This is a genomic window from Syntrophales bacterium (assembly GCA_023229765.1).
Classification (GTDB): Bacteria; Desulfobacterota; Syntrophia; order Syntrophales; family UBA5619; genus DYTH01.
In genome coordinates, this window is record JALNYO010000001.1 from 1 (window position 1) to 57,671 (window position 57,671).

Annotated in this window: 47 protein-coding genes and 1 tRNA gene (1 of these 48 running past the window's edge); 27 read left to right on the forward strand and 21 right to left on the reverse strand. The window is 53.9% G+C overall.

What is annotated here, in order from left to right; all coding sequences use genetic code 11:
* On the forward strand, positions 1-370 hold a 370-nt coding region (locus M0P74_00005), incomplete at its 5' end, for a hypothetical protein (protein ID MCK9361976.1).
* Between the two features lie 231 nt (positions 371-601).
* Here M0P74_00005 and M0P74_00010 read toward each other — a convergent pair.
* Positions 602-2,014, reverse strand: a complete 1,413-nt coding sequence (locus M0P74_00010) for an MFS transporter (protein MCK9361977.1) — start codon at positions 2,012-2,014, stop codon at positions 602-604.
* Between the two features lie 161 nt (positions 2,015-2,175).
* Between M0P74_00010 and M0P74_00015 the strand changes: the two genes are divergently transcribed.
* The 10 genes from M0P74_00015 to M0P74_00060 all read left to right on the forward strand — a co-directional run bounded on the left by M0P74_00015 (position 2,176) and on the right by M0P74_00060 (position 17,646).
* Positions 2,176-3,591, forward strand: coding sequence for an HD domain-containing protein (locus tag M0P74_00015; protein ID MCK9361978.1), 1,416 nt, complete (start codon positions 2,176-2,178; stop codon positions 3,589-3,591).
* 2 nt (positions 3,592-3,593) lie between these two features.
* The gene (locus M0P74_00020; protein MCK9361979.1) at positions 3,594-5,681 is read left to right on the forward strand and encodes an anaerobic ribonucleoside-triphosphate reductase; all 2,088 of its coding nucleotides are present in this window, start codon (positions 3,594-3,596) and stop codon (positions 5,679-5,681) included.
* A gap of 242 nt (positions 5,682-5,923) precedes the next feature.
* Positions 5,924-6,511 (forward strand): D-sedoheptulose 7-phosphate isomerase, encoded by a 588-nt coding sequence (locus tag M0P74_00025; GenBank protein ID MCK9361980.1) that lies wholly within the window; start codon positions 5,924-5,926, stop codon positions 6,509-6,511.
* A gap of 17 nt (positions 6,512-6,528) precedes the next feature.
* Positions 6,529-7,146, forward strand: coding sequence for a nucleotide exchange factor GrpE (gene grpE / locus M0P74_00030; protein MCK9361981.1), 618 nt, complete (start codon positions 6,529-6,531; stop codon positions 7,144-7,146).
* 21 nt (positions 7,147-7,167) lie between these two features.
* A complete protein-coding gene (gene dnaK, locus M0P74_00035) occupies positions 7,168-9,096 on the forward strand; it encodes a molecular chaperone DnaK (protein ID MCK9361982.1) in 1,929 nt (642 codons plus the stop codon).
* Between the two features lie 287 nt (positions 9,097-9,383).
* Positions 9,384-9,974 carry a phospholipase D-like domain-containing protein gene (locus M0P74_00040; protein MCK9361983.1) on the forward strand — a complete coding sequence of 197 codons (591 nt, stop codon included), beginning with the start codon at positions 9,384-9,386 and terminating at the stop codon, positions 9,972-9,974.
* Positions 9,975-10,038: 64 nt separating this feature from the next.
* The gene (gene surE / locus M0P74_00045; GenBank protein MCK9361984.1) at positions 10,039-10,806 is read left to right on the forward strand and encodes a 5'/3'-nucleotidase SurE; all 768 of its coding nucleotides are present in this window, start codon (positions 10,039-10,041) and stop codon (positions 10,804-10,806) included.
* Positions 10,807-10,860: 54 nt separating this feature from the next.
* Complete coding sequence (locus M0P74_00050; GenBank protein ID MCK9361985.1) at positions 10,861-13,338, forward strand: PAS domain S-box protein; 2,478 nt, start codon at positions 10,861-10,863, stop codon at positions 13,336-13,338.
* 71 nt (positions 13,339-13,409) lie between these two features.
* Positions 13,410-16,238, forward strand: a complete 2,829-nt coding sequence (locus M0P74_00055) for a transporter substrate-binding domain-containing protein (GenBank protein MCK9361986.1) — start codon at positions 13,410-13,412, stop codon at positions 16,236-16,238.
* Between the two features lie 16 nt (positions 16,239-16,254).
* Positions 16,255-17,646, forward strand: coding sequence for a sigma-54 dependent transcriptional regulator (locus M0P74_00060; GenBank protein MCK9361987.1), 1,392 nt, complete (start codon positions 16,255-16,257; stop codon positions 17,644-17,646).
* Positions 17,647-17,848: 202 nt separating this feature from the next.
* On the opposite strand, the gene M0P74_00065 is transcribed toward M0P74_00060, so the two are convergent.
* Positions 17,849-20,554 carry a PAS domain S-box protein gene (locus tag M0P74_00065; protein ID MCK9361988.1) on the reverse strand — a complete coding sequence of 902 codons (2,706 nt, stop codon included), beginning with the start codon at positions 20,552-20,554 and terminating at the stop codon, positions 17,849-17,851.
* A gap of 169 nt (positions 20,555-20,723) precedes the next feature.
* On the opposite strand from M0P74_00065, the gene M0P74_00070 reads away from it, so the two are divergent.
* From M0P74_00070 to M0P74_00090, 5 genes are all read left to right on the forward strand, one after another.
* Positions 20,724-20,963 carry a hypothetical protein gene (locus M0P74_00070; protein ID MCK9361989.1) on the forward strand — a complete coding sequence of 80 codons (240 nt, stop codon included), beginning with the start codon at positions 20,724-20,726 and terminating at the stop codon, positions 20,961-20,963.
* Between the two features lie 914 nt (positions 20,964-21,877).
* The gene (locus tag M0P74_00075; protein ID MCK9361990.1) at positions 21,878-22,264 is read left to right on the forward strand and encodes a hypothetical protein; all 387 of its coding nucleotides are present in this window, start codon (positions 21,878-21,880) and stop codon (positions 22,262-22,264) included.
* A 67-nt stretch (positions 22,265-22,331) separates the two neighbouring features.
* Positions 22,332-22,841: a chemotaxis protein CheW gene (locus tag M0P74_00080; GenBank protein MCK9361991.1), complete on the forward strand. Its 510-nt coding sequence runs from the start codon at positions 22,332-22,334 to the stop codon at positions 22,839-22,841.
* Positions 22,842-22,879: 38 nt separating this feature from the next.
* The gene (locus tag M0P74_00085) at positions 22,880-23,647 is read left to right on the forward strand and encodes a transporter (protein MCK9361992.1); all 768 of its coding nucleotides are present in this window, start codon (positions 22,880-22,882) and stop codon (positions 23,645-23,647) included.
* Between the two features lie 55 nt (positions 23,648-23,702).
* Positions 23,703-25,334 (forward strand): methyl-accepting chemotaxis protein, encoded by a 1,632-nt coding sequence (locus M0P74_00090; protein MCK9361993.1) that lies wholly within the window; start codon positions 23,703-23,705, stop codon positions 25,332-25,334.
* 123 nt (positions 25,335-25,457) lie between these two features.
* Here M0P74_00090 and M0P74_00095 read toward each other — a convergent pair whose 3' ends face one another.
* From M0P74_00095 to M0P74_00105, 3 genes are read right to left on the reverse strand one after another with little or no spacing between them, the layout of a single operon-like run.
* Positions 25,458-26,108 (reverse strand): hypothetical protein, encoded by a 651-nt coding sequence (locus M0P74_00095; GenBank protein MCK9361994.1) that lies wholly within the window; start codon positions 26,106-26,108, stop codon positions 25,458-25,460.
* The gene (locus M0P74_00100) at positions 26,108-26,920 is read right to left on the reverse strand and encodes a 4Fe-4S binding protein (GenBank protein MCK9361995.1); all 813 of its coding nucleotides are present in this window, start codon (positions 26,918-26,920) and stop codon (positions 26,108-26,110) included. Before M0P74_00100 ends, M0P74_00095 begins: the two co-directional genes overlap by 1 nt.
* 2 nt (positions 26,921-26,922) lie before the next feature.
* Positions 26,923-27,270 (reverse strand): cupin domain-containing protein, encoded by a 348-nt coding sequence (locus tag M0P74_00105; GenBank protein ID MCK9361996.1) that lies wholly within the window; start codon positions 27,268-27,270, stop codon positions 26,923-26,925.
* 437 nt (positions 27,271-27,707) lie between these two features.
* Between M0P74_00105 and M0P74_00110 the strand changes: the two genes are divergently transcribed.
* Complete coding sequence (locus M0P74_00110) at positions 27,708-28,718, forward strand: alpha-hydroxy-acid oxidizing protein (GenBank protein MCK9361997.1); 1,011 nt, start codon at positions 27,708-27,710, stop codon at positions 28,716-28,718.
* 75 nt (positions 28,719-28,793) lie between these two features.
* On the opposite strand, the gene M0P74_00115 is transcribed toward M0P74_00110, so the two are convergent.
* From M0P74_00115 to M0P74_00125, 3 genes are all read right to left on the reverse strand, one after another.
* Positions 28,794-29,660: a thiamine pyrophosphate-dependent enzyme gene (locus M0P74_00115; GenBank protein MCK9361998.1), complete on the reverse strand. Its 867-nt coding sequence runs from the start codon at positions 29,658-29,660 to the stop codon at positions 28,794-28,796.
* Between the two features lie 181 nt (positions 29,661-29,841).
* Positions 29,842-31,542, reverse strand: coding sequence for a 2-oxoacid:acceptor oxidoreductase subunit alpha (locus M0P74_00120; protein ID MCK9361999.1), 1,701 nt, complete (start codon positions 31,540-31,542; stop codon positions 29,842-29,844).
* Positions 31,543-31,607: 65 nt separating this feature from the next.
* On the reverse strand, positions 31,608-32,969 hold the full coding sequence (locus M0P74_00125; protein ID MCK9362000.1) for an FAD-dependent oxidoreductase: 1,362 nt from the start codon (positions 32,967-32,969) through the stop codon (positions 31,608-31,610).
* Between the two features lie 407 nt (positions 32,970-33,376).
* Between M0P74_00125 and M0P74_00130 the strand changes: the two genes are divergently transcribed.
* Positions 33,377-34,852, forward strand: a complete 1,476-nt coding sequence (locus tag M0P74_00130) for a sigma-54 dependent transcriptional regulator (GenBank protein MCK9362001.1) — start codon at positions 33,377-33,379, stop codon at positions 34,850-34,852.
* A 33-nt stretch (positions 34,853-34,885) separates the two neighbouring features.
* Here the strand turns inward: M0P74_00130 and M0P74_00135 are convergent, their stop codons facing one another.
* The 3 genes from M0P74_00135 to M0P74_00145 form a co-directional block, all read right to left on the reverse strand.
* Positions 34,886-35,674 carry a 4Fe-4S dicluster domain-containing protein gene (locus tag M0P74_00135; protein ID MCK9362002.1) on the reverse strand — a complete coding sequence of 263 codons (789 nt, stop codon included), beginning with the start codon at positions 35,672-35,674 and terminating at the stop codon, positions 34,886-34,888.
* Position 35,675: 1 nt separating this feature from the next.
* The gene (fdnG, locus tag M0P74_00140) at positions 35,676-38,768 is read right to left on the reverse strand and encodes a formate dehydrogenase-N subunit alpha (GenBank protein ID MCK9362003.1); all 3,093 of its coding nucleotides are present in this window, start codon (positions 38,766-38,768) and stop codon (positions 35,676-35,678) included.
* Between the two features lie 400 nt (positions 38,769-39,168).
* On the reverse strand, positions 39,169-40,761 hold the full coding sequence (locus M0P74_00145; GenBank protein MCK9362004.1) for an ATP-binding protein: 1,593 nt from the start codon (positions 40,759-40,761) through the stop codon (positions 39,169-39,171).
* Positions 40,762-41,164: 403 nt separating this feature from the next.
* On the opposite strand from M0P74_00145, the gene M0P74_00150 reads away from it, so the two are divergent.
* Together M0P74_00150 and M0P74_00155 are read left to right on the forward strand one after the other, a co-directional pair.
* Positions 41,165-41,824: a hemolysin III family protein gene (locus M0P74_00150; GenBank protein ID MCK9362005.1), complete on the forward strand. Its 660-nt coding sequence runs from the start codon at positions 41,165-41,167 to the stop codon at positions 41,822-41,824.
* A gap of 113 nt (positions 41,825-41,937) precedes the next feature.
* Positions 41,938-42,891 (forward strand): 2-dehydropantoate 2-reductase, encoded by a 954-nt coding sequence (locus tag M0P74_00155; protein ID MCK9362006.1) that lies wholly within the window; start codon positions 41,938-41,940, stop codon positions 42,889-42,891.
* 208 nt (positions 42,892-43,099) lie between these two features.
* Here the strand turns inward: M0P74_00155 and M0P74_00160 are convergent, their stop codons facing one another.
* From M0P74_00160 to M0P74_00180, 5 genes are all read right to left on the reverse strand, one after another.
* Complete coding sequence (locus M0P74_00160; GenBank protein MCK9362007.1) at positions 43,100-43,468, reverse strand: type II toxin-antitoxin system PemK/MazF family toxin; 369 nt, start codon at positions 43,466-43,468, stop codon at positions 43,100-43,102.
* On the reverse strand, positions 43,410-43,640 hold the full coding sequence (locus M0P74_00165) for a hypothetical protein (protein MCK9362008.1): 231 nt from the start codon (positions 43,638-43,640) through the stop codon (positions 43,410-43,412). Before M0P74_00165 ends, M0P74_00160 begins: the two co-directional genes overlap by 59 nt.
* Before the next feature lie 276 nt (positions 43,641-43,916).
* Positions 43,917-44,453 (reverse strand): hemerythrin domain-containing protein, encoded by a 537-nt coding sequence (locus M0P74_00170; protein ID MCK9362009.1) that lies wholly within the window; start codon positions 44,451-44,453, stop codon positions 43,917-43,919.
* Between the two features lie 36 nt (positions 44,454-44,489).
* On the reverse strand, positions 44,490-44,780 hold the full coding sequence (locus M0P74_00175) for a putative addiction module antidote protein (protein ID MCK9362010.1): 291 nt from the start codon (positions 44,778-44,780) through the stop codon (positions 44,490-44,492).
* 71 nt (positions 44,781-44,851) lie between these two features.
* Positions 44,852-45,142, reverse strand: a complete 291-nt coding sequence (locus tag M0P74_00180; GenBank protein ID MCK9362011.1) for a type II toxin-antitoxin system RelE/ParE family toxin — start codon at positions 45,140-45,142, stop codon at positions 44,852-44,854.
* 466 nt (positions 45,143-45,608) lie between these two features.
* On the opposite strand from M0P74_00180, the gene M0P74_00185 reads away from it, so the two are divergent.
* Both M0P74_00185 and M0P74_00190 read left to right on the forward strand, forming a co-directional pair.
* Complete coding sequence (locus tag M0P74_00185) at positions 45,609-45,986, forward strand: CrcB family protein (GenBank protein ID MCK9362012.1); 378 nt, start codon at positions 45,609-45,611, stop codon at positions 45,984-45,986.
* A gap of 13 nt (positions 45,987-45,999) precedes the next feature.
* Positions 46,000-46,356 carry a DUF190 domain-containing protein gene (locus M0P74_00190; protein ID MCK9362013.1) on the forward strand — a complete coding sequence of 119 codons (357 nt, stop codon included), beginning with the start codon at positions 46,000-46,002 and terminating at the stop codon, positions 46,354-46,356.
* A gap of 14 nt (positions 46,357-46,370) precedes the next feature.
* Here the strand turns inward: M0P74_00190 and M0P74_00195 are convergent, their stop codons facing one another.
* Positions 46,371-47,084, reverse strand: a complete 714-nt coding sequence (locus M0P74_00195) for an inorganic pyrophosphatase (GenBank protein ID MCK9362014.1) — start codon at positions 47,082-47,084, stop codon at positions 46,371-46,373.
* A gap of 160 nt (positions 47,085-47,244) precedes the next feature.
* Positions 47,245-47,320 (reverse strand) — tRNA-Asn (locus tag M0P74_00200).
* Positions 47,321-47,557: 237 nt separating this feature from the next.
* Here M0P74_00200 and M0P74_00205 point away from each other — a divergent pair.
* The 4 genes from M0P74_00205 (at position 47,558) to mutS (ending at position 51,501) form a co-directional block, all read left to right on the forward strand.
* Positions 47,558-47,719: a rubredoxin gene (locus M0P74_00205; GenBank protein MCK9362015.1), complete on the forward strand. Its 162-nt coding sequence runs from the start codon at positions 47,558-47,560 to the stop codon at positions 47,717-47,719.
* Positions 47,720-47,789: 70 nt separating this feature from the next.
* Positions 47,790-48,278, forward strand: a complete 489-nt coding sequence (locus M0P74_00210; protein MCK9362016.1) for a rubrerythrin family protein — start codon at positions 47,790-47,792, stop codon at positions 48,276-48,278.
* 206 nt (positions 48,279-48,484) lie between these two features.
* Positions 48,485-48,886, forward strand: coding sequence for a phage holin family protein (locus M0P74_00215; protein ID MCK9362017.1), 402 nt, complete (start codon positions 48,485-48,487; stop codon positions 48,884-48,886).
* On the forward strand, positions 48,877-51,501 hold the full coding sequence (mutS, locus tag M0P74_00220; GenBank protein MCK9362018.1) for a DNA mismatch repair protein MutS: 2,625 nt from the start codon (positions 48,877-48,879) through the stop codon (positions 51,499-51,501). The genes M0P74_00215 and mutS overlap by 10 nt, the downstream gene beginning before the upstream one ends.
* Here mutS and M0P74_00225 read toward each other — a convergent pair.
* The 3 genes from M0P74_00225 to glyQ all read right to left on the reverse strand — a co-directional run bounded on the left by M0P74_00225 (position 51,494) and on the right by glyQ (position 57,053).
* Positions 51,494-53,788, reverse strand: coding sequence for a GspE/PulE family protein (locus tag M0P74_00225; GenBank protein ID MCK9362019.1), 2,295 nt, complete (start codon positions 53,786-53,788; stop codon positions 51,494-51,496). The genes mutS and M0P74_00225 overlap by 8 nt on opposite strands.
* 287 nt (positions 53,789-54,075) lie before the next feature.
* Positions 54,076-56,145, reverse strand: coding sequence for a glycine--tRNA ligase subunit beta (gene glyS / locus M0P74_00230; protein ID MCK9362020.1), 2,070 nt, complete (start codon positions 56,143-56,145; stop codon positions 54,076-54,078).
* A gap of 38 nt (positions 56,146-56,183) precedes the next feature.
* Complete coding sequence (gene glyQ, locus M0P74_00235; protein ID MCK9362021.1) at positions 56,184-57,053, reverse strand: glycine--tRNA ligase subunit alpha; 870 nt, start codon at positions 57,051-57,053, stop codon at positions 56,184-56,186.
* A gap of 407 nt (positions 57,054-57,460) precedes the next feature.
* On the opposite strand from glyQ, the gene M0P74_00240 reads away from it, so the two are divergent.
* On the forward strand, positions 57,461-57,671 hold the 5' end (the start) of the coding sequence (locus tag M0P74_00240; protein MCK9362022.1) for a chemotaxis protein CheW. 293 nt of this gene lie beyond the right edge of the window; 211 of the gene's 504 nt are visible here — the first part of the coding sequence; its start codon is at positions 57,461-57,463; its stop codon lies beyond the right edge, outside the window.

Sequence of the window (57,671 nt, forward strand, 5' to 3'; positions counted from 1 at the left end):
TGCAGGCATTATAAAAAATAAAAGAATCACCCTCTGGTTTACTTTTGCAAAGATTCATTCCTATGAGAAGGCGTCAAAGCTGCTTGATGATTTGGTGGCTGGATTAAGGACAGAGGGATATGAGATTGTCTTTTCGTCTATTGATGATCTTGTTGATACAACCTCCCTCGAATATCAAGGTACGCCTGAAGGCAGTTTCCCCAATTCTCAGAGAATACATGGTTATAACGCGGCAGGCGGTTTTTCCGCCACAGCCGAAAAAAAGGATGATAAATTGAGATTTTCATTTGGGGAAATTGAAACAATTCAGGAGTTTGCTAAAAAATTTGGGAAAATGGCCTATGGTCGGTCCTTAATGAAGTCAATATGAAGAATATGCCAGGCCCGGCAGGATGATGTTTTTTCAAGTGCACGCTGCTTCTGCCGATAGTTTTCATTTGTCTAAAGTTTTATCCCGAAGGAAAGGGCGGTACGGTCGATGGCAATGCCCATTGCCGGATGAATTAACTCCCTACCGTTGCTGATGAACGGATGGTATTTAAGTTGCAGCTCTGCCATTATTTCTGATTGTCGGGCAATTACGATTGTTCTCTTATATTTATTAATGATTTTCACCATTTGTCGCTTTATGCAGGTTTCCCCTGGCAAGAGAGGCAAAAATGCCGGCAAAACAAAGAGCGGCGAAAACAGTGAACCCTGTCCGGGCGCATTTCATGAAGATGTCGTGATATTCAGTGGTTATCTGCACCTTGCCGAGGTAGAGGGAAAAGAGCAGCATGATTATTCCCATACTGAACATCTGGCCGGTCAGCCGCATGGTGCCCAGCATCCCCGAGGCGGCGCCGTAAAACCTTTTTTCAACAGAGGACATCGCCGCGTTGGTGTTTGGCGACGAAAAGAAGCCGAAGCCGATTCCCATAACGGCCTGGCAGAAAACAACGTATCCGAGGCTGGTTTCTTTTCCGAGAAAGGAGAGCAGGACAAGCCCCAGCGTGGTCGCCCCCATTCCCGCCGATGCCAGCAGGCGCGGTTCCATTCTGTCGGAGAGGCTGCCGGCAAGCGGGGAGAAAATGACCTGCATGACCGGCTGGATAATCATGATCATCCCGGCATGCTCGGCACTCAGGCCGCGGATATGCTGAAGATAGAGGCTCAAAAGAAAGATGACCGCAAAGGTTGCCCCGTAGTGGATAAAGGCGGACAGGTTAGAGAATTTGAAGGTCCGGTTTTTGCTGAACAGGGTGATGTCCAAAAGTGGATTCGCGGCCCGTTTTTCCCAGACGACGAATCCATAAAGCCCGACCAATCCTCCAAAAATCAGCGCCCCCGCGGACAGCGTCGGCAGGATGGAAAATCCGTACATCAGGGCGACCAGCGACAGACTGTAGATCAGGGCCCCGGCGGGATCGAATCTTTCTCCCTTTGCCTCTCGCCACTCTCCGGTCATTTTCCAGAAAACGAGGATGATGATGAGCAAGCCCAGCAAGGCATTCAGAAAGAAAATGCTCCGCCAGCCCAGATGCTCGGTCAGCAGTCCGCCGATCAAGGGCCCCACCGACAGGCCGGCATATACGGCTGCCACATTGATGCCGAGCGCCCGGCCCCGTTCCTGCTGCGGATAAACGGAGGTCAAAATCGCGATCCCGGTTCCGAAGATCATCGCGCCGCCGAGCCCCTGCATCCCGCGAAAGAAGATCAGCCCGGCTTCCGAAGACAGCAGGGCGCACATGACGGAGGCCGCGGAATCGATGATGATGCCGGCGAGAAAAATCTTTTTTCTCCCGTAAATATCGGCGATCCGCCCGAAAGGGACTAAAAACATCGCTGCGGCAAGCAGATACGACGTGGCGATCCAGCCGAGCGACAGTGCGCTCAGCGAAAGCTCCCGGTCGATTGACGGCAGGGCGATATTGACCGAAGAAGACGTGAAGGGGGTCAAAAAGGAGCTCAGCGCGGCGATCAGGGCGATGACGGATTTATTGATCTCTTTTTTCGAACTAATCGCTGGTTTCAAAGCATTTTCCTGTCGCTGCGAATCTTTATTGCCCGTCTGTTTCTGTAAAAGCTGCGGGGGAGAAATAGCACACCTTTTTTGACGGGCGCAATAATTTTGTTTAACTATCTTAGCAAATCATCCTGGTTGCTATTTAGGCGCGAATATTGTAGGAGACCCCCATGAAAACACCTTTGTCGGGATACGCGGGCATCTATCAGGGAACGGCGCTGATCGCCGATCCAATTTACCGTTATGCATCCTTTACAGTGCCGTGCGGCAATGACAGCGAAAAGACTGAAAAAGACCTGATCGACTCGCCCTGGGTGCAGCGGCTCCGGAGGATCTATCAGCTCCAGAGCGCGCGCTGGGTATATCCCGCCGCGGAGCATACGCGCTTTCAGCACTCTTTGGGAACCATGCATATGGCGGGCGCGTTCGGGCGGCGCCTCTATCCCTCCCTGCAGGAGGTTTGTCCGGATGTCCCCTCGCAGAACTTTGTCGAGGAGCTGCTGCGGGTTGCCGGTCTTCTGCACGATGTCGGCCACGGTCCGTACGGCCATTTCTTTGACGACAATTTTCTTGACAGCTATAACGTGACTCACGAGGATCTCGGCCGGACGATCATCTGCAAGAAGCTGGGACGTATTATCTCCCGGATAGGCCGCAGCCCGTCCGGCGCTTTTGCCGCAGGCGAGCTGCTCGAACCGAAAATGGCGGCCTTTCTGATCCGCAAGCCCGAGGGGCAGGAGGAGAAGATTCCCCGCTGGCTGCAGATGCTCCGTCAGCTTTTTTCCGGCGTCTACACCGTCGATAACATGGACTATGTGCAGCGCGACGCCTTCATGACGGGATTTTCCCTCGATATTGTCGATATCGAGCGCCTCTGCTTTTACACCTTCTTTACAAAAGAAGGACTGACGCTGCATCAGGCCGGGGTTTCCGCGTTTAACCGCTTTCTTAACGCCCGGCTGAACCTCTATTCCAACGTCTATTTTCATCGCACGACCCGGGCGCTCGATCTGCATCTCCATGAGATCTTTCGTGATACAGTGGCGCTGATTATGCACGCCAGCCCAGCCCTCAATCTGGAGGCATATCTCGCTTTCGACGAGTGGCGGCTCTTTGGCGAGGTGCGTTCCTGGCTTGCAAGCCCTGATCCCCAGAAGCGGCGGCTGGCCCGGGAATGGGAAAAACTTCACAGCCGGGAAGTCAAATGGAAGATGTCTTTTGCCGCCGAATTGTCGGTTGACCAGCTCCAGAAGGGAACGGGCTTCGCCGGGGCCGCCGATTATGAAGCCAGAATCCGTTCATTTTTGCCTTCATCCCTGAGGAAAAAGGTCTTCCGTGTTGATTTGGCCACTCAGGATCCCCGCCCGCTCAATCCGATGGCGGATACGGAAAAAAAGGTCAATATTTTTGAGCCGGCGACGGGGGTGATCTCCATGGAACCTCTGCGGGACATATACCGCTTTATTCCGGCCCGGATTGTCCAGCTCCGGGTATTTTCCCTCGATCACGAGCATGACGATCTGCTGGCCCGCGCGGCGGAACGCGCCCTTGCCGCCCTGGACGGGATTTCCCGGACGAATATTTGACGATGAGCTCTGATTTGGAACAGGCCCGGCGGCGCAACGCGGAAACAACCGACATCACCCTTTTTGTTCGCACCTCCGGCGAGGAGAGCGCCCAGTGGAACCGTCGCATGATCGTCGAGGCGTTGATCCGCGAGGCGCAGCTCGACGAGACGACCGCCGATGAGATCAGCCGGGAGGTGGAGAAACAGATATTTGCATCCGGGATAGGCATGCTTACCACGGCGCTCATCCGGGAACTTGTTGACGCCCGACTGATCGAAAGAGGGATGGAGCAGGCGCGGCGTCTGCACGCCCGACTCGGCTTTCCCCTCTACGATGTCCGACAGCTCATCTTTCATCGCAACAAGGAAAACGCCAACGTTCCCCATGACCCGGAAGGGACAAATTTGGCCCTTGTCGAGGGGATAAAACGCGAATACGCCCTGCACGACGTATTTTCCCGGGAGATTGTCGATGCCCACGTATCGGGAGACATCCATCTGCACGGTTTGGGTTATGTTGACCGGCCCTATGGTTTTTTCCAGTCGCTCGAATATCTCAAGCTCTTTGGCTTGAAACTGCCCAATTTTGTGACGGTAGCCGCCCCTGCCCGCCATCCCGAGGTGCTGCTTGCCCACATGGTGCGCTTTGGCGCCTCCTTGCAGGGGCATATCTCCGGCATGATCGGCTGGGATGCGGTAAACGTCTCTTTTGCCCCCTACCTGGCGGGGATGGAAGACGGCCAGATCGAGCAGTTTGCGCAGATGCTTGTTTACGAATTTTCGCAGCTTACCTCCTCCCGGGGTGGACAGGCGATTTTTACGGATATCCATCTGTACTGGGAAGTTCCTGATTTTCTTGCTGAACTTCCGGCTATTGGTCCGGGAGGAACGCCAACCGGGCGCGCCTTCCGGGAACATGGCGAGGACGCGCGACGATTTGCCCGGGCGCTGATGCGGGTTTACCGGAAGGGTGACGCGGCGGGTAAGCCGTTCATCTTTCCCCGGCCGATTGTCCATATCACGAAGCAATTTTTTGCTACCCCGGGACACGAGGCGTTTCTTGAGGAGGCTTGCGGCGCTGCCGCGGCCAAAGGCAACCTCTGCTTTGCGCTGGAGCGGAGGGCGGCGGCCGGTCTTGCCCCGGGGGCGAACTTCGCTTTTCCCGCTGAAGAGGCAGGGTTGCCCTGGAAAAGGCGATACGCCTCGCTCCAGAATGTTACGATCAACCTTCCCCGGCTCGGATACCGCGCCCTGGATATGGATAAGGCCGGGCTGCTTTCCCTGCTTGACGAAACGATAGCGAAGGCCGTCAAAGCGCACCTGCAAAAGAGAGATTTTATTCAAAAACTTCTTGATCTGGGCGATACGGGACCGCTGACTATGCTCGCCATGCAAAACGATGGTTCTCCATATCTCCGCATGGCCGATGCGGTTTATCTGATCGGGATGGCGGGGCTCAATGAATTGGTGAAAATAAGGACAAAACGGGAACTGCACGACTCCGAGGAGGCGCTCACCCTGGGGATGGCGATCATCAGGCATATGGCGGAAGAGGTGGAGCGATTGTCCGCAAGCCACGGGATGAAATTCCTGCTGGAACAGACGCCCGCGGAGACAACCGCCTACCGCTTTGCCCGCCTTGACCTGAAGAGCTTCTCCCCGCTGGCTGGGCATTATGTGCTTGGCAATATTGCAAAAAATGAGATTTACTATACGAATTCCACCCACCTTCGTCCGTCGGCGCCGGTTGATCCCATGACGCGGATCTTCCGGGAGGGGCGCTTTCACCCTTTTGTGCAGGCCGGCTCGGTTACCAACATAGAATTGGGCGCGTCGGAGCCGCCGGCGTCGGAGCTTGCCGATCTTCTCACGCGTGCTTTTCGCGAGACTGAGAACAAACAGGTAGTCTTTTCCCCGGAATTTACCTCGTGCCTGAGCTGCGGGGCCGCCATGCGAGGGCTGCGTGAGGCATGCAGCTTCTGCGGCTCAAAAGAGGTTGAGGGGCTGGCGCGCATAACCCAGTATTACAGCTTTACTTCCGGATGGAATCGGGGCAAGCGCGCCGAACTCAACGATCGCAACCGCCCATCCTTTCCCGCAAAGAATTAAAATCAAGAGGCAATTGCAAAACCATTTGTCATTCCCGAATGTCTCTATCGGGAATATGGTTTTTCAAGCAGTTAGAACCAGATTCCCGCTCAGAATCGTTGCGGGAATGACAAGAATGGGGAGTTTTGCAATTACATCTCAAGAAAATTAATTTTCCGGTTCCCTTGACATGAACCAGGCGGGTTCTTATATTACCGGCGGTTTTGAGGACATTCCCTGAAAAGTGAAAGGTTAATAGAGGGATGGAAGATTACATAATCAAGATATTCAGGGAGTCGATTCAGGTAAAGGAGGCTTTTCTCAACGAAAACCTGAATCGTATAGTTGCTGTAGTTGAGGCGGTGACCGAGGCGCTGACTGCCGGCAGCAAAATACTCCTCTTCGGAAACGGCGGATCGGCTGCGGACGCCCAGCATCTGGCCGCCGAGTTTGTCAACCGGTTTCTCATCGAGCGGCCGCCGCTTCCGGCTATCTCTCTTGCCACGGATACGTCGGTGCTTACGAGCATCGGCAATGATTATGATTTTTCTGAGATATTCAGCAAGCAGATTAGGGCGATCGGTCAGAAGGGCGATATCGCCTGGGGGATAAGCACCAGCGGAGGATCGGTAAACGTTGTCAAGGGGCTGGCGGCTGCCCAAAAAATCGGCATGATTACGATCGGGCTCACAGGCCGAGACGGCGGCGAGATTGGCCGGATGGTTGATTTTCATTTGAACGTCTCGTCGCAGAGCACCCCCCGCATCCAGGAGGCGCACATAACCGTCGGGCATGTTATCTGTGAGATGGTGGATTTCAAGCTGTTTCAGAGGACGGAAAGCTTAGCTTAATATATATAGGGGAGTTCATGGGTTTGAAGACAGGCAAAAAAGATACAACCGGGATTAATAATGCCGTAAAAAATGAGGCTGATGGGCAACAGGGGCTGTCGGCTGAAGAGCTGATTGACGGTAAAAATACAGAGGAGCTGACTGTAAAACTCCAGGAGGCGGAGAAAAAGGCCGCGGAAAATTATGACAAGTACCTGCGTTCCGTTGCCGAATTCGATAATTATCGCAAACGCTCCCTCCGCGAGAAGGCGGATGCCATCAATTACGGCAATGAAAAGCTGCTGCAGGACATCCTGCCGCTTCTGGACGGCATAGACAGGGCGCTGGAACAGACCGGCAAGTCGGGTGATTTAGCGGCTTTCAAGACCGGGCTGCAGTTGCTGCGCGAACAGTTTGTCGGTTGTCTGAAAAAGCATGGAGTGGAATCGATCGACACTCTCCGACAGGATTTCGATCCCAACCTGCACGAGGCGCTGCTCCAGGTTGACAGCCCCGACCATGGGCATAATACGGTGGTAAACGAATTCGAAAAGGGCTTTCTGCTGAACGGGCGGTTGCTCAGGCCGGCGAAGGTGTCTGTTTGCAGACGCCCCGTAGCGGACGATGATAATAAAAATGAGTGCGAAAATGCATAAATTCAAGGAGGAATAGCTATTATGGCAAAGATTATTGGAATAGATTTGGGGACAACCAATTCGTGCGTCGCGGTGATGGAAGGCGGCGATCCGGCCGTTATCGCCAACCAGGAGGGGAACCGCACGACTCCGTCGATCGTGGCTTTTGCCGAAAACGGCGAGCGTCTGGTGGGGCAGGTGGCCAAGCGCCAGGCCGTGACCAATTCGGAGAACACCGTTTATGCGGTAAAGCGGCTGATCGGGAGGAAGTTTGGTTCGAAAGAGGTGCAGTACGACAAATCGGTAAGCCCCTTCAAAATAACCGAGGGGCCAAACGGCGACACCCAGGTAACGGTTCGGGGCAAGAATTACAGCCCGGCGGAGATATCGTCGATGATTCTGACCAAGATGAAGCAGACCGCCGACGATTACCTCGGGGAGAAAATAACCGACGCGGTCATCACAGTGCCTGCGTATTTCAACGACTCCCAGCGGCAGGCCACGAAGGACGCCGGCAGGATAGCGGGGCTCAATGTTTTGAGAATCATCAACGAGCCTACCGCGGCGGCCCTGGCCTACGGTCTTGACAAAAAGAAGGACGAGAAGGTCGCCGTCTTCGATCTGGGTGGCGGAACCTTCGATATTTCGATTCTGGAGCTGGGCGGCGGCGTTTTTGAAGTCAAGGCGACAAATGGCGATACCCATCTCGGCGGCGAGGATTTCGACCAGCGGCTGATTGAATATCTGGCTTCCGAGTTCAAGAAGGATCAGGGGATCGACATCAAAAACGACAAGATGGCCCTCCAGCGACTCAAGGAGGCCGCGGAAAAGGCGAAGATGGAGCTTTCGAGCTCGCTGGAGACGGATGTCAATCTGCCGTTCATAACAGCCGACGCCTCAGGCCCCAAGCACTTGAACATAAAGCTGACCAGGGCAAAAATGGAGGCGCTGGTCGAGGATTTGATCGAGAAGACCGTTGGCCCCTGCATGACGGCAATGAAGGACGCGAAGCTGTCAATGTCTGATATTAATGAGGTTATCCTTGTCGGCGGGATGACCCGCATGCCCCGGGTGCAGCAGAAGGTGAAGGAGATTTTCGGGAAGGAACCCCACAAAGGGGTTAACCCGGATGAGGTGGTGGCGATTGGCGCCGCGATCCAGGCCGGCGTCCTGACGGGCGACGTCAAGGATGTCCTCCTGCTCGATGTGACGCCTCTTTCCCTCGGCATTGAAACGCTCGGCGGCGTCTTGACCAAACTGATCGAGAAGAACACGACGATTCCGACCCGGAAAAGCCAGACCTTCTCCACAGCGGCGGATAATCAGCCGGCGGTCAGCATCCATGTTCTCCAGGGCGAGCGCTCCATGGCGGCCGACAATCGGACGCTGGGTCGTTTCGAACTGGTCGGGATTCCCCCGGCGCCGCGCGGCATGCCCCAGATCGAAGTAACCTTCGACATTGATGCCAACGGCATTGTCCATGTTTCCGCGAAGGACCTGGGCACCGGTAAGGAGCAGAGCATCAAGATCACCGCCTCCAGCGGCATGACCGAAGAGGAGATCAAGAAATTAGTGAAGGATGCCGAGGCGCACGCCGAGGAAGACAAGAAGAAGAAGGAGCTCATCGACGCGCGGAACCAGGCCGACACGCTCATGTACAGCGTCGAGAAGAACGTCAAGGAGTTCGGCGACAAGATTGACGCTGCCGAAAAAGGCAAGATCGAGGAAGCGATCGAGAGGGTGAAAAAGGCGATCGCCGGCGACGACCTGGCCGAGATCAACGCCGCTCAGGAGCAACTGAGCACGGCCTCTCACAAACTGGCAGAGGCGATGTACGCGAAGACCGCTCAGCCGGGAGCAGGCGCTGGCCCTCAGCCGGACGGCGCCGCCGGGCCAGAAGCGGGCGCGCAAGCGGCGGGAGGCAAGGATGACGATGTTGTCGATGCCGATTTTGAGGATGTAAAGAAGTAGCTTTTTGACGGAAACAATGAAAGTCCGGACATCTTTTCAATGATGTCCGGACTTTTTTATTGGATGGCGTAAGCTCATATAATTAAAATACTTAGCGTAAAATTGTCCTCTTAATTTTCCTCTCCCTTTGTGACCGTAACAGTAGCGGTAACAGTAACAGGGGTTTCATTAAAGGTCTTTGTTGTGATATAAAAGTCTCAATAGGTTATTTGACTGGATGGCGGGACACGAAGGGGTAAATTAACAAACAGTGAGGGTGTAGGGCGGCGAATGACCACTTTGGTGCAATGATCAGGCTTGTCTATCTTCTATTAACGGTTCTGCTTGTCCTGCCTGTTTATCCGGTTTTTCCGGCAGGCGGGAGGGGTTCCGCCGCCCATGACCGTCTGCCCGTGCAGGCCCGCCTGTTAATCGATCGGGAGTATTTCGACGTTTTGCAGGACGGGATAGAAGGGGCCCAGACAGAGATTGTTATTTGCGCCTATCTTTTCAAAACTCTGGAAAGAGCCAATGGTTACCCGGAAAAGATAGTGAAAAGCCTGGCCGCGGCGGTCAAAAGAGGAGTTCGGGTGTTGGCCGTCATGGAACTCAGCCAGAAAAGCGGCGACCTGCTCCAAACCAATGTGGAAACGGTAAGGAGGCTGGAGCGGGCAGGAATAAGGGTTTGCCCCGACCCCCAAAACACGGTAACCCATGCAAAACTTGTTGTTATCGACCGCCGGCAGCTTTTTATCGGCAGCCACAATTTGACGCAATCCGCCCTCAGGTACAACCATGAAGCCTCCGTCTGGATCGATTCTCCGGCGATGGCCAAAGAGGCGCTGGATTATCTGGATTATGTCTGCATGCAGGGAAAAGACAAACTGAAACATCCATGACGGCGAACTGCTATAAGGCAGGATAAAATATTTTGCAATTACCTAGAAAGAAAGGACTTTACAGTTGAAAAAACGCTTTTTACTGACAAATGATGACGGCATCTATGCGCGAGGGATTGACGCCCTGCGTCGAGAACTTGCCAAAGATGCCGAGTGCGTTGTTGTAGCGCCGGAGATCGAGCAGAGTGCCGTTGGCCATGCGATTACGGTTTTCCGGCCGCTGATGGTCAGAAAGGCCCGAAAAAACGGCAGCGTCTTCGGCTATGCCGTCGCCGGCACGCCGGCGGACTGCGTCAAGATCGGTCTTTGCGAACTGGCCGGCGGTCCGGTCGATCTGGTTGTTTCCGGGATCAACCATGGGCGGAACGTCGGCATTAACATCATCTACTCCGGGACCGTTTCCGCCGCGACGGAGGCGGTTATCCTCGGAGTTCCGGCGCTGGCGATTTCGGTTGATTCGCATCAGGAGGTAGATTATACTGCGGCGGCACGTTTTGCCCGGAAGATGGCGGCCTTTATCCTGAAAAATCCGATGCAGAATGTGGTTATCAACGTGAATGTTCCGGCCATTCCCGAGGATGAGATCAAGGGGGTGGTTGTAGTCAGACAGGGCCGGGCGCGGATGAGGGAGAGATTCGAAAAGCGGACGGATCCGCGGGACAATCTCTATTACTGGCTAGCCGGCGAGCCAGAGCTTCCCTTGCAAGAGCAGGACGATACCGACTTCAGCGCCCTGAAAAAGGGGATGATAACGATAACCCCGATCCATTGCGATCTCACCCGCTACGATCTGCTGGATGATTTAGCAAGGCTGGCCAAAGAGAGTTTCTAATATCTTGCGGCCGGAAATACTGCCTGTAACAAAACAGAAGAAAGAAGACGCTTGATGATGGATACAGCTTTTCTGGGACTGATTCAAAATGCCGCGCTGCTTTTGGCCGCGGCCTTTATCTTTGACGTGGCGACGACCCGGTGGCGCGCCGGGCAAACTGTGGCGCGGGATGTGGCTGTTGGACTTGCCACCGGCGTAATCGGCATCATCATCATGGTTACGCCCTGGACATTTATTCCGGGAATAGTGTTTGATACCCGCTCGGTATTGATCGGAATCTCCGGCCTTTTTCTGGGATGGCTCCCCGCCGCAATTCTGATGGCGATGACGGTGGCGTTTCGTTTATTTCTGGGAGGGGGCGGCGCTTGGACCGGCGTTGGCGTGATCATTCTATCGGGGGCGATCGGAATCGCCTGGCGCCATTTTCGTGGATGGCCTCTTGACGAAACCTCCTGGCGGGAGCTCTACCTTTTCGGAATCGTCGTCCATTTGGCAATGCTTGCCATGATGCTCACCCTGCCTTGGGAAACCGCCTTGCGAGTTCTTTCCAATATTATCGTGCCGGTCCTGGCGATCTATCCGGTGGGAACCGCCCTGTTGGGGACGCTGATGGTCAACCGTCTGCATCGGGAGAAGTCAGAAGAAGAGCTGCGAGCAGCGAACACATTTCTGGATTCGGTGATCGAGAATATCCCGGACATGATCTTCGTCAAGGATGCCCGGGACCTTTGCTTCGTCCGGTTTAACCGGGCGGGAGAAGATATTTGGGGTTATTCCCGAGAGGACATTCTGGGGAAGAATGTGGGCGATTTCGTTTCTCAAGAGCAAGCTGATCTTTTTACACAGCAGGATCAGGAGGCTTTGCAGAAAAAAAAGGTTTTGGATATCCCGGAGGACCCCCTGCTGACGCGCAACATGGGGATGCGCATCCGGCATACGAAGAAGGTGCCGATCTTGGACGCGAACGGAAATCCCGAATACCTGCTCGGCATTTCTGAAGACATCACGGAGCAAAAGCAGAAGGAGGCCGAACGGGAGCGGCTGCTGTCGGCCATCGAGCAGGCCGGCGAGATTTTCATCACAATGGATGCTGAAGGCGTCATTCAGTATGTCAACCCGGCGTTTACGAGCGTCACCGGTTATACTCGAGAAGAGGCGCTCGGGCAAAATGCCCGCATCCTCAAGAGCGTCGGGCACGAAAAGGGTTTCTACCGGGATATTTGGGCGACCATCTCCCGCGGCGACACCTTCGAGGGCCGCATTGTCAACAAGAGACAGGACGGAACCACCTATATCGTGGACTCGACGATCTCTCCGGTCTTTGGCGGCGACGGAAAAATTGTCAGCTACGTGATTGTCAGCCGGGACATTACAGAACATATTCGTCTGTCTGAACAACTGCAGCAGGCGCAGAAGATGGAGGCGGTGGGACGGCTGGCCGGGGGGGTGGCGCACGACTTCAACAACATGCTGGGGGTGATTATCGGCCATGCGGAAATGGCCCTGGAAAAGATTGGGCCGGGCCACCCGTTTTATGACGATTTTAATGATATACTCAAGGCCGCCGAGCGCTCCGCCGATCTCACCCGGCAATTGCTGGCCTTTGCCCGCAAGCAGACCGTCTCCCCTGTGGTGCTCGATCTCAACGTTACGGTTGAGGGAATGCTGAAAATGCTGCGGAGGCTGATCGGCGAGAATATTCACCTTGCCTGGCTTCCGGGGGCGGATCTGCCGCTGGTCTGGATGGACCCCGTCCAGATCGACCAGATGCTGGCGAATCTGTGTCTCAATGCCCGCGACGCCATTGCCGGGGTGGGCAGGCTCACTATAGAGACCGGAAAAACAACCTTTGATAACGAATATTGCGCCGAGCACGCGGGTTTTGTCCCCGGCGAGTTTGCCTTGCTTGCCGTATCCGACGACGGCTGCGGGATGGATAAGGGTACCCTCGAAAACATCTTCGAACCGTTTTTCACCACCAAGGGCCTGAGGCAGGGCACCGGCCTGGGGCTGGCCACGGTGTATGGCATCGTCAAGCAGAACGGCGGATTCGTCAACGTCTATAGCGAGCCGGGACAAGGGACGACCTTCAAAATATACCTTCCGAGGCACGCGGGGCAGTTTATTGAGCCCTTGGAAAAAATTTCAGGGGATATCCGGCAGGGAGGCGGCGAGACGGTGCTCCTGGTGGAAGATGAGTCGGTGAATCTGGAGCTGGGCAAAATAATGCTGGAGAGCTTCGGTTACAGCGTGCTCGCCGCCGGCTCTCCCGGCGAGGCTCTGCGGCTGGCAGAAGAACATGCCGGCGAGGTTGACCTGCTGATGACCGATGTGGTTATGCCCGAAATGAACGGGCGGGAGCTGGCCGGGCGGCTGCAAGCGCTTTACCCCGGACTTAAATGTCTCTTCATGTCCGGCTATACGGCCAACGTCATCGCCCATAACGGCGTGCTGGACGAGGGGGTTCACTTCCTTCAAAAGCCATTTTCGAGACAAGGCCTGGCCGAAAAAGTCCGAACGGCGCTGACGTAAAAATATTTCAGGCAAAACCGGCGTTAAGGGGGAGCCAAATCCCCGGTCGGGGGAGGAATTTTTTATAAATAATGATAACCGGTAAACCATTAAAGAATAAGAAGATTGCCATCCGCGGCGTTCTGGCGTTGTTGATAGCGCTGTCAGGCTTTCTCTGGCAAATATCCGACGCCTTTGCCGAAGAAAAACCGCAAATGATCACTGCCGGCGTTCTCAGAAACTTTCCTCCCTACCATTTTTTCGATCAGCAAACGGGGCAGCCGGCAGGCTTTGCCGTGGAAGTCCTGGACGAAGTCGCCAAAAATGCCGGGTTGGAGGTTCGCTATATCTTTTTCGACGAATGGCCTGCCGCGAACAAGGCGCTGCGGGAAGGTCGCATTGACGTCATTCCCGATATGGGGATGACCGAAGAAAGAAAAAGTTATGCTGACTTCACCCATCCCTATGAAACCTTTCATATAAATATCTTCATTCGCGAAACGGATACTGACATACGGGGGATCGACGATCTGCGGGGGCGGAATGTTGCCGTGGTGGCGCAAAATATGGGTTTAACCGTCATGCAGAAATACAAAAAGGCAAAACCCGTCATTTTCCCGTCGCTTGATCAAGCCTTGCTGTCGCTGCTTTCGGGAAATACGGACGCCTTGGTGTATCCCGAGCTGCCCGTCCTTCTGATTGCCCGCCAAAGTGGGCTTCAGGAGCGGATCAAAATCGTCGGACAGCCTCTGCAAGAGGTGAAGCGCGCCATGGCCGTGAAAAGGGGGAAACCCGAGCTGCTCCGCAAATTAGACGCGGCGTTGCAGACGTTTATTGCAACATCTGAATATAAGGCAATCTATGCCAGATGGCACGTCGCCCCGGCGCCGTACTGGAATGTTTGGCACGTCGCGAGTGCGATGGCGGGGTTGCTTTTTCTGGTCATCGTCATCTTTGCGACGATGCGCTATATAGCCTTGAGGCGATTGAATCGGAAATTGCAAAGCGCCTTGGAAGGGCAGGAAAATGCCGAGAAGGAGCTCCATGCAGAATCGGAGCGCCGAAGCATCCTGTTTGAGAATTCGCCTGACGGCATCCTGATCATAGACCCGCAGACAGCAGGATTCCTGGCTTTTAACACGGCGGCTCACCAACAACTGGGATATTCGCGCGAAGAGTTTGCACGGCTCACCATAGCCGATGTGGAGATCAACGAAACGTTAGAGGATGTGAAGGCGCACATCGCCAATGTGATCCAAAAGCGCAGCGATGTGTTTGAGACCCTGCAACGCAACCGGCAGGGAGAAATCAGAAATGTTCAGATAACGGCGCAGATCGTGGATGTTCATGGTCAGCCGATTTATCACTGCATCTGGCGCGATATCACCGACCGCAAGCGCGCCGAGGAGAAGAATCTGCGCCTGGCGGCGGCGATCGAACAGTCCGGGGAAACGGTATTGATGACCGACCTGGCGGGAATCATTCAATATGTCAATCCGGCCTTTGAGCGCATTACTGGTTATACGCGCCAGGAGGCTATGGGAAAGAATCCGCGCATCTTGAAAAGCGGCAGGCAAGACGGCGATTTTTACAAAGATCTCTGGGAGAACCTGAGCGCCGGCCGAACCTGGAAAGGGCGTTTCGTCAACAGGAAAAAGAGCGGCGACCTCTATGATGAAGACGCCACGATTTCTCCCGTAAGAAATTTGGCGGGGGAAATCACCCACTATGTGGCGGTAAAGCGCGATATTACCGAGCAGTTGAAGACGGAGAGACAGCTTTTGCAGGCCCAGAAGATGGAGGCTATCGGCACCATGTCCGGCGGCATTGCCCACGACTTCAACAACATTCTCGGCGCCATCTCCGGCTATACCGAACTTTCCCTCGCGAAAATTCCCCCCGAGAGCAGGATCAAGTATTATCTGGAGCAAATACAAACTTCCACTCAGCGCGCTGTAAACCTCGTGCGGCAGATCCTCGAATTCAGCAGGCTTACAGAGAAGGAGCGAAAACCTGTCAGTTTGCTGCCGCTGATCAAGGAAACCGTCAAGATGCTGCGGGAAATCATCCCCGCGACCATTGAAATACGTCTGAACGCCCGCATCGACGCCGATACGGTGCTGGGCGACGCGACTCAGATCTACCAGATACTGATGAACCTCTGCACCAATGCCTATCAGTCAATGAAAGAAAAAGGCGGGCTGCTGGAGATTGATTTGTTGGGAACAGAGGCGGGAGAAGATATTGAAGACATGATTCAGGGGTTGAAGCCGGGCCCTTATGTTGAGATTATCGTCAGGGACACCGGAGAAGGCATCGACCCGCTGATCCGGAAACGTATCTTTGACCCCTTCTTTACCACAAAAAAGATCGGTGAAGGCACCGGACTGGGGCTGTCCGTTGTGCATGGCATTGTCCGGAGTTATGGCGGAAAAATAACGGTGGAAAGTCAGGTAGGCGCAGGGAGCGCTTTCCACGTCTATCTTCCCTTGCTTTTCGAAAACCCGGAGGCAGCGCTGGGGGAGGTTGACCAGCCGGGCAGGGAAGGCACGGGCAGGATACTGCTTGTGGATGATGAAGAAATGCTGGTCAACGTGACGAAGGAGATGCTGGAGGAGCGTGGATATACGGTAACTGCAGGAACCGACAGCGTTTTGGCCTTGGAAGCCTTCCGCGCCCATCCCGAGGATTTTGATCTGGTCATAACCGATCAGACCATGCCGGTCATGACGGGCCTCGACCTGGCCCGCGCCCTCATCTCGATCAGGCCCGACATCCCGATCATCCTCTGTACGGGCTTCCTCGATTCCGCCTTTGAAGAAAAGGCAACTGAGGCAAAAATACGGGAAGTTGTTTTGAAGCCGGTCAAAATCAGGCGGCTTATCGCCAGCATCCACGGCCTGCTCGCTCCGTCAAGTTAAACCACAGGGAAAGATTATGGCGCGCATACTTATCATCGACGACGATGAGATACTCTCGGGCATGCTCGCAGAGATTGTAATGGACATGGGTCATGCGTCCGCCAGGGTCTTTACCTTGGCGGACGGTCTTAAGGAGGCAGCCGTGGGCGATTTTGCCGTTATCCTCCTCGATGTGAAGCTTCCCGATGGCAACGGCCTGACGAAGATACCTATGCTGCACGATCTTTGCAGTTCAGCGGAAATAATAATTATCACCGCTTTTGGCGACCGGTGCGGCGCTGAGTTGGCGCTCGACAGCGGCGCCTGGGATTACATCCATAAGACCGCTTCGATTTCCGAAATCAAGATGTCCTTGTCAAGGGCCATTCAGTATGCGGCAGCGAATCGCACCCGGATGCCTGGGCCGTCCGAGCTCGCTATAGACGGGATCATTGGCCAGAGCGATAAATTGCGTATCTGTTTCGGTCACCTTGCTCAGGCGGCGAAAAGCGGCGCCAATCTTCTGCTCTTCGGAGAAACTGGCACCGGCAAGGAGCTCTTTGCCCGGGCCTTGCACAGAAACAGCAGCCGTGCCCAGGGGCCCTTCATTACCGTAGATTGTGCAGCGTTGCCCCCGACTTTGGTGGAAAGCCAGCTCTTCGGTCACGAGAAGGGGGCGTTTACCGGCGCCGACCGGAAGATGGACGGCATGATCATGCAGGCCAACGGCGGCATCCTGTTTCTCGACGAGATAGGCGAGCTGCCCCTCCCCATCCAGAAATCTTTTCTGCGAGTGCTGCAGGAAAAGCATTTTCGCCCCGTCGGGGGGCGGGAGGAGCTGGAAAGCGATTTTCGCACCGTGGCGGCGACCAACCGGGATATGGAAGCGATGGCAGCAGCCGGTGCTTTCCGCAGCGATCTGCTCTACCGTCTCCGGTCGCTGGTGATCAAGCTGCCCCCCTTGCGGGAGCGTTTCGGAGATATTCCGGAGCTGACCATGTTTTATATGGCGAAATTATGCAACCGCTATAGAATCGATATTAAGGATATTTCCCTGGACTTTATGGAGTTTCTTGATGCCTATCCGTGGCCCGGCAACGTCAGGGAGCTGATCAATGTTCTGGAGTCCGCTGTCGCGGCGGCCTTCAATGAGCCAACGCTTTACCCCAAACACCTGCCCACGAATATCCGCCTGCATGTCATTTATGGCAGCGGCGGTAAGACAGGCAAGGAGGTTCCCCCGCAGCAGCTTCCGCCGCTGAAAAACGTTCGCGAAACGGCGGTGCTGGAAACGGAATTACGATATCTCCGGGAGCTGATGACGCTGGCGAAAGGAGATATTCTGGAAGGCTGCCGCATTTCCGGCCTGTCCCGGGCGCAACTCTATGCCCAGATCAGGAAGCACAAGAGGGGACAGGCTACTTTTTGAAGAGGTAAAGTGCTCAGGATAGCAAGAGTTTTTTGTGACGGACATATATAACACTTTTTCAACAGAGGGAACGGCGGCAGCAAGTCTTTAGCAAAGATGCGGACTGCCGGGCATTTTCTGGACTTATGGAGGATGCAAAATCGTCATATCAGATAAACATTTTTGCCTATTGCCTCATGCCTCGCCGCTTTCCCGCCTGTTTTTACTGTACCAGTGCCTGGCGGACCTTGGCGGTTAGGTCCGCTATCGAGAACGGTTTCTGAATAAAGTTCACTCCCTCCTCCAGCACACCGTGGTGGGCGATGACGTTGGCCGTATAGCCGGACATGAACAGACATTTCAGGTTCGGGTAGAGGGAGCGCAGCCGTTCGGCCAGCTCCCGTCCGTTCATTCCGGGCAGCACCACGTCGGTCACAAGCAGGCGAATCTCGCCGGCGTGCTCCGCCGCCAGCCTCAGGGCTTCCCCGGGAGAGCCCGCGGTCAGCACCCGGTACCCGATCCCTTCCAGCATGATCTTCCCCATCTCCAGATTCGCCGGCTCGTCTTCCACGACAAGCACCGTCTCACCCCCGCCCCGCAGAATTTCCGACGGACTTTTCTCCTGGGGCTCGGTGTTTTGTCCCGCATGCCGGGGCAGGTAAATCCGGAAGGTTGTCCCTTCCCCCGGTTCGCTATAGACGTTGATGAAGCCTTTGTTCTGCTTGACGATGCCGTACACCGTGGCCAGCCCCAGGCCCGTGCCCCGCCCCAGCTCCTTCGTCGTGAAAAAGGGTTCGAAGATATTCTCGATGGTCTGTCTGTCCATCCCGCAGCCGTCGTCGGAAACGGCAAGCAGGACGTACTCGCCGGGGATAAAACCCGCGTGGACGGCGCAGTACTCCTCGTCGAAGGACGCCTTCCCCGTCTCGATGGTCAGCTTGCCCACCCCGGCGATCGCGTCGCGGGCGTTGATGCACAGATTCGCCATAATCTGATCGACCTGGACGGGATCCATCTTGACCGGCGACAGGCCCGCCTCCGGCAGCCAGACGAGATCGATGTCCTCGCCGATCAGCCGCCGCAGCATCTTGAGCATGTTCTCCACAACTTCGTTTAGATCGAGCGTCTCTGGGGCCACCGTTTGCCTGCGGGCAAAGGCCAGCAACTGCCTGGTCAGGCCAGCGGACCGCTCGGCGGCCTTCTTGATCGCCGCAAAAGCCCCGTAAAACGGCTCCTTAGTGTCAATCCTTTCCAGGGCCATTTCCGCATGGCCGAGAATCACTCCCAGCATGTTGTTGAAATCGTGTGCCACCCCTCCGGCCAGCCTTCCCACCGCCTCCAGCTTCTCGGATTGTCGCAATTGGGCACGCAGCCGCTCCTGTTCGGCCTCAATCTCCTTGCGCTCCGTAATGTCCAGCAATGTTCCCAATGTGTATGCGGGCTTCCCCGCCTCGTCCCGGATGAGATTGGCCCTGAGGAGGCCGAAAACGGTGCAACCGTCTTTATGGAGGAGGCGCTTTTCCATTTCATAGACGTCGCCCGCGCCGCTTGCCAAGCCGGTCTGCCGTTGCAGATTGACCTCCAGGTCTTCCGGATGCGTGATGTCCCGCAAGTGCTTGCCGAGCAATTCTTCTTCATTATACCCCAGCATCCGGCAATAAGCCGGGTTGGCGTGCTGGATATGGAAGTCGAGGGATATCTGGGCCACGCCGACGGGCAGGCGATTATAAATGGTGCGGAAGCGACGTTCGCTCTCCCGCTGCTTTTCTTCCGCCCGCTTCTGCTCGACAATATGCCAGGTCACGTCGGCCAGATAGGAGACGCTCTCCACGTCCGCATCCGTGTAAGCGGCAGGCTTGTTGCCCACGCCCAGAACGGCGACCACCCTGCCTTCGCGCATCACGGGAACCACCAGTTCACGGACTACCGCGGCGTGGCCCTGGGGCATCCCCTTTTTGTGCGGCAGCGACGCGTAATCGTTGTGGACTACCGGTTTCCCCTCGTGCACGCAATCCGCCCAGACGCCGGCCTGGTCGATGCCGTAGTGCACCCCTCGGCCCTCGATCCGGCGAAATTCGCTTAAAGTGCGGGTGGAGCACTGTTGCAAGGAGATGGTTTTTTGATCGGCTTCCACAAAGTGGTAAAACCCGATGGGGCTATCCACCAGTGCGCCGGTTTCGTCTATGGCCTTGACCAGAAACTCATCTAGGGCGTGGGAGGCTGCATACTCCAGCAGGGACAGCCGCGTCTGGATCAAGAGGCCCATGCGGCGTTCCTCACTTTGGTCGCGGAAGACCAAGACCACGCCTGTGATGGCGCCTTCTGCATCGCGGATCGGGGCACCGCTGTCGGCGATGGGGTGCTCGCTGCCGTCTTTCGCGATGAGCAGGGTGTGGTTGGCCAGCGAGACGACTAGCCCCTCCCTGAGCACCTTCGCGACGGGGTCGTCCACCGCCTTCCGCGTCTCCTCGGAGACGATTCGGAAGACCTCTGCCAGCGGTCTGCCTTGCGCCTCCTCATTGTTCCAGCCCGTAAGCCCCTCGGCTGAAGGATTGAGAAACTCCACCCGGCCTTCGGCGTCGGCGGCGATGACGCCGTCGCCCAGGGCGTGCAGGGTAACGCTGTGGCGCTCGACGCTCGCGCGGAGCGCAGCCTCTGAGCGGTACAGTGCTCGGAAGTGCTGCTTTTTTTCGCGCTGCCGGGCGGCAAGGCCGAGCGCGCCGAGAGCGCCCAGCAGAACCGCGAGCAGCGCCAGGATCAGTGCCGAGCGGAAGCGCCATTCGGCGAAGGCCTCGGCCGCGTCCACCTTGGCCACCATTAACCAGGGCGAATCCGGGATCGGCAATAAGACCGCAGCCACTTCAATTCCGCGATAATCCCGGCTCTCGACAAAGCCCCTTTTCCCTAAGACGGCCATGACCGCGGGCACGTCGGTCCGGCTCAGGGGGATGCGGAGCTTGAGCGCCGTATCGGACCGGTGGCGCAGGTCGTTGAGGAATAGCGCATCGTTGCCGTCGCGCCGGACCAGCAGCGTCTCCTCGCTTTGGCTCGGTTCAGGCCAGGACTGGATCAGGGGGTAGAGGAAGTGCGAGGCGTCGTTGATTAGGATGATCGCGCCGACCGCTCTGCGGGCTTGTCCGTTCCCCGCGAAGAGCGGCGCCACTGCGGAGATATGGGGCGCCTGCTCCTGCGCCTCTCTGTGCAGGTCGGTCAGCGCGGCTTTTCGGTTGCGCAGGGCGGCGGCCAAGGTCGGGATGTATCCGCTGTGGGTCTCCAACCGGCCGCTCAGGCTCAGGCGCACCCGCCCCTCCGGGTCTGTCAAAAGCACGTCAACGTAGCCGCAGTATGCCTGTAACGTTTGGAATTGTAAGCGCAGTTCCTTGGCATTTTTGCCGAGCGGATCGGCAAGAAAGCGGTCCACTTCCCGTTCCAGAGAGGGGCTTTCCATCAAGACGGCGGCGTCGGCCAGCCGCTCGCTGCGCCAAGTCGCGATATTTTTCGCCTTGAGCTGGGCGACGGCTGTCAGGTGCATCTCGACGTTTTGCCGCACCGTCCCTTCCTGGACGCGGTAAAACCACGCGCCGCCGGCCAGCATGACCAGCAGCGTCAGCGCCAGGGCGGCTTTCATCCAGAAGGGGATCGCATTATTCTCAGATTTCATGGCATTATCCTTGTTGCTTTTTATTCTGCCCGTACGCCGGCAAAAAGGCTGAGCTTCCTGAACTGCAAACGACCTTGTCCGTGGCCTTCTTGAAGAAGGCGCTGCTTTAATTAATACCTTTCGCCCCGGAGCCTGTCAATAGAAAGATCGCTTCAGAATCGGCTGTTTATTTTGGATGGAGCGGTTTTCCGGGTCAATGTTTCTCAAAAAATGATTTATACTATTACGGATATTGGGTAATAAGGCCTGCTTAGCGTTTGTGCCGCCTGTGTGATTTCTGCGTTGCGACCGTCTTTACGCCTCCCGATAGCTGGGTATGAGGGGGTATTGCCGGATCAGACAATCTCTAACTCGCCATAATCACAACGCAAGATGGTGGCGCCCCCGTCTGGGTATCTTGTCGCGCCAGACGTTTATGCGGCTGCCAGGTTCACTTAAATCTTCCTGATAGTAGTAACAGTCTGAATCAACAGCAAATATTCTTTTCACTTTCGCTTGGCATTGTTCTTGTATTGGCAACTGTCAGTTTGCGGCTATGGACGCCTCTTTAGAAGTGGCAGGCAAGTGAGCGGCAACAAGAAAAGGTGAATAATGAACATATTATGTTACTGCTATTCCACGGACGAAGCGTTTCTCAATATCTGGGCGAGGATGCAGAAAACGAGTCCGGAATTGGGGCTGGAACTGCACCAGTCGCTTGACAGCTTTACCGCCAGGCTCAGACAGCCGGGGGGAAATGTCGCGGTTGTCCTGCTGTATATTGCCGATAAAAAAATCCTGTCCGATCTTACGGTGGTGCGGCCATTGTTGAATGACATGCCCGTTGTTATCCTCCTGAAGGATCAGGAGCAGGAAATGCTAAAGTTTTCCAATGAGTTGAGGCCGCGGGTCATCCTGTACACTTTTTGTAAGGTGGAAGATATTTGCGCGGTTTTTCAGCGATGCAATGGCAGATACGGCAACTGGGAAGGGGCGTAAAAATCCACGACTGGCAATTGAGAAGAAAGGGAAGATACAAATAATGAAGAAGAGGAGGTACGCTGAGATGGGTGAAACAGCAGCAATGGAGCAGGCGATGAAAGCAATGGCGAATCGGGAGGGGAAGTACCTGACGTTTACGCTGGCGGAGGAGGAGTACGGGATCGGCATCCTGAAGGTGAAGGAGATCATCGGCATTATGGCGATCACCACGGTGCCCCGGACCCCGGAATATATGAAGGGTGTGATCAACCTGCGGGGCAAGGTGATCCCCGTCGTGGATTTGCGGCTGAAGTTCGGGATGGAGGCGATGGATTACACGGAGCGGACCTGCATTATCGTTGTTGAGATCACGGGGGACGGAAAGAAGATTCTGCTCGGGATTCTGGTGGATTCCGTTTCGGAGGTGCTCAATATTAAGGGAAGCGATATCGAGGATACGCCGAATTTCGGCAGCCAGTTGGATACGGAATACATCCTGGGGATGGCCAAAACGGGCGGCCGGGTAAAGATTTTGCTGGACATCGACAGGGTGCTCAACGACAGCGAGGTTGCTTCACTATCGGCTTCTGCGTAAATAGCATTTTTTACAATTGGTTATGAAGGAAGGTTATTATGACAATGAAAAGCGCGGGTATTGTAACAGTGGGCTTGATCCTTATTCTCATTGCTTCTGCCGCATTTGCCGCCCATCCGCTCATCACTGACGACACGGGAACGCAGGGGAAAGGTAAATACCAACTGGAAGCCAATATAGAATACGCTCACAACGACGATCTCGGCGTAAAGTCGAATGAAACCCAGGCAGCGGCCACCCTGACCTACGGCCTGCTGGACAATCTTGACGTTACCGTAGGTCTGCCCTGGCTGAAGGAAGAGGAAGAGTCAGGGAATGCAGCGGCAACGGAGCGGGGGGTTTCCGATCTATGTATCTGGGCTAAATGGCGTTTCTACGAGCGGGAAAGCCTCAGTTTTGCTTTCAGGCCGGGGGTTACGCTGCCGACGGGAAATGAGGGCAAGGGCTTGGGAAGAGGCAAGACGACTTACAGTTTGTTCTTCATCACTACCAGGGAATGGCAGCCCATTCGGGTGCATTTGAATCTGGGCTATATACGCAACGAAAACAAGCTTGATGAACGGGTTGACATCTGGCACGTCTCCCTGGCCGGGGAATTTGCCGTCACCAAGGCGCTCAGGGTCGTTCTCAACATCGGTCAGGAAAAGAATCCCGATCAACTTGCCGATCAGGAACCGGCCTTTATCCTGGGCGGATTGATATATGCCGTAACAGAAAGTTTTGACGTGGATATGGGGGTGAAGAGAGGCTTGAATGATGCCGAACCGGACTATCGGATACTCGCAGGAATTACGTATAGATTCTAACCAGTCTTTATTTGGAAACCACTGTTTTTAATAACAATTTAAGGAGGAACAAAAAATGAGCTTGGCAAACACAAAGGTTTCTACAAAGTTGTATCTCGGCTTCAGCGTGCCGGTGGTTTTGCTGCTGATCGTCATTGCGGTCGCCGTCTCCAATCTGTCGACCATCGATAACAACATCGACCGGATCGTGACGATCAACAACGTCCGCGTCAACCTCACCGCGGACACGGGGGCGCTCTTGAGGGAAAATTCCATTTCGCTGCGCAATCTCATTATTTCCCCGGATAACAAGGAGGCGCAGGCTGAACTGGATGACATTACGTCGAGCCGGGGTAAATACGACGAAATGTTTAAGAAGCTCATGGATCTTACGCCCAGGGAGGACACCAAAGGTTGGGAGCTGATTGAAAAGATCAAGGCGGCCGCGGGCCCCGCCCGGGAATTAAACAACCAGGTCGCAGAATTGGGATTGGCCAATAAGGATACCGAAGCCACTGCGCTGATGAACGCCAAGGCGCGGCCGGCGATGCGAGCGTGGCTCGACGCCGTCGACGCAGCGAACAACTACCAGGACGACCGCAGTAAAATCCGGTACGAAATCGCGCAGAAGGCTTATGACCAGGCGCGTGTGTGGATGTTCGTGACAGGCGCGGTGGCCATTTCCCTGGCGGCTCTGATTGCCTTTATCATCACGCGCAGCATTGTCGGACCCCTGAACCGGGTCATTGCGGGTCTGACCGAAGGTTCCGATCAGGTGGCGGCCGCGGCTGGCCAGGTATCTTCCGCCAGCCAGTCTTTGGCCGAGGGCACCACGGAGCAGGCATCCTCGCTGGAAGAAACCTCGGCGTCGCTCGAGGAGATGTCCTCGATGACGAAGCAGAATGCCGACCATGCGAACCAGGCCCGGTCGATGATGAAGGAAGCCAACCGGATTGTGGAGAAGGTGAACGGCCACATGACGGACATGGCCAGCGCCATTGTCGAGATAACGCGTTCGAGCGAAGAGACGGGGAAGATCATCAAGACGATTGACGAGATCGCTTTCCAGACCAACCTGCTGGCTCTGAATGCGGCGGTGGAGGCGGCGCGGGCCGGCGAGGCTGGGGCGGGATTCGCGGTAGTGGCCGACGAGGTCAGAAACCTGGCGATGCGGGCGGCCGATGCGGCGAAAAACACCAGCAACCTGATCGAAGGGACGATCAAGGCTGTCCGGAACGGCAATGAATTGACCAGCGCCACGCAGGAGGCGTTCAGGGAGAACTCTCAGATTGCGGGGAAAATCAGCCAGTTGGTGGATGAGATTGCGACAGCTTCCGAGGAGCAGGCGCAGGGGATCAATCAGGTGAACAAGGCCGTGGCGGAGATGGACAAGGTGACGCAGTCAACGGCAGCCAATGCCGAAGAGTCAGCGGCGGCATCGGAGGAATTGAGCGCCCAAGCGGAGCAGATGAAGGTTTATGTGGGGGATTTGGTGGCGGTAGTCGGCGGCAGCGGGAGTGGGAGCGGTCAGATAACCGCGGCCTTGTTGCCCCGGCAGGTTAAAGGCAGCGGTTATCGGCAGGCGGCGCTGCCTGCTCCCCGAAAAGCGACCGGCAAACAGGTTGCAGCGTCCGGCCATGGGAAAATGAAAATTACCCGACCCGAGCAGGTAATTCCCTTAGACGACGGAGATTTTAAGGATTTTTAATTAATTTCGACGCGGTTAGTACACCTGTAGTGAGTGCCGTAAAAATTCCATCGTCCTAAGTCAAGTTTCGGACGATGGAATTTTTGATTATTTTTCAATGCGTAGCCGCGGGGGGAATCCGCATCACCTCGGGGAGTGGAGGAACCCCTTTTCGAGCATCTTTTCGAGGAGGGCCTCGGCGCGGGCGGGGTTGAAAGCGCCGCACATGCAGCACTTGGCCATCATCAGGGCAGCCCTCTTGGGGGTCAGCCGCCGCAGGCGCACCTGTTCGATCATCTTCCGGATCAGATTGAAAGAGACCATCCCGTGGCCGCACATCGTGTTGAATTCCTGCACCTCGCGTTCGGGGAGACGGTCCTTCGCCCCCCAGACGCCGAGGGAATGCTCGGCGCTATGGCGGCTGATTCCCGCCTTTTTGCAGCATTCCTGCACCTCTTCCATCAGGCCGCTGATATTGATGCAGATTCCCAAATCCGCCTGGATCAGCTCCTCCACCACCCGTCCGAGGGTATCGAGGTCGGTAAAGACGGCGGCGCCCACAGTCCCGTCTTCCTGCTTGTCGATCAGTTTATCAATCTGGACATTGTTCTGATGCATGCTCCCGATCTTCATGTCGCCCATGTTCACGGGGTTGTGCTTGAGGCAGATTCGCATGAACTGCCGGATCTTTTCGGCCGATCCCTCGCGGTTGATCCCTTTGGCTGTATGAACGAAGATCGTGTAGTCCTGGCGGAGGTCTGCGGCCAGCCCCTGTCTGTGCAATGTGTTTGTCATCACGCCACCTCCCTGAAGAGCGGTCGCCCCAACCCCAGGTTTGTCTTGCCGTTGGGGGAGAGTCGATAGCCCGCCTTTTTCACCCATGCCTCATGGGGGATCGTCCCATCATCTATGCAGCGGGAGGCAACGCCGACGCTGATCACCGTGTCAATCTCGTGCTGCACCTTCTCCAGAACTTCCAGAAAAACGGGAATCTTCTCCAGTTCGGTCTTTAACTCAATGATCGCCGAGAGGACCTTTTCATCGAGGATGTCCGGCCGCATTCGCCCGGTGCGGGTATCTTCCATCAGCAGGGTGACGGGGTTTTCCTGCTCGAAGTGGGGTCCCAGAGGGGCCAGGGCCATGGCCACCCGCTCCACGTCCCGAAAGCGGGCTCCGATCCCCGGCCGGCCGACCTCGACGACGAAACCCGCCTCGCCGTGGCGGAGCCGCCCGGTCACGTCGTTGCTCTTGATCTCGTCGGTTCCCCGTCCGGGCACGCCGGTTCCCGGATGGACGATGGTGGGGTTGCTGAACTGGGCGCGCAGGAGCCTCGGCATAACGAGCTCGGGAGGGGTGAGGGCCCCGGTGGGACAGATGTCCGCATCGGCCAGGTAGCCGAGTTTCAGCGGGGCGAGCGCCTTGCGGATGGCGCGGACGAACCAGGGCGGGTAGCCCTCGTTGCGGAGAACCCGATGGCAGGTGCCGCACTCTACGCACTCCTCCTGGTTCACGACGGAGCGACCGTCCGCGCCGAGGGAGATCGCCCCCATCGTGCAGACGACGTGGCAGTTGCCGCAGCCGACGCACTTTTCCTTGTCGATATCCATGGTTATTCCTTTCCGTTTTCTGTTTTCTTGGGCAGATAGTCCTCCCGGACGGGTGAGAAGACTTCAATAACTACGGAATCTTCAAGGATTTCCGCTCCATGTTCAACGCCGCCCGGGATGCACCAGGTGTCGCCTGTCTGCGCTTCGCACTCTTCTGTGCCGATCGTAAAACGAATGCGGCCCTTCACAAGATATCCGGTCTGCTCATGGGGATGGGCGTGGCGCGGCAAGACGCTGTTTTTCTGCAAGCGGAATTCCGCCATCAGGGTTTTTTCTCCGTAAACCAGCGTTTTCAGGTCGATCCCCTTTATGGCGGGATGATAGCCGCTTTCGTTGTGCTTTTCGAACATATCCGACTCCTTTATCGTCTCCGGTTTTCGCCCGTAAAAATCAAGGGGCGTGGACACTCGCGCGCCTTGTTTATGCCGGGCAGTGTGAAGTTTGGTGATGAATAGCCCCCCCTACTGCCGCTTACCGCCAAAGCGCGGCAGTATTTACACAAGAACTGAGCAAAAGCAAGGGCGGACTCGTGCCGTTTTCGGCCTTGGCGTTTTTCGTCATTTCCGGAGTAATTGAAACATACCGTAATAGTAGAGGAAAGTAACCCGCGCATAATTTAAGTTATGGCTGTCCGGTTCGGAATGGCTGCTTCACCCGCGATAATCCCATTGACACGCCAGAGTGCGCTTTATATACTTACTGCCGTAAAAAATTGTTCATCAATTCCCTGTTGCGCATTAGGGAGATAATCGGCAGTGCTCGTTCGCGAAAGAGAGGATATCCATAAATGAACATCAAAGAGGTACGTCAGGAAGCCAAAAAACGTTTTAATGGCATCTGCCGCGTCTGCCGCGAGTGCAACGGCGTGGCCTGCGCCGGTGAATTTCCCGGCATTGGAGGGGCCGACAGCGGCGCATCTTTCATCAATAACTACAATGCCCTGGCCGCCCTGCGCGTCAAGATGCGGGTGATCCATGCAGCCGGCGAGCCGGAGACGGCGCTGACGCTCTTTGGGCAAAGGCTGTCCATGCCGATCCTGGGGGCGGCGGTAGCAGGCGCCCGGATGAATTTTCAAGGAATCATCAGCGAAGAGGAGCTGGACACCGCCTTTATCGCCGGCGCGAAGCAGGCCGGAACGCTGGCGATGACAGGCGATGGGCCTGACCCCCAGCTCTATGCCACTGGTTTGAGCGTCATCCAGGCCCACGAGGGGTGGGGCATTCCCATTGCCAAGCCGCGCGACCAGGCCAATATTATCGCCCACCTTCGTCAGGCGGAGGCAGCGGGTTGTGTTGCCGTGGGGATAGACGTGGATGCCGCCGGCATCCTGCCCATGCGGGCGGCGGGCCAGCCGGTGCAGCCGAAGACGGTGGCGCAACTGCAGGAACTGGTGCAAAGCACGACCCTGCCGCTGATTCTGAAGGGGATAATGTGCGTGGAGGACGCCCTGGCCGCGCGCGAGGCAGGGGTTGCGGCCATTGTCGTCTCCAACCACGGCGGGCGGGTGCTTGATCACACCCCCGGAACCGCCGAGGTTTTGCCGCAGATTGCCCTGGCTGTGCGCCGCGACATGGTGGTGCTGGCCGATGGGGGAGTGCGCAGAGGCGTGGACGTCCTCAAGATGCTGGCCTTGGGCGCGCACGCCGTGCTGGTGGGCAGACCGCTTGCCATCGGCGCCGTTGGCGCTGGCGCAGCCGGCGTCCGGCTGACCCTGGAGCAGATGCAAAATGAGCTGAAGGCGGCCATGATCTATACAGCATGTGCCGGCGTGGGCGAGATCGGCGAGGGAGTTTTCTGAACATTTAACCGCCTTTCCCCGGCGGTGCTTTCTTTCGGTTGTCTGCCGTTTGTCTCCCCGAGCAGTCCCGATTTTTTATATCTTTTCTGCGAGCAGGCTCCTGACAATGTCAGATTTTCTGTTTCTTTTATAAAGAGGCGTTCTGTCGCCGGCAATATAAGGGGCGAGGTTGTCTTCAAAGGTTCTCTTTGTCTCTTTTTGATAGATTATTCCAAGCGGCCAGGGCGACTCTTCCCGGGCCTTTGCCAGGGCGGCCTGCATACTGCCCGCGTCATGACTGCCTGGTTCAAGGAAATAGGTGTTATCCTTGTACCATTTGCGCGTGTTTATTTTGTTGAAGGTGACGCATGCCTGAAAAACATCTACCAGCGCGAAACCCTTGTGGTTTATCGCTGCCTTGATTATTTCCTTTGTCTTTTCTGGTTCGTCGGCGGAAGCCCTGGCAACAAAGGGCGCGCCCATTATGAGGGCCAGCAGCAGCGGATTGAGCGGCGTTTCAAAAACTCCGTCAACCTGGATCGGTGTTTTCATGCCCAGTCCCGAGGTGGGAGAAGCCTGCCCCTTGGTGAGGCCGTAAACCATATTATTATGAACAATTACAGTTATGTCGGGATTTCGTCTGATCGTGTGAATAAAATGATTGCCGCCTTCACTGTAGATGTCGCCGTCGCCGCTTTCGACGATAAGTTTAAGGTCGGGATTAACCGCCTTGATGCCGGATGCGGCAGGAAGCGCCCGACCGTGCAGCCCGTTGAAGTAACTTATGTCATAATACTGGGGCGCTTTTGCGGCATGGCCGATTCCTGAACAATAGACCAGCCGCTCTTTGGGGATGCCCAGTTCCGTAAAAACCTTCAGCATGATATTTCTTATCCCAAAGTTGCCGCAACCCGGGCACCAGGCTATTTCAACATCATTTTTCGCGTATATTGATGTATTCATTATCATTCTCCCTTATTTAATCGCGAACTGCGGTTTGCCGATTTCTGGTGAAACTCTCATGACGGCCTGCCGTCACAAAGGGGGATGAAAATTGCTGGGCGACCCCCATCCCCACCCTTACCCTCCCCTTGAAGGGGAGGGAAGTTGGACACAATGAATCCAATAAGTTGAGTTGGCATTTTTAGGTGAAAATATTTTTTAATTCAACCGCGAGGGCGTCTGCCGCAAAGGGGAACCCGTCGTACCTTAAGATAGTGTCTTTGATCGCAATCCCTGTTTCTGCCATGAGCAGGGACGCGAACTGCGCCGTCTGGCTGTTTTCCAAGGCCACTGTTTTTTCTGCCTTTTTAAGATATTTCCCCGCATCCCTGTGCAGAGGGTAAACCTGACTGAAATGCAGGAGCGCCGTCTCCTCAAGTTCGCTTAATTCCAACGCTTCCAGCGCGCTGTTGAGCGTCGAGCCCCAGGCGACTATCAGGTATTTGTATTTCCGGGGGCCGTAAAGTTCCGGGGCGAGCGCCGCCTTCCGGATGGCGGCAAATTTCTTCATTCTTTTATTTTTCATGGCCAGGCTGATCCCGCGCAAGTCTTCCGTGATTCGGCCGCTTTCATCATGCTCGTCAGAATCGGAACAGACCGTGCCTGTCCCAAAACCGGGCACACCGCGCGGGGAAAAACCGTCCTTGGCCAGCGCGTATCTTTTATAGTTTTCAGTCGTTGCAACAATGTATTTTTCTGGAGGTTCTGCGTTGATTGGAAACATGGGGACGTTGTAATAGGTGTCCACAAAGTACTGATCCGTCAGGATAAATACCGGCGCCTGGAACTTATCGGCCCAGTCAAATGCTCTGGCTGCAAGCTCGAAGCCCTGCCTGGTGTTGCCCGGGGCAAAGATTATCCGGGGGAACACCCCATGACCGGCGTAAAGCGCCAGGTTAAGATCACCCTGCTCCGTTCTGGTCGGTAGGCCTGTCGCAGGCCCGGGGCGCTGCGCGAGGTGGACAACCACGGGGGTCTCGGTGATTCCGGATAGCGATATCCCTTCCGTCATCAAGGCAAATCCCCCGCCTGAAGTTGAAACAAGCGCGCGCCCTCCGGCGTACCACGCGCCCAGGGCCATATTTATCACGCCTGTTTCATCTTCCGCCTGTTCAACAACAAGCCCCGCCCGGTGCTGATATGCGGCAAGCGCCGTGAACACGCCAGTTGCCGGAGTCATGGGATAGGCGAACACGCTGTCGCAGCCGCCGGCAATGGCCCCTATCGCAACGGCATCCGCGCCGGACAGAAGGAGCTCATTTTCTACGGCAAGCTTGCTTTTCAGTCCGGGCCGGTATTTTTTTGCCGTCGCTATTTTCCTGCCTTCATCATAACCGGCAATAAAAGCATCAATGTTTGATTTTATTGCATCATCGCCTTTGGGAGAGAACATTTTTCCTATATAGGCGGGTGCTTTTTCCAGGCCTGCGCCGATTATCCCGCACGCGCAGCCTGCGGCGGCCATGCTCTGGTAAATAGCGTTTCCCAGCTTTGTCGCTATCTTCGTGAAATCAACATTGATAACTCGTTCGTCGCCGAGTTTTTCCGCTTCGCCGATTATCAGGGTGTCTTTCTGTATCCGGTCAGACAGCCTGGCGATGGCCTGTTTTTCCAGCGGTATGAAAATATCTGTTTTTTCAACATAGGAGGCCCGGCGCTTTTCCGACACCCTGATCTGGGTGGAGTTGATTCCGCCGCGCACGCGGGACATATATTCCTTGGTGGCAAAAACATTGTATCCGGAATGCTTGATGATATTTACAAGGGTGGCTTCTATTGATTGGACGCCCTGTCCCGCTTCTCCGGCAATCACAATGGATACTTCGGATATTTTGTTCAGCATTTACCCCCTCCGTAAAATGGACGCTCCCGTCAAAAGGCCGAATCAGCATTGTTCGTCATTTATGGCTATTTCATGCCGCGTCTGGCCGCGATGAGCAGCGGATCCCACACCGGTGAGATGGGCGGCGCATAGGCGGCATCAAGGGTGTAGAGCTCATCCATCCGCATCCCCTGGGTGGCTGCGGCAACGACCGTATTAATCCTCAGCGCGGAGCCCGGGCCGCCGACAATCTGGCCTCCCACAATCACCCGCGGGTCCTCCTCGAAGAACAGCTTCACCCAGATATCTGTAGAGCCGGGGAAATAGGCCGGCAAGGTTGTTGCCTTGATCATCACGGAGCTGATATGTTTCAGGTCATAGCGATCGAGCTCCATCTGACCGATGCCGGTCTTGGCAATTTCCAGACCGAAGATGCGGGTGACCGCAGTTCCGATTACCCCCGGAAACTGTTTCAGTTTCTTTCCCTTTGTCTGTAAAACAATGTTTTCGCCGCACAGCTTGCCCTGGCGGTTTGCCGTCAATCCCAGGGGAATGTAAACATCCTGGTGCAGCAGGCGATGGTAAACGGTGCAGCAATCGCCGGCGCTGAAGATATGGGAGGCGGAGGTCCGCTGATAGCGGTCAACCTTAATGGCGCCGCGGGGGCCCAGTTCGAGGCCCGCCTCAACCGCGATGTCGCTGTTGGGCGTTACTCCGATGCTAAGAAGCACACAGTCCGCGGCAACGGAGCTGCCGTCATCGAGTCTTACCGCGTGAACCTGCTGGTCGCCCTCCAGGCCTACGACCTTGCGGCCGAGAATTACCTCGACGCCGTTTGCCCGCAGCTCTCGATCCGCAAGCAGGCTCATGTCGTCATCCATGATTGACATGACGCGGGGCATCGCCTCTACCAGGGCGACCTCCAGACCTGCGCCCCGGAAAGACTCCGCCATTTCGACCCCGATGTATCCGCCGCCGATGATCACGGCCTTCTGCGGTTTCCGGTTTTCCAGAAAAGCCTTCAGGTCGATGCCGCTCTGGAATTCCTTCAGCGGGAAGACCCCTGGCAGTTCAATGCCCGGGATGGCGGGGATGATGGAGCGGGCCCCCGTAGCCAGCACCAGTTCACCATACTCCTGTTCAAAGGCGCTTCCGTCTTCGTGATTTTTTACTGCGACCGTTTGCGCCTCCCGGTTTATGGAAAGTACCTCGTGGCGGGTCTTCAGGTTTATGCCGCGCTTGTAGATGGCGTCTTCCGGGGCCAGGGCGATGAGGTCCTCGTGATTGCGGATCTGGCCGGAGATGTAGTAAGGCGCCCCGCAGGCCCCGTACGAGATGTAGGTTTCCCTGCCGAAAACAATGACCTCGAGATCGGGAAGTTCACGTTTGATCACGCTTGCCGCGCTCATCCCTGCAGCGACGGCGCCGACTATGACAATTGGTTTCATGGGGCAGCCTCCTTTTAAAGAAAGATGTTTACGGCAGATATGTTCCGGCGATTCATTGCCGCATATTCTGTGACGATAAAGCGGAGCAGTGCCTTTGTCAAGAAATATAACCCTGCAATTCCCCATGTCCGGCTCTTTCAGAACCCAATAAGAAAATTGCGCCTCTTTAAGCAGGAAGATTTGATAACTTTATAAAAAGTCCGAAAATAACCCTTCTGGTAAATTAAAACTTTATAATTATAGAAGTTTATACGTATTTTCCGGGCAAATCTTGATTTTTTAAGGATTTGTCTGATTTGACTAATAAGATTTATTGCTATATGGAAAGAGTCAGTTTCCTTACTCGGCGGAAATTATATTCGGCAGTTATACTACTTAACCACCAGACAATTTTTAAGGATTCCGGTATGGAAGCAACGGGGGAAAATCATAACCGCTCCAACATCCTGGTTGTTGATGATGAGGAAGTAATCAGGGAGGGAATGCGCCGCATTCTGGAAGCGGAAGGATATCAGGTGCAAACGGCGGCGAGCGGCCAGGCGGCCGGAGAAAAAATACAGGCCGAGGATTTCGATGTGGTCATAACGGATCTGAAGATGCCCGGGATGGACGGCATAGAGGTGCTAAAGACCATAAAAATCCTCCAGCCGGGTGTTCCGGTCATGATCATCACCGGCTACTCAACCGTTGACTCCGCCGTAGAGGCGATGAAACAGGGCGCTTTCGATTATATCGCAAAGCCGTTTACTTCGGAGCTGATTATCGGCAAGGTGAAAAAGGCCATTGACTGCAAAGTTTCCACCAGGGGAAATAGCAGCGGGCAGATGGAAATATTCCCCGATGATGGCTTTGATGATTTTGTCGGCAACAGCGCCGCGATGCGGAAAATCTATCGGCGGATTACGCAGGTTGCGCCCACCGACAGCACGGTGCTGATTACCGGCGAAAGCGGGACGGGCAAGGAGCTTGTGGCGCGCGCCATTCACAAGAACAGCCCGCGCTGGGATAATCCTTTCGTAACGGTAGATTGCACCAACCTTCCGGAAACATTACTGCAAAGTGAACTTTTCGGTCATGTCCGGGGGGCGTTTACCGGCGCCGTCAATAACAAGATGGGACTTTTTCAAGCCGCTGACGGCGGCACCCTTTTCCTTGATGAGATTTCTAATATAGGCCTTGCGACCCAGTCGAAGCTGCTGAGGGTCTTGCAGGAAAGAGTCGTGACTCCGATCGGCGATATCCGTCCTGTTCCGATAGATATTCGCCTTGTGGTGGCCACCAATGTAAGCCTGCCGGCCATGTTGACGGCCGGTTCTTTCCGGGAAGATCTTTTTTTCCGCATCAACGTTATCCCGATCAATCTCCCGCCGCTACGGATGCGGAAGAACGACCTGCCGTTGCTGGTTTCACACTTTTTGCAGAAGTTTTCCGGGATATTCGGTAAACAGGTGCGAGGTCTGGCGCATGAGGCGATGGCAGTGCTGGAAGCGTACGAATTTCCTGGCAATGTCCGCGAACTGGAAAATATTATCGAACGGGCGGTAGTCCTCTGCGAGGGTGACGTGATAACGAAGGCCGGTCTGGAGATGCGGATTGAGGAAGAGGCGCTGTCTCAGGGTTCTGACGTAACCCCGCTGAGTCTTGAGGAATTGAAGGAGGCAAAAAAGAGGATTCGGGAGCGGGCGGTGGAACCGATTGAACGGGTGTTTGTTATCAATGCCTTGAAAAAAAACAACTGGAACGTCTCGCGGGCTGCGGAACATACGGGGATGCTCCGCCCCAATTTTCAGGCTTTGCTCAAAAAGCTGGGGATATCGCTCCGGGAAGAACAGCAGCGCGATGAGCCATCCGGAAAAATAACGAACGGGCGGTTCCCTGGCTGAAGAGACCGCCCGCTTTACCCCCGCCGGGAAAGATTATTCCGCTGATTTTAACTGCTTGTTGTCGGCAAGCTCCTGTCGGCGTCTGACTATCGAAACCGCCGCGATTGATATTATTCCCAGGCCTGCCTCCCATTTGCCGAGCGGTTTTCGCAGCTCCTGCCAGTTAATGTCCGAAAATGCGACCTTCGGATTTGCCGGCAGGGTGTTGTAAAACTCCACCTTCTTCTCGAGAACATAGATCACATGAGTTCCGCCCAATATTTTATCCCCGTAAACGGAGGCGTCTTTCCCCAATTCCTGCGCCCGCGTGTAGGCATATTTGAGCATTTCCTCCTGCTCGCCGAAATTGAGCGCCCCCGTCGGGCAGGCCTTGACGCAGGCGGGAAGCAGATTGTTCTCAACCCGTTCCGCGCAAAAATCGCACTTGAAGACCTTGTTCAACTCTTCAGAATAACGAGGTTTTCCCACAGGACAGGCCGCGACGCAGGATTGACACCCGACGCACTTGTCGTTATCCGTTCCGACGCCGCCGGAGGGCAGGCGAAATCTGGCGCCTGCCGCGCAGACGTTTATGCAGGCGGCATTGGTGCAGTGCAGGCACCCGTCTTTCCAGAACAGCCATTGCACCCCGCCGCCTTTTTGCGCCACCTCCCGGAAACGGACCAGCGTCCAGGTGTTGGCCTGAAGATCAGGCGGATTCTGATAGGTGCCGGAACTGATCGTCTGGGAGCCCGGCAGTTGATTCCACTGTTTGCAGGCAACCTGACAACTACGGCAGCCGATGCATTTCTCTACATCTACCACGATTACCTTTCCCGCCATTTTAAGACACCCCCTTTCTGAAGATGTTGACCATAAAGGCCTTGCTTTCCGGGATCATTGTGTTTGCGTCGCCGACATACGGCGTCAGGCGGTTTGCCGAATTCCCAAAGGTGAACACCTCCGGCTTCTTTTCTTTGCTGCCGTAAGCTCTTGCCTGTGTAGTTACCCATCCGAAATGCCAGGGGAGCGCCACTTCATGGACGATCTTCCCGTCAACGACAAACGGTTTCAATCTCGCGGTTACCATCGCCATTCCTTCCGCGTGACCGCGTGGGGAGATGAGCAGGACAATATCCCCGTTTTTGATCCCCTTTTCCGCGGCAAGCTCATTGCTGATCTCAATGAACATGGAAGGCTGCATTTCCACGAGCCACGGCTGCCATCTTGTCAGAACTCCCGATTGCCAGTGTTCGCTGACCCGGATGGTGGTGCAGACAATCGGGAAGACAGGATCGGCGTTTCTGGCCACATCCATCGGCGTTCCCACCCCCGGTTTGTCCCATCTCTTGATAACCGGGTTGACCAGTTGCGGGGACATAAGGTTTTTTGCCAGAGGGCCTTCCAATGGTTCATAATGTTCCGGGAAGGGCCCATCGGCCATACCGGGACCGAAGAGACTTGCCACTCCATCCGGTTTCATGATGAAAGGCGGTCTTCCCGAGCCGGGGTTGCCGACGCCGTCGGGTATGTCGCCCACCCACTTGCCGCCATCCCACTTGATCACGGCGCGTTTGGCGTCCCAGGGGATACCCTTGCTGTTGACGGACGCCCCGTTGTAGATTATCCTGCGGTTTACCGGCCAGCTCCACCCCCAACCCGAATAAAGCCCGATTCCGGAGGGGTCTTTTGTCCCCCGGCGGGCCGCCATATTGCCATTTTCGGCGTACGAATTACAGTAGATCCAGCACCCGGAAGATGTGGAGCCGTCATCCTGCAGGAAGGCGAAGGAGGGAACCGGGTCTCCCTTTTTGAAGGCCCTCTTGCTTACAGGATCCACCTTGTCGGTGAGAAAACGGCCATTGATTTCGCGGGCCACCGCATGGATGTCCACCTCGACGAGCCGGCCGTCGATGATGGAGTCTCCGTAATCCCAGGTAAGTCTGGTGATCGCCTCTTTGTTGGGCCCACCCTCTTTTTCGTACAACTCCTTGATTCGGAAATAGAGATCGGAGATGATCTCCGCATCCGGTCTGGCCTCCCCCGGCGGCTCGACGGCCTTGTAACGCCACTGCATCAACCGGCCGCTGTTGGTGATGCTCCCCTCCTTTTCGAAGGAAAAGGCGCAGGGCAGCATGAAGACCTCGGTCTTGATTTTTTTCGGGTCCATTCCGGGGGCACACCAGAAATCACCCGTCTCATTGTCGAAGAGATTGACATTCACCATCCAGTCCAAGTTTGCCAGTGCCTTTCTGACCTTGAAATCGTTGGCGCTGCTGACTGCCGGGTTCATCCCCCAGGCGAAAAAGCCGGTGAACTTCCCCTTGTACATCTGGTCGAAGAGGGTGAGCCATGAGTAGTTGACGCCGTCGTCCAGTTTGGGCAGGTAGGAGTATGCCTCATCGAGGGTGGCGTTCATGCCGTAGAAGGCCCGAAGCAGGCTGGCGCTGTACTTGGGGTAGTTTTTCCACCAGTTGAGGCTGTTTGGCTCGTGGGTCTTCGGGGTGCGCTTCTCGTTATAGACGGCGAAAGTCGTGTCCGACGCAAGGGGAGTTCCCAGATAGCCTGGCAGGATATGGAAGAGAAGCCCGTAATCGGTGGAGCCCTGGACGTTGGCTTCGCCGCGCAGCGCCTGAACGCCGCCTCCGGCGATACCCATGTTGCCGAGCAGCAGTTGGATGATGGACATGGCGCGGATGTTCTGCGTACCCACCGTGTGCTGCGTCCAGCCCATCGCATAGAGGATGTTACCCGATTTGTCGGGCCGTCCGGTTTTTGTGTACTCCTGGTAAACCTCAAGCAACTTGTCACGGGGCGTTCCCGTAATGCTGGACACCAACTCGGGGGTGTAGCGGGAGTAGTGTTTCTTCAACAACTGGAAGACGCACCAGGGGTCTTTCAGCGTGCCGTCCTTTTTAATCTTGCCTCCGGCGTCAGTCTGGTATGACCAGGTGGCCTTGTCGTACTTCGCATCGGTCAATCCGGAAAAGACTCCGCCGTTTTCACCGGGCATCCTGAAGGCCGGATTCACGAGGAAAGAGGCATTGGTGTAATCTTTGACGTATTCCTCCTGAATCAGATTCTTATCGAGGATATACTTGATCATCCCGCCGAGAAAGGCGATATCGGTGCCCGATCGCAGGGGGGCATAGATGTGCGATTTCGCGGCCGATTGGGTGAATCTTGGATCGACGCAGATAAGCTTCGCCCCCCGCTCGACTGCCTTGGTTATCCATTTGAAGGATATGGGGTGATTGGAGGCAGGGTTGCTGCCCATAATCAGAATGCAATCACTGTTTTGAAAATCTATCCAGTGATTCGTCATCGCGCCTCGACCAAACGACTCTGCCAGAGCCGCTACGGTAGCGCTGTGTCAAATACGGGCCTGGTGCTCAATATAGACCAGACCCAACCCCCGCAAAAATTTCTGATAAAGATAACATTCCTCATTATCCAGTGCGGCGCTCCCGACCGAGGCGATTCCTTCGGTACGGTTGACCGCTTGACCGTGCTCGTTGATCAACCGGAAGCTTTCATCCCGACTTTTTTTGACGTTTGCGGCGATTTTATCCAACGCCCATTCCCAGGAAACCTCTTTCCACTGGCTTTCATAGGGAGCGCGATACCGGGGCGTCTGGAGGCGGTTTAGGTTGGCCGAACTCACCTGGTAGAGGGAACTCCCCTTGCTGCACAGGGCGCCGGCATTGATCGGGCTGTCCGGATCCCCCTCCACGTTAAGCACCTTGCCGTAGCTGGTGGTGGAAACGACGATGCTGCACCCCACTCCGCAGTAGGGGCAGACGGTGGTGGTTTTTCTTGCGTACTTGATTTTCAGCGTTTTTGCATGGGCGGCTATCGGATTTACGCTGATGCCGATGCCGCCCGCGGCCAGTACCGTTCCGGATATCTTCAGAAAAACCCTGCGAGTAACGCGCATAATCATAACCTCCTTGTCGGGTTGAGATTGAAAAGGTCGCGATTTTTCCCAATGACTTAATAACGCGACCAACCGCTTCAGACTCCGCCCACCTTTACAGCAAGAGTGATGCCATTTAAATTATTTTGTGAGGATGTCGTCTTAATGCTTGTTTTTATTACTTTATTATGTCAGCACGGGAGGGGGTAAATCCCGGCATTGTACAATAATCTCATACAACTATTTACCAGTGGTGAATCAGGGCTCGGATACTTTTGCGGTAACTTATTGATAATTGATACATATTAATTAGTGAGATGGTGTATAAGAAAAAAATACATATAGCGGAACAGCGGCATGCCTCGCTGACGGATTTGCCCATGATCGGGAGGGGAGGTTTCCCGGAACGCTGAAAACTACCTCAAAAAGCCGGATTGCCGGCGGTCATGGCTTCCGTCCCCTGCGGAAAGAGTGGCAATTTAATGACGAATGTGGTTCCCTTGCCTATCGTGCTTTGCACCTCTATCTTGCCTCCGTGCCGCTCAATGATCCCATAGGAAATGGAAAGACCCAGGCCAGTGCCCTTTTCCCCCTTCGTTGTGAAGAAGGGATCAAATATCTTCTCCAGATCGTCTTCGGCAATTCCCGCTCCGGTATCGGTTATTTTCAGGGAGACGCATTCATCCTGGTCGGTGTAAGTCCTGATCAGGATGCGGCCGCTATCTTCCATTGACTGGCTTGCATTGAGCAGGATGTTGATGAAAACCTGTTCCATCTGATTTTCGTCGAATGGAATCAGCGGCAGATCGGGCTGATAGTCCCTGGCGATTTCGATATTCTGGAAGCTTGCCTGACTGACAACAAGCTCGATCGTCGCATCCATAACGCTGTTGAGGGAAGATGGTTTTTTCTGCGGTATTGATTCGCGGGAAAAACTGAGCAAGCTCCTTACGATCTTCGCGCAGCGCTGCGATTCTTTCAAGATCACATTCAGATCGTTTTGGGCCGAAGCATTCAGGCAGGGATTGCGAATTGCCAAATCGGCGTACATCAGGATCCCTGTCAAAGGATTATTGATCTCATGGGTAATTCCGGCCACCAGCCTGCCCAGCGACACCAATTTTTCGGAACGGACCAAGCGGGCCTGCATTTGCTTAATTTCATTTGTTCTTTCAGCAACCTTCGCCTCGAGATTTTTTCCCCATTCCTCCAGTTCTCTACGGGCGGTCTTGAGATTTGCCGTCATCTTGTTGAAGGCGTCGGAAAGCTCCCCCACCTCATCGCGTGAGCTATTTTCAACTACGGCATCCAGGTTTCCTACTGCTATCTTTTTTGTCTGCACCAACAGATTCTTCAGCGGCCGATTGACAAGTCGATTGGTAAAAAAGACGATGGCCAGCAAGATGGATAAAAGGATGATAACGGTTATGACAATAATTTTATTGCGATAATATCTGATTAATGCGTGCATGTTTTCCAGGGAGACGACGATATCCAGGACGCCGAGGATTTCATTCCGGGGAGGATGGAAGTGGCAGGAAGAGACGTAACAGCTTTTTTCGTTGTAGATGGCCTTGGCCATGCCTAAAACCTGTCTTCCCTGCCCGTCGAAAAAAATCCGGCTCCTGTTCATCGTGGATGCATGAACCTTCGGTTCTCCCAGCGTGTGGCACATATTGCATCCGGCCTCCTTTTTATCAAGGCGCCTGCCGAGTTCCTCCTTTTTGGTCGAGAAGCTGATGTGACCGCTTTTGTTGATCATTCTGATCTGATCTACCCCCTCCAGGGTGCCGACCTCCTGAATCATCTCATAAACCCTGTTTCTGTTATCCTCGAGCATTTCATAATGGGTTGATTTGATGATTGTTTCGCTCAATTTGTCGGCATCGGAGATCGCCGCCTTGAGAAGCATGTCTTGCAGGTTGGCAATATTGATGTAGGCAAAGAAGACCATAAAGACAAGCAGGATAAGGCTTGTGATGATGGCCAGTTTGGAAATAAGACTGATGCGCATGCGTTATGCTCCCGAAGAATGATGATGCGGGAATGCCCAGCCGGACGAAGCTGAATGTTAATAACCTGCTGCAACGGCAAAGATAATTTTACCGTAAGTTATCACGGGGAAATAGTCAAGATCGATTTGAAAACGGTTTCCCTTTCTGGAGGATTTGGAAAAAAGCACCCGAGTCAGGATAAATTTGTTCTACCCGATATAAAAGAAATATCGCGGCTTCACTGTTTTCGTCACACAAGTAAAATCAGGCATTTGTAAGGAGAACAAATTTATCGTGGCGCCCGAGTATTTTCTGTTTACTTTTTTTGAGGACTGGTGATAAAAAGCAAGAAAATATTTTGTTTCGCTTATTCCGGATGAGGATGGCAGGAGTTCGGCAAAATCAGGAAGGTATGACAGGAAAATGGCTTTGAATATAGATATTTCTCACTACACCCCCCGTGAGGAAGTGGCCAACAGCATTACCCACGGCATTGGGATAGTCTTTGGGATCGGGGCGCTCGTTATTATGGACGTTTTTGCGGCCCTGTTCGGGGATGCGTGGCATGTTGTAAGTTGCAGCATCTTCGGGGCGACGCTGATTATTCTCTACACGGCCTCCACCCTTTATCACAGCATCCCGCTCCAGAAGCCAAAAATGCTGTTCAGGATAATAGATCACTCCGCGATATTCCTTCTGATTGCTGGTACATATACCCCGTTTACGCTGGTGAGTCTGCGCGGTCCCTGGGGTTGGTCACTTTTTGGCGCCGTCTGGGGAATTGCACTTTTGGGGGTTGTTTTTCAGGTATTTTTGCTGCGCCGCTGGCCGTTGTTTTCGGTCGGCCTCTATGTTGGAATGGGGCTCATTATCCTCATCGCAATAAAACCGCTTTTGGCGGCATTGTCTCCGACGGGGTTGCAACTGCTTGTCGCCGGAGGTGCGGCCTATATTCTGGGCCTGATTTTTTACGGCTGGAATAGACTTCCATACAGCCATGCCGTCTGGCACATCTTTGTCCTTGCAGGCAGCGCCCTGCACTTTTTGGCTGTGCTTTTCTATGTAATTCCGCTCGCTTCCTGAGAGATTTCGCCTTGGGATATTTACCGTATTGGTCGAGGTAAAATAGTCCGCTTTTATCAAATGCATCGCTGGCAGTTTTCCCCAGGGATTAACTGATTGAGGAGGTATAGTTAGTGGATGACTTCAGAATCGCCGTTGTCGGCATTGGCGCCACCGGGGCAGTTTTGGCGGCTGCCCTGCTCAAGACGGATCCGGAGACGATGCTTGTGAGCCCCAGAAACGGCTTGGGCGATAAGCTCCGCAAAGATGGCATCCGAATTTCCGGTGAAGTTGAGTATCATGTTCCGGTGCGTTACTTCTTTGATAATATTGAAAAGTGCAAAGATCGCAATCCGAATCTTATTTTCGTTGCAACCAAAACCTTTCATCTTCCCCAGGTTTTAAAGGAGCTGAAGAGTGTTTTTAAGGAGGGGACGAAGATCGTCAGCACCCATAACGGTTTGGGCACGGAGGATCTGATTGCCGAAGCGTTTGGGGCGGAAGCGGCATTTCGCATGTCGCTCAATTACGGCGTTTCGCTGAAGGGGCCGGGGGAGGTGGAAATGGCATTTTTCAACCGCCCCAATCCTTTGGGCGCCCTGATTCCGGAAAACCGGGAAGCAGGCCTGCGAATCGCGCAAATGCTCTCGGCGGGCGGCCTGGACACGGAGTTTGTCGATGACATCAAACTCCATGTCTGGAAAAAGATGATCATGAAATGTACGATGGCCTCTATTTGCGCCGTCACGGACAAGACTATCAAAGAGGCCCTGTCGTTTGCCCCTACCAGAGAAATCGCCGATGCCTGCTTCGCGGAGGTTCTGGCGGTGGCCAAGGCAAAAGGATATGACCTCGGGGCCGACTATCTAACCCAGGCATTGGTTTATCTGGAAAAGGTGGGGGTTCACAAAGATTCCATGTGCGTCGATATCGCCAATAAAACACGTACCGAAATTGACTTTCTGGGAGGGAAGGTCGTGGAATACGGGCGAGAAACCGGAGTTCCCACACCATGTTATGCAACAATGGCAAACTTGGTCCGGGCAATGGAAGACAAATACCTGGGAAAGCGTCCTTTTCGGCTTTAGACATCTTTTTTAATTCGGATATGCTTGCTGAGCAATTTGCTAAAACGGCTTTTATGTTTTCATCATAATTGAGTTTAATTTGGGATAAATTATGGTCATATTTTGGGTCTTAAATGCTTAATTGGTCAGGTACTTTTTTTATTGCTACGAAAAAATCAGCCGGAGCGGCCCAGGAGGCTGCGATCCGGTGCAGCGGCTGGTTGGCAACTCAATGAATACCTATCTGAATTTTAACTGCTTCTTCAACTTTGCGCATGTCCTCTTCAGAAAGAACGCCAGCGAGGTTGAGTAACCGTAATTTGCTTACAGTGGCCAGTTGATCTGCCATAGCCTTGCTTTCTTTGCCGTCAAAAACGACCCGTGCCTCACTTGGATAAAGACGATTTGTGTTGCTTGTAAGAGGGACAACCTGAACTCTATTTAGGAATTTATTTGATGCATTATTACTGATGATTACGGCAGGACGTTTCTTTTTAATCTCCCCGCCAACAGAAGGATCAAAACTTACCCACCAAATTTCACATCGCTTTATGATCCACGTCCTTGATATTAATTTCAGCCCACTCCAAGGCTTCATTTTCTCTTGTTTTGTCTTTTGCCATCTCGGCATAGGCAGATTCGTAATCAGGACGAACAACATAAGGACGCACTATTTCCTGAACAAATCTAATTATTTTCCTTGGTCCAATTACTTTATGGAGTCCCGCGTAAACTTCTTCATCTACTGTTATGGTTAATTTTTTGTGCATAGCAATACCTCCATTACACGTGTATCGTACGTATTAATAAGAAACAAGAGGTAATTGCAAAACCATTTGTCATTCCCGAACGTCTCTATCGGGAATATGGTTTTTCAAGCCGTTAGAACCAGATTCCCGCTCAGAATCGTTGCGGGAATGACAGAATGGGGAGTTTTGCAATTACCTCACAAGTCAAAGAATATATTCATGAGAATTCGCTTGCCAACGCATTCTTCAGCGGGCGCTGCTTTTTGCGCTCCGCTGAAAGAAACTGTTCGGGATTTATTACCGATCTTCAAATCCTTCAACCAATGATTTGTATTTTTCGTGAATCATGTTCCGATCAAACTCCCAAAACTCTGCCAGCATGGCCTGATCCTCTTCATCAGTAAAGTAAGTTCTGGATGAGGGGAAAAAAATCTTGTCTTCCTTCTCGATATGTCTGGGATAAAACTCGGCAAGGGTTTTAAAGTTGGCGGCAATGTCGGCCAAGGCAGTCTCATCCCCTTTCCGGTAGAGGTTGTTGGCTTCAACAAGCGCTTGGGTTGTCTGGCGCCCAAACAAATGCTCCTTGATCAGTTCTTTCATGATTTGACTGTCTTCTGCTTTCAACGCTTTTTTATTCAGTTCTCGAAAAAGAATATCCTCCTCCTTTCCGTGATGCGTCCGATCGGCGTATACCCGGATGAAATCAACCGCTATATCCACGAACACAGGATCTACCGTGTGTTTCGATTCGATTTTGGCCAAGACGCCTTTAATAACCGAAAGCATTCGTTCAATCAGACGATGCTCTATCATGAGTGGGCCTCGTGCTTGCATATTAGTGCCTCCTTTTTGTATTCCCGAACGTGGAGTTCACCGGGGCGCGGTTTTTTGCGCCTCCGGTGCAATGATTTGTTGGGCTATGGAGTTTTGCGCAGCTCCGGCATGGAGTTGGAGACCCAGTGCACCGACTACTTTGAGGATAGTATCAAAGCCAGGACTGCGATCACCGGAGAGAGCTTTATAAAGGCTTTCCCGTGACAGGCCGGCATCACGTGCCACTTGGGTCATTCCCTTCGCTCGAGCAATATCGCCCAGAGCCTTGGTGATCAACGCAGCGTCACCCTCCGCCTCCTCAAGGCAAGCTTCCAGATAGGCGGCCATCTCCTCCGGTGTTCGGAGATGTTCTGCAACATCGTATCGGGTGGTGATGGTTTTTCTCATTGGTGACTCTCCTATAAGTTATCTGCGAGGCGCTGGGCAATTCTGATATCATTGGCCTGGGTGTGCTTGTCACCTCCTGCCAACAGAATAACCACCGCACGCCCCCGCTTGGTGAAATACACTCTGTACCCTGGACCGTAATCGATTCGCAATTCAGAGACACCATCCCCTACGGCTTTCACATCTCCTGCATTTCCGGCAGCCAGGCGCTCAATTCTGACCTGAACTCGCGCTCTTGCACGGAGGTCCCGCAGTCCGTCAAGCCACTGAGCGAAAGTCTCGGTTTTGCGTATTTCGACCATGAGGTATAGTAGCCTATAGGCTACAGCTTGTCAATGCCTTTTAAGTCCTCGGAATTATGCACCCCAACGTTCGCGCAGCGGGTTATGCGGATTCCGTTTGAGCGATTTGTTGGCGCCGCGCGAATCAGCACGCAGGCAACTATCAGGCAGGAGCTTCAGGCCTTCCCCAATCCGCCTGATATGTCGCGCCAACAAAACGTTCAAGCTTTAGCTTAGCTCCGCCGTTGCCGTCGCGCGCAGCGCGGCGGCAACAATTAATATACGTACCCTCTAATATCACTGCTTTAAACAACATTTGTCCTTTGAATTGACGTTCATCTACGCGTAAATTTATTGAAAAGTCAAATAATTATTTATTGAATACTTCGTGTAAATGTGTTTATTATCAGTAAAAGCACAACACGGATCATCAATGATTACTGGTAAATGAACAGACGGTCGAGAAGGCATGGGGGAACATCTATAAATGGTTCAGAAAATCGTCTTGCTGTCGATAGCCGGCGCCTTGGGGACGCTTTCCCGTTACGGGTTTGCCGGATTGATTCAAAGATGTAGCGGCGCGTCATTTCCCTGGGGGACATTTGCGGTAAACATGGCAGGCTGTTTCCTGGCCGGTTTATTCTGGACTCTGTCGGAAAACCGCTGGGCTGTTTCCGGTGAAACCAGAATAATTCTCCTGGTCGGTTTTATGGGTTCTTTTACGACCTTTTCGGCGATGATCCTGGAAACGGGCATGCTGTTGCGTTCAGCGGAGTGGGTCAGCGCGGCGGCTAATCTGGCTATCCAGAATGGCCTGGGGCTCGCCGTTTTACTGGCGGGGATGGCACTGGGAAGGGTGCTGTGATGGAGGATGAAAAATGAAACTTCCTTATGAATCAGTATTATTGCGTGTTTTTATCGGCGAAAGCGACAAGGCCAACGGTCGACCGCTTCATGAAGTCATTGTCGAGGAGGCACGTAAACGGGGAATGGCGGGGGCTACGGTATTGCGCGGGTTTCTTGGTTTTGGCGCCAACAGCCGAATCCATACTGCCAAGATCCTGCGCCTTTCCGAGGATCTGCCGATGGTAATCGAGATCGTTGATGCCGAGGAGAAAATAGAGGCTTTTTTGCCCGATCTGGATCAGTTGGTCGCAGAGGGGATGGTGACGCTCGAAAAGGTACGGGTGATTGTCTATCGGCACAACTCAAGGGTTTTATCCCCAGAGTCATAACGAAAAAATGTGAATTAATGAAACAATACGCTTTCCACATAATCGTGATAATCGTCCATGGCATTGGCAATTAAATCGACAGCCTCTTTTCTTCCGTAAATATGCGTAATTTCACAACGGCTTTTTTCGCCGCCCGGCATATCTTTATAGGTCAGAAAATAGTGTCGCAGACGTGCAACCACAGATTGCGGACAATCGGCGATGTCTTTGTATTCGCCGTAAACGGCGTCGTCTGCCAAGACGGCAATAATTTTATCGTCGGCCTCGGTGCCGTCCAACATACGGAAACCGCCTATCGGGATAGCTTGCACTAAAATATCGCCGTGCGTAATCTCCTTCTCCGTCAAAATGCAGACGTCCAAAGGGTCGCCGTCTCCCACAATTTCGGGACGTTTTAAGATTGTCGCACTTACGTCCCCGACTTTTTTACCGCAGTACGTTTGTGGAATAAAGCCGTACAAAGCCGGCAAAATGCTTGAATATTTTTGCGGACGGTCAATTGTCAAAAAGCCGCTCGCTTTATCTATTTCATACTTGACCGTGTCGGTGGGTACCATTTCTATAAAGCAGGTGACGATGTTCGGGGCGTTTTTGCCGATTTCCACACCGTGCCAGGGATGCGACTTGTAACGCAGCGACATCAATTTCCCGATCGGGTCGATGGTATTTCTTTTTTCTCTCATAGTATTATTATTCCTATGATTATACTGTTGCACATTTTTGTCCATTAGTTTTCTTACAAGCAGTGAAAAGAGCCGGCGCTTTTTCTCCATAGACAAGCGGAGCCTATGAAAACTGAACCAATGCGGTTCAAAACCGCAAGACCCCGGGTGTAGTCTCCCGGGGCCCTGCCACTAATCAGAAACCGCCAGAGCGGCGGATTATTTTTGGCTCCCCAGCGCGGACTCGAACCACGGACAAGATGGTTAACAGCCATCTGCTCTACCGACTGAGCTACTGGGGAATACTCTATGGCGGCCGCTTCATAATATAAGAAGCGGCCTTTGTCAACAGGGAAGTCGTAAATTTTTTATTTCCTCGTGCGGCAATATGGATTTAGCTCCCTGAAGCGGGCAATGGATTTGTGATTGACAGAAAAGCCGCTGCTCGTGTAGATGTCATCCTCATAAAAGCAGAAGCGGTATAGTCAACAAAAGTTATAGTCGCTAATATGGTAAACTAATTCACAAGGAGGAAGGCCATGGGAAAATACGTATGCGATGTATGCGGTTACATATATGATCCGGCGGAGGGAGACACGGAGGGAGGCATCCCTGCGGGGACGTCCTTTGCCAAGCTTCCCGATGACTGGACATGTCCGGTGTGCGGCGCTTCCAAGGAAGAATTCTCCCCGGAAGAGTAGAATATTATCGCCGGCTGCCCCTGTCCGGGGATTTTATTTTTTTGATTTTGCCTGATACCGAGGATTTGTTATGGGAACAAAAGAGAACCTGCAGCAGGCCTATGCAGGCGAGGCCAAAGCGGCCCTGCGGCTGAAGGTTTATGCGGAAAAGGCGGACGAAGAAAGTTTGCCGCAGATAGCGAAGCTCTTCCGGGTGATTTCTTTTTCGGAAGAGATTCACGGCAAGAGGGCGCTGAGGGCGCTCAAAGAGATAAAGACGACCGAAGATAATCTTGCCGAGAGTTTTCAGTCTGAACAGGGAGTTGCGGCAGTCGCCTACAACCAGTTTGTCAAGGCGGCCGAAGCGGAGGGAAACCAGGCCGCGGTTCTTCATTTCAGCCAGAGCCGGGACGTGGAAGAGACGCACGCAAAACTCTACAAGGAGGCCATGAACCATCTCCTCGAAGAGCGGGAAACATCTTATTATGTGTGCCTGATTTGCGGTTACATTGCCGATGGAGTCCTGCCGGAGAGCTGTCCGGTTTGCGGCGCCGGCAAGGAAAAATTCAAGGCCTATTAACATGCCTGCTATTAACATGGTGCCGCTCTGCGGCTGGGGCGGGGAAACGAGAAGCGAACCGTAAACCGTAAACCGTAAACCGTAAACCGTAAACCGTAAACCGTAAACCGTAAACCGTAAACCGTGAACCGTGAACCGTAAACCGTAAACCGTAAACCGCCGCTCTGCGGCTGCGGCGTTTTTATCGGAAAAGAGGGGTTATCACTGTGAGAGGTGTGCTTCTGCGCTGGCTGGTATTGACGGCGGCTGTTCTGGCTTCGTCCTGGTTTCTGGACGGCATCCGCGTCAGCGGGTTTCTGCCGGCGCTCTTCGCCGCCGGACTGCTCGGCATTCTGAACGCGGTGCTGCGCCCGCTCTTGATCATTCTAACCCTTCCTATCAATATCCTCTCCCTCGGTCTTTTCACCTTTGTGGTAAACGCCTTTTTGCTGAAGATAGTTTCCGCCCTTGTTGCCGGCTTTGATGTTCGGGGTTTCTGGACTGCCGTCTTCGGGGCGATCATTATCGGCGGCGTAAGCTGGCTCTTAAACATCTTCATCGGCGGGCGGGGCCGGGTGGAGCGCTACGATTATATAGATTTGCAAAAACGGGGCGGAAAATGGGAGTGAGTGATCTGACCCCGGCAATGAAGCAGTATGCCGAGGTCAAGAGCAGTTATCCGGACAGCATCCTCCTGTTCCGCATGGGCGATTTTTACGAGATGTTCTTTGAGGACGCCCTGACGGCTTCGAAGGTGCTCGAAATAACGCTGACGTCAAGAAACAAAAACAGCAAGGATGCAGTCCCTCTCTGCGGTTTTCCCTATCACGCGGCGCCATCATACATCACAAAGCTGATCGAAAAAGGGTTCAAGGTGGCTGTCTGCGAACAGGTCGAGGACCCAAAGCTTGCCAAAGGGGTGGTCAGGCGCGAGGTGGTGCGCGTCGTCACCCCCGGACTGCTACTCGATGACGCGAACCTGAAAGCGAAGGAGAACAACTACCTTGCCGCGCTTACGAAAGCCGCTGGAAGATACGCGCTGGCCTTTGTCGATATCTCCACGGGGGAATTCCGCATAGCCGAAACGGGCGATCGTGAATTATTTCTTGTGCAGACCGCGGGGCTCGAGATTAGCGAGCTGCTGGTAAATCAAGAGCTGGGCGATGAAAGCCTGATTGTGAATATCTCCGGAGAGGGAAGGGGGGCCGGTCGTTGTCTGGTAAACCGCTTTCCTTCCGGGTATTTTGCGGCGCAAACGGCCGAAGACGTTATATACCGCCATTTCTCCGAGGAAAAAATTGCGGGGATGGCCCTGAAAGACCATCCGGCGGCGCTGGGGGCGGCAGGCGCGGTGCTTGCTTATATGATCGAGACCCAGAAGGATCGCCTCCGTCATATAAACTCCCTTTCCTGGCATCAGAGCGCCGATTACCTGGTTCTGGACGGGACGGCGGAGAGGAATCTCGAACTCTTTTCCACCATCTCCGACGGCAAAAAAGGGAATTCGCTTTTTAATGTAATTGACGAAACGGTAACATCGCCCGGCGCAAGGAGGCTCCGCTGGTGGCTGGGGCACCCGTTGCGCGATCCCCTGCGCATTCGGGAGAGGCTGGCGGCCGTTTCGGAAATAAAGGAAGAACATCTGCTTCGCGAATCGCTCCGCTCAGCCCTCCATTCTGTTTACGATATGGAGCGGCTCGGCAGCCGGATTTCCGTCGGTCTTGCCAACGGTCGCGACCTGGTCGCGCTGAAGACTTCGTTTGCGGTTCTTCCAAAAATCCGCACCCTGATTGCCGGTTGTGAGGCGCCGCTCTTAAAGACCATTCATGACGGGATCGATGAGATGCAGGATCTCCGTGAATTAATTGAAAACGCCATTGTGGATGCCCCGCCTTTTACGATCCGCGAGGGGGGAATCGTCCGGGAAGGCTATGATCAGGAGCTCGATGGTCTGATTTCAGTTGCCCGTGACGGGAAAAAGTGGATCGCCGCCCTTGAGGAGAAGGAACGGCAGCGGACGGGGATAAACTCGCTGAAGGTCGGCTTCAACAGTGTTTTTGGTTATTATATTGAAATAACAAAGGCCAATTCTGCGCTGGCGCCCCCGGATTATATCCGCAAGCAGACGCTGGTCAATGCCGAGCGGTATATAAACGAGGAACTAAAGGGGTATGAAGGGACCGTTCTGCATGCCGAGGAGCGCCTGCAGGAAAGGGAATATGAGATATTTGTCGGAATCCGGGACAGGGCAGCGCTGGAGATAGCAAGAGTCCAGAGAACAGCAGCCTGCATTGCCGATCTTGACGCCATCGCCTCGCTGGCCGAGGTTGCCGAGCGGCGCGGCTACTGCTGCCCGGTTGTTGATGATGAGGAGACAATCGAGATTGCCGACGGTCGTCATCCAGTTGTGGAGAGCCTGGCGGGAAGCGGCTTTGTTCCCAATGACATCCTCCTGGATATGGATAAAAATCGTTTTCTGATTATTACCGGCCCGAATATGGCTGGCAAATCAACATATATTCGACAGGTTGCACTGATCGTTCTCATGGCTCAGGCTGGCAGTTTTGTTCCTGCGACGAAGGCCCGAATCGGTGTTGTCGATCGGATTTTTACCCGCATTGGGGCGGCAGACAACCTGGCCCGCGGACAGAGCACCTTCATGGTGGAGATGACAGAGGTGGCGGATATACTTAAGAGCGCTACGAAAAGAAGTCTAATTATTCTCGATGAAGTCGGCCGCGGCACCAGCACTTTTGACGGTCTGAGCATCGCCTGGGCGACGGCTGAATACATCCACGACTCACCGGCGCTGGGCGCCCGAACGCTTTTTGCCACCCATTACCATGAACTTACCGATCTTGCCGCTACCAAGGAGGGTGTCAGTAATTTCAATGTTGCCGTCCGGGAATGGGGGGAGAAGATAATATTCCTCCGGAAAATCATCGCAGGGGGCGCCAACCGCAGCTATGGCATCCAGGTTGCCCGTCTGGCCGGTGTGCCCGAGGAAGTTATTGCACGGGCAAAGGAAATACTTCTCAATCTGGAAAAGGGGGAGCTGGATGAGACCGGAATGCCGAAGATCGCCCGCGGTAAAAAAATGAGACGGCAAAACGACAATCAACTCAATCTTTTCCAGCCGGAAAAGGATTTTGTAATTGATGAGATCAAGGAAAGCGATGTCTTGAATATGACGCCGCTGCGGGCGCTGCAACAGATCAGCGACTGGAAGAAGCGTCTTACTTGATGCAAACCCGCTCTACCTGTTTTATATCGGTATGCCCTTGAAATCCCTTATAAATACCATCCTGAAGAAGAGTGGTCATTCCCTGCCCCATCCCAATATCGCGCATCTCCTCGACCGTCGCATGTTTCTGAATGAGCCGTTTTATTTCATCGGTGGCGATCAGCAGTTCATGTATTCCCATCCTGCCTTTGTACCCGGTATTATCACAGGCTTCACAGCCTTTGGGCCGGTAAAGCATTAAATCTTCCTTATAGACGATGTTAAGCCTCTGAAAAGATTTTTCGCCGTAAGCCTGGACAATCTCGTCAAATTCGGCACGATCAGGATGGTAGGCCTCCTTGCATTTTTTGCAGAGGGTTCTGACGAGACGCTGTGCCAGAATCCCCAAAAGGGCGTCGGCGAAATTGAGCGGGTCGATCCCCATGTCCAAAAGACGGACAATTGTTTCCGGGGCGCTGTTTGTGTGCAGCGTGCTGAAGACGAGATGGCCGGTTAAGGACGCCTCGACGCCGGTTTTGGCCGTTTCAAAATCGCGCATTTCGCCGACCATGATTACATCCGGATCGGCGCGGAGAAAGGCGCGCATGGCCGCGGCGAAATCAAAACCGATCTTCGACTGCACCTGCACCTGCCTGAGCCCGTACTGGGTTATTTCGACAGGATCCTCGGCCGTCCAGATCTTCTTGTCCGGGGTATTGATCTCGTGGAGCGCCGCATGCAGCGTTGTCGTTTTTCCGGAACCGGTTGGCCCCACCACCAGCACCATGCCGTAAGGCTTGTTGATAATAGAGGTCATTTCCCGGAAGTTGCGTTCGGACATTCCCATGGAGGTAAGCGGGAGCGTATCGCCGGCCTTGGCCAGAATTCTCATGACGACATCCTCCACCCCTCCTTGCGTCGGGATGGTGGCGACGCGCAGCTCAAGTTCTTCTCCCCCCGGTTTTTTGAACTTGATTTTTCCGTCCTGGGGGAGGCGCTTTACGGTAATGTCAAGATTGGACATGATCTTGATCCGGGATATTACCGCGGCCCGGTAATTGAAAGGAAGGGTCTGGTAGATTGCGCAATTTCCATCAACCCGGTAGCGCACCTCCACGTTTCTCTTGCCTATATTTGGTTCAATATGAATATCCGAGGCCCGTTTGTTCTGGGCGTCGAGGATAATCTTGTTGACGAGCTGCATGATGACGCTGTCCGATTCGGTAACTGCATTGCTATCCTCTTCTACAACCTGCTCTTCCGCATCCAGTTTTTCGAGGATATCGCTCAGGGTGCTTTCATCGCCGGATGACTGGTAGAAATGTCTTACAAATTTGAGGATATCTTCCGGCAGGGAAACGTCGTATTTGACAGACTTTGTTTTTAGAAGGTTTTCAATCATGTCCCGCTTGAGGATGTTGTTGGGGTCGTCAATGATGATGTTGATTACCCCATCCTTTTTTTCCAGCGGCACCCAAAGCTCCCGACGGAGAAATTCCATCTTCAGATTGACCAGCAAATCTCCGGGAATGGGTGTCTTGTCGGAAAAAGGAACGAACCGGCAGTTGAAAAACTCCGATAGGGAACGGCCAAGGTCCTCTTTGGAGATTTTATATTTCCTCATTATGAAGTTTTCGACGGTCTCCTTGGCCTCCCGTGATTCCTCCCAGGCGATCTCGAGTTCTTCATCCTTTAGCAGGTCGTGACTTATCAAATAGTCAAAGCGGGTTTTGCGGCGTCTTGAGAAGCGCTCCTGATTAAAGAAAGCGATGCCGAGAACTTCGGATATCTCTTTGACGAAACCTGTTTCATCATCGGAAAATCTGCCGACGCCTACTTTTTTGTTCAGGATTTGAATAACCCCCATCAGGGTTTTATTGTGCAATATCGGAGCGGCCAGCACTTGTCTGGTGCGAAACCCTGTTTTTTTGTCCCAGCTTGAATCAAAACAGAGTTCCCTGTCGATTTTTTTTAGCTCTTCAAGATCGTAAACATCAACTATATTTACTATCTTTCCGGTATTGGCGACAAATCCGGAGATGCTTTTATTGCTGATGGGAACGCGGATTTCCTTGACCTGCGCGCCGACGAGAAACATGGAATATATCTCATTGCGGGCACGATCCACGACGTAGATGGTGAGCGAGTGGGCATTAAACAGGTTTAAAATCCCATCTCTGAGGTCAACGAGTATCTGCTTGATATTCTGGGCGGCGTGGATGCGGTTGGTGATATCCAAAAGCGCCTGCCGGAGTTGCAGTTTTTCTTCAAGATCTCTTATATCGGTACTTTGGGGCTGGTATGCCATCAATGCCTCCCTTTAGAAGCTGCCGTTTTTCCCCTTTTGTTTTTATCGTTCGTTGTGCTCGCCCCGGTCATGGATGTTAGTTGAAATATCAAATCGTCACGAATGATAATGCATTATCTTGCCGAATTGCAATGATAATTTTTCGGTAACTGCGTTTATTCAGCCTGCGTCATGTCAATAACCAATGTCCCAGCCGCATAGCGGGCACACGGTTTACGGTTTACGGTTCACGGTTCACTTCTCGTTTCCTCGTCCCAGCCGCATAGCGGCGTCATGTTAATAGCAGGTTATTCGGTTACAATTTTTGAAAAGTCGGCCAATTTGTGGAAAAGAACGGAGATATTCTTAAGAAGCGACAGGCGGTTAACGCGTATCTCCTCCTCTTCGGCCATGACCAGAACGGTGTCAAAGAATTCGTCCACCGGTTTCTGCAGGCGGGCGATGTTATTGAGCGCTCTACTGTAATCGCCGTCGGCAATGTCTTTAAAAACGGTTTCCCTGATTGCCAGAAATGATTCGTGGAGGCGTTTTTCTTCCGGCGTGCAGAATGCTTCAGGATGGACCGAGCCGGCACTAAAGCCGCGGGTGATATTTTCGACCCGCTTGAAGGCAAGCGCCAGGGTTAGATAAGTCTTGTCGTCCTTGAAGGTCTCCATCGCCTTGATCTTTTCGTACGTTAAGACAAGATCGTCAACGCCGGTGGACAAAACGGCGTCAATTACGTCGTAGGAAAAAGACTGGGTGGCAAGCTGATTCTGCAGGCGGCCTTTGAAGAATTCCAAGACGGCTTCTTTTGTCTCACTCGCCGGCTTTTTTAAGAGCGGGGAGAGAATTCCAAGACTCTTGTCGATCATTGCGCCTAAGGAAAGGGGGTAGCGCTTGGCCAGAATAATGTTGATAATGCCGAGCGCCTGTCGCCTGAGCGCGTAGGGATCGGCTGTTCCTGTCGGCAGCAGGCCGACGGCAAAGAACCCGCAAATGGAATCCAGTTTGTCGGCAATGCCGACAATGGCGCCTTCCTCTGTTTCCGGGAGCTCGCCTCCGGCCACGATGGGCAGATAATGTTCGTAAAGGGCTTTTGCCACAAGCGGATCTTCGCCGGAAAGGAGCGCGTATTCACGCCCCATGATCCCCTGAAGTTCGGCAAATTCCCCGACCATCTGCGTGCCCAGATCGGCCTTGGCGAGGAGGGCGGCCCTCTTTACGCGGGGCATGGCAGCAGGGGCGACAATATCCGCGATCCATGCGGCAAGTTCTTGGAACCGCAGTGTTTTTTGATATGATGTTCCCAATAGCGTGTGAAAAACTATCTTTTTAAGATCATCCACGCGCGTTTCCAGCGTGATTTTTTTGTCCGCCTCGAAGAAAAACCGGGCATCGGCCAATCTGGCCCGGATAACCCTTTCGTTGCCACGTTTTACAACGTCGGGATCATCGGGAAGCGTATTGTTGACCGTTATGAAGCGGGGAAGGAGCGAGCCCTTTCCATCTACAAGCGGGAAGTATTTCTGATGGGAGATCATGGTGATGGTGAGAACCTCCTGTGGTAGTTTCAAATACTCCGGATCAAAACTCCCGCAAACAACGTTAGGATATTCGGTCAGAAAGGTAACCATCGAAAGCAGCCCCGGCGCGGGGAAAAGGCTGCCGCCAGCGTTTTCGGCGGCCTTTTTTGTCTCGTCAGCGATCTTTTCTTCCCGTTCGGCGGGATCGACTATGACAAAACGTTCCCGCAATCCGGAAACGTACCCTTCGCTGTTTGCCGGAGAAAATCCGGCGGGACTCATAAAGCGGTGGCCATAACTGATGTTGCCGCTTTGCACCCCCCCGATGCCAAAGTTGATGATTTTTCCATCATAGAGGGCAAGCAGCCAGTGAATGGGTCGCGCGAAGCGAAAATCAAGATCAGCCCAGCGCATGGATTTGCGAAAGGGGAGGGAGGAAATCAGCTTTGTCAATATTGCCGGCAGCAGTTCTGCGGTCGGCGCGCCGACAATCTTTTTTCGTGCGCAGACATATTCCCCTTTCGGGGTAACGATTGTTTCTAATTCGGAAACGTCGATCCCCTGTCCTCTGGCAAAACCGGAGGCGGCCTGGGTGGGATTGCCTGTTTCGTCAAAGCAGGCCCGTTTGGCCGGCCCCAGCTTTTCGGTTTCCTGATCCTCCTGCCGTTCGGCGACTTCCGCAACCGATAAAAAAAGGCGGCGGGGCGTTCCCAGCGTTTTAATAGCCCCGTGCGGGATGCGGCTATCGGCAAGCTCGCGTTTGGCTATCTCCGCCATGTCTGTCAGCGCCTTGGGAAAAAAGGCGGCCGGTATTTCTTCGGTTCCTATTTCGAGGAGCAGTTCCTTGCCCATTGATTTTTCTCCAGTTTTTAAATTACCGTTTGCATTCATTATCGGTTCAAAAGGGGATATCCCATTTTTTCGCGCTGCTTTAGATAGCATTCCGCGCTGAGATGGGCGAGATTTCTGATCCTGCCGATATAGCTGGTTCTTTCCGCAACGCTGATCGCCCCTCGGGCGTTCAGCATATTGAAGGCATGGGAACACTTCAGACAGTGATCGTAAGCGGGGAGCGCCAGTTCTTTTTCGGCGGCGCGGACGCCCTCCTTCTCGAACATGTCGAACAACTGCCGCAATTGGTCGGTGTCGGCGACCTCAAAATTGTAAACCGACCACTCCACCTCGCTTTGATGGTGGACGTCTCCGTATTTGATTTTCTCCGTCCACTGGAGATCATAGACGTTGTCCACGCCCTGAAGGTACATCGCGATTCGCTCCGTTCCGTAGGTAAGCTCGGCGCTGACCGGTCGGCAATCAAATCCGCCGACCTGCTGAAAATAGGTGAACTGCGATATCTCCATCCCGTCGAGCCATACCTCCCATCCCAGACCCCAGGCGCCCAAAGTCGGCGATTCCCAGTTGTCTTCAACAAACCGTATGTCGTGGTGCAGGGGGTCGATCCCGAAGCTTTTCAGGGAATCGAGGTACAACTCCTGGATGTTCTCGGGGGAGGGTTTCATGATTACCTGGTACTGATAGTAGTGCTGAAGGCGATTGGGATTTTCCCCGTAGCGTCCGTCCGTGGGCCGGCGCGATGGTTCAACGTAGGCGACCCGCCATGGTTCCGGTCCCAGCGCCCTAAGGAAGGTGGCCGGGTTGAAGGTTCCTGCCCCCACCTCCACATCATAGGGCTGCTGGATGACGCAACCCTGTTTTGCCCAATAACCCTGAAGGGCGAATATCAATTCCTGAAATGTCACGCTTCCTCCCTCTGAAATTACATTATCTCTTGATATTACAGTCATTTCGCGGGCGGTTTTTAACACGCTGCTACCCTGATGTCAATACGAAATAGTTTTTGATTCAGGCCTGAGGTTTATCCCATTGGCGTGGGGGCTCGTTTCAAAATCGCCTATTGAAATCAGGGGAAAATAAGTATAAGAGCGCGCAGGGTTATGAGTTCCTTATTTCGTAAAGAGATTTGATGAATTTAGAGCCTCGGCTTATGGCTATTCTTTCTTGCCGTCGTCGTCAACGGCGATTACACATGGCTCGGCGCTCTCTCTTGGATGGTGCAGAAAGTGAACCTGGAAACACTCGTTTTCAGCTCCTATAGGCGCTGGGCGATGGCGATGTCGGATATTAAATAGAACAGAGGAGTAACAGTATGGGAAACGAAATGAACACTGACAAGAAAGACGCTCTCCAGCGGGAAGGCAAGTATCTGACCTTTTCACTCGCCGGAGAGGAGTACGGAATCGGGATACTGAAGGTGAAGGAGATTATCGGGCTTATGGCGATCACTACGATTCCTCGGATGCCAAACTATGTAAAAGGAGTGATTAATCTGCGGGGAAAGGTAAGTCCGGTGATCGATT

Excerpts from the sequence above, each read along its gene's own strand:
- M0P74_00135 (MCK9362002.1), bottom strand. The coding sequence starts at position 35,674 with ATGGCGGGAAAGGTAATCGTGGTAGATGTAGAGAAATGCATCGGCTGC.
- M0P74_00225 (MCK9362019.1), bottom strand. The coding sequence starts at position 53,788 with ATGGCATACCAGCCCCAAAGTACCGATATAAGAGATCTTGAAGAAAAA.
- M0P74_00175 (MCK9362010.1), bottom strand. The coding sequence starts at position 44,780 with ATGGCCGCCTATCTGGAAGCTTGCCTTGAGGAGGCGGAGGGTGACGCT.
- M0P74_00050 (MCK9361985.1), top strand. The coding sequence starts at position 10,861 with ATGATGGATACAGCTTTTCTGGGACTGATTCAAAATGCCGCGCTGCTT.
- M0P74_00115 (MCK9361998.1), bottom strand. The coding sequence starts at position 29,660 with ATGAATACATCAATATACGCGAAAAATGATGTTGAAATAGCCTGGTGC.
- M0P74_00180 (MCK9362011.1), bottom strand. The coding sequence starts at position 45,142 with ATGGTCGAAATACGCAAAACCGAGACTTTCGCTCAGTGGCTTGACGGA.
- M0P74_00170 (MCK9362009.1), bottom strand. The coding sequence starts at position 44,453 with ATGCAAGCACGAGGCCCACTCATGATAGAGCATCGTCTGATTGAACGA.
- mutS (MCK9362018.1), top strand. The coding sequence starts at position 48,877 with ATGGGAGTGAGTGATCTGACCCCGGCAATGAAGCAGTATGCCGAGGTC.
- M0P74_00080 (MCK9361991.1), top strand. The coding sequence starts at position 22,332 with ATGGGTGAAACAGCAGCAATGGAGCAGGCGATGAAAGCAATGGCGAAT.
- M0P74_00095 (MCK9361994.1), bottom strand. The coding sequence starts at position 26,108 with ATGACAAACACATTGCACAGACAGGGGCTGGCCGCAGACCTCCGCCAG.
- M0P74_00060 (MCK9361987.1), top strand. The coding sequence starts at position 16,255 with ATGGCGCGCATACTTATCATCGACGACGATGAGATACTCTCGGGCATG.
- M0P74_00110 (MCK9361997.1), top strand. The coding sequence starts at position 27,708 with ATGAACATCAAAGAGGTACGTCAGGAAGCCAAAAAACGTTTTAATGGC.
- M0P74_00130 (MCK9362001.1), top strand. The coding sequence starts at position 33,377 with ATGGAAGCAACGGGGGAAAATCATAACCGCTCCAACATCCTGGTTGTT.
- M0P74_00205 (MCK9362015.1), top strand. The coding sequence starts at position 47,558 with ATGGGAAAATACGTATGCGATGTATGCGGTTACATATATGATCCGGCG.
- M0P74_00100 (MCK9361995.1), bottom strand. The coding sequence starts at position 26,920 with ATGGATATCGACAAGGAAAAGTGCGTCGGCTGCGGCAACTGCCACGTC.
- M0P74_00085 (MCK9361992.1), top strand. The coding sequence starts at position 22,880 with ATGACAATGAAAAGCGCGGGTATTGTAACAGTGGGCTTGATCCTTATT.
- M0P74_00185 (MCK9362012.1), top strand. The coding sequence starts at position 45,609 with ATGGTTCAGAAAATCGTCTTGCTGTCGATAGCCGGCGCCTTGGGGACG.
- M0P74_00190 (MCK9362013.1), top strand. The coding sequence starts at position 46,000 with ATGAAACTTCCTTATGAATCAGTATTATTGCGTGTTTTTATCGGCGAA.
- M0P74_00015 (MCK9361978.1), top strand. The coding sequence starts at position 2,176 with ATGAAAACACCTTTGTCGGGATACGCGGGCATCTATCAGGGAACGGCG.
- M0P74_00055 (MCK9361986.1), top strand. The coding sequence starts at position 13,410 with ATGATAACCGGTAAACCATTAAAGAATAAGAAGATTGCCATCCGCGGC.
- M0P74_00105 (MCK9361996.1), bottom strand. The coding sequence starts at position 27,270 with ATGTTCGAAAAGCACAACGAAAGCGGCTATCATCCCGCCATAAAGGGG.
- M0P74_00145 (MCK9362004.1), bottom strand. The coding sequence starts at position 40,761 with ATGCGCATCAGTCTTATTTCCAAACTGGCCATCATCACAAGCCTTATC.
- M0P74_00120 (MCK9361999.1), bottom strand. The coding sequence starts at position 31,542 with ATGCTGAACAAAATATCCGAAGTATCCATTGTGATTGCCGGAGAAGCG.
- M0P74_00210 (MCK9362016.1), top strand. The coding sequence starts at position 47,790 with ATGGGAACAAAAGAGAACCTGCAGCAGGCCTATGCAGGCGAGGCCAAA.
- M0P74_00090 (MCK9361993.1), top strand. The coding sequence starts at position 23,703 with ATGAGCTTGGCAAACACAAAGGTTTCTACAAAGTTGTATCTCGGCTTC.
- M0P74_00075 (MCK9361990.1), top strand. The coding sequence starts at position 21,878 with ATGAACATATTATGTTACTGCTATTCCACGGACGAAGCGTTTCTCAAT.
- M0P74_00125 (MCK9362000.1), bottom strand. The coding sequence starts at position 32,969 with ATGAAACCAATTGTCATAGTCGGCGCCGTCGCTGCAGGGATGAGCGCG.
- M0P74_00025 (MCK9361980.1), top strand. The coding sequence starts at position 5,924 with ATGGAAGATTACATAATCAAGATATTCAGGGAGTCGATTCAGGTAAAG.
- dnaK (MCK9361982.1), top strand. The coding sequence starts at position 7,168 with ATGGCAAAGATTATTGGAATAGATTTGGGGACAACCAATTCGTGCGTC.
- M0P74_00040 (MCK9361983.1), top strand. The coding sequence starts at position 9,384 with ATGATCAGGCTTGTCTATCTTCTATTAACGGTTCTGCTTGTCCTGCCT.
- M0P74_00150 (MCK9362005.1), top strand. The coding sequence starts at position 41,165 with ATGGCTTTGAATATAGATATTTCTCACTACACCCCCCGTGAGGAAGTG.
- grpE (MCK9361981.1), top strand. The coding sequence starts at position 6,529 with ATGGGTTTGAAGACAGGCAAAAAAGATACAACCGGGATTAATAATGCC.
- M0P74_00165 (MCK9362008.1), bottom strand. The coding sequence starts at position 43,640 with ATGCACAAAAAATTAACCATAACAGTAGATGAAGAAGTTTACGCGGGA.
- glyS (MCK9362020.1), bottom strand. The coding sequence starts at position 56,145 with ATGGGCAAGGAACTGCTCCTCGAAATAGGAACCGAAGAAATACCGGCC.
- M0P74_00020 (MCK9361979.1), top strand. The coding sequence starts at position 3,594 with ATGAGCTCTGATTTGGAACAGGCCCGGCGGCGCAACGCGGAAACAACC.
- M0P74_00160 (MCK9362007.1), bottom strand. The coding sequence starts at position 43,468 with ATGAAGCCTTGGAGTGGGCTGAAATTAATATCAAGGACGTGGATCATA.
- M0P74_00195 (MCK9362014.1), bottom strand. The coding sequence starts at position 47,084 with ATGGACAAAAATGTGCAACAGTATAATCATAGGAATAATAATACTATG.